This window comes from Micromonospora sp. NPDC049903 (assembly GCF_044460945.1).
Taxonomy (GTDB): domain Bacteria; phylum Actinomycetota; class Actinomycetes; order Mycobacteriales; family Micromonosporaceae; genus Micromonospora.
In genome coordinates this window covers 368,804-412,621 of record NZ_JBITKL010000003.1, presented here as the reverse complement: position 1 = coordinate 412,621, position 43,818 = coordinate 368,804, and the positions used below count along the sequence as shown (strand labels likewise).

General features: G+C 70.4%; 40 protein-coding genes and 1 pseudogene. 12 read left to right on the top strand and 29 right to left on the bottom strand.

Going from position 1 to position 43,818, the window contains the following annotated elements; translation table 11 throughout:
* Window positions 1-202: 202 nt before the first annotated feature.
* The 4 genes from ACIBO1_RS09620 to ACIBO1_RS09605 form a co-directional block, all read right to left on the bottom strand.
* Window positions 203-1,303 carry a hypothetical protein gene (locus ACIBO1_RS09620; protein ID WP_396743254.1) on the bottom strand — a complete coding sequence of 367 codons (1,101 nt, stop codon included), beginning with the start codon at window positions 1,301-1,303 and terminating at the stop codon, window positions 203-205.
* Window positions 1,304-1,468: 165 nt separating this feature from the next.
* Window positions 1,469-3,550, bottom strand: coding sequence for a xanthine dehydrogenase family protein molybdopterin-binding subunit (locus ACIBO1_RS09615; protein ID WP_396743251.1), 2,082 nt, complete (start codon window positions 3,548-3,550; stop codon window positions 1,469-1,471).
* Window positions 3,551-3,652: 102 nt separating this feature from the next.
* Window positions 3,653-5,362, bottom strand: coding sequence for a bifunctional 3'-5' exonuclease/DNA polymerase (locus ACIBO1_RS09610; protein WP_396743338.1), 1,710 nt, complete (start codon window positions 5,360-5,362; stop codon window positions 3,653-3,655).
* A 20-nt stretch (window positions 5,363-5,382) separates the two neighbouring features.
* Complete coding sequence (locus ACIBO1_RS09605; protein WP_396743336.1) at window positions 5,383-5,781, bottom strand: VOC family protein; 399 nt, start codon at window positions 5,779-5,781, stop codon at window positions 5,383-5,385.
* A 114-nt stretch (window positions 5,782-5,895) separates the two neighbouring features.
* On the opposite strand from ACIBO1_RS09605, the gene ACIBO1_RS09600 reads away from it, so the two are divergent.
* Window positions 5,896-6,153 (top strand): type II toxin-antitoxin system Phd/YefM family antitoxin, encoded by a 258-nt coding sequence (locus ACIBO1_RS09600; protein WP_396743248.1) that lies wholly within the window; start codon window positions 5,896-5,898, stop codon window positions 6,151-6,153.
* Window positions 6,150-6,522: pseudogene (locus ACIBO1_RS09595) on the top strand (type II toxin-antitoxin system VapC family toxin). The gene ACIBO1_RS09600 and the pseudogene ACIBO1_RS09595 overlap by 4 nt, the downstream one beginning before the upstream one ends.
* Before the next feature lie 87 nt (window positions 6,523-6,609).
* Here the strand turns inward: ACIBO1_RS09595 and ACIBO1_RS09590 are convergent.
* The 5 genes from ACIBO1_RS09590 to ACIBO1_RS09570 are packed head-to-tail and all read right to left on the bottom strand — an operon-like array spanning window position 6,610 to window position 11,702.
* Complete coding sequence (locus ACIBO1_RS09590; RefSeq protein WP_396743245.1) at window positions 6,610-7,572, bottom strand: carbohydrate ABC transporter permease; 963 nt, start codon at window positions 7,570-7,572, stop codon at window positions 6,610-6,612.
* A 13-nt stretch (window positions 7,573-7,585) separates the two neighbouring features.
* Complete coding sequence (locus ACIBO1_RS09585; protein ID WP_350696753.1) at window positions 7,586-8,527, bottom strand: sugar ABC transporter permease; 942 nt, start codon at window positions 8,525-8,527, stop codon at window positions 7,586-7,588.
* A 37-nt stretch (window positions 8,528-8,564) separates the two neighbouring features.
* Window positions 8,565-9,968, bottom strand: a complete 1,404-nt coding sequence (gene ngcE / locus ACIBO1_RS09580) for an N-acetylglucosamine/diacetylchitobiose ABC transporter substrate-binding protein (RefSeq protein WP_396743242.1) — start codon at window positions 9,966-9,968, stop codon at window positions 8,565-8,567.
* Between the two features lie 25 nt (window positions 9,969-9,993).
* Complete coding sequence (locus ACIBO1_RS09575) at window positions 9,994-10,743, bottom strand: sugar isomerase domain-containing protein (RefSeq protein WP_396743239.1); 750 nt, start codon at window positions 10,741-10,743, stop codon at window positions 9,994-9,996.
* On the bottom strand, window positions 10,740-11,702 hold the full coding sequence (locus tag ACIBO1_RS09570; protein WP_350696747.1) for a MurR/RpiR family transcriptional regulator: 963 nt from the start codon (window positions 11,700-11,702) through the stop codon (window positions 10,740-10,742). The genes ACIBO1_RS09575 and ACIBO1_RS09570 overlap by 4 nt, the downstream gene beginning before the upstream one ends.
* A gap of 190 nt (window positions 11,703-11,892) precedes the next feature.
* Here ACIBO1_RS09570 and ACIBO1_RS09565 point away from each other — a divergent pair, with 190 nt between their 5' ends.
* Window positions 11,893-12,882: an N-acetylglucosamine kinase gene (locus ACIBO1_RS09565; RefSeq protein WP_396743236.1), complete on the top strand. Its 990-nt coding sequence runs from the start codon at window positions 11,893-11,895 to the stop codon at window positions 12,880-12,882.
* 288 nt (window positions 12,883-13,170) lie between these two features.
* On the opposite strand, the gene ACIBO1_RS09560 is transcribed toward ACIBO1_RS09565, so the two are convergent.
* A complete protein-coding gene (locus tag ACIBO1_RS09560; RefSeq protein WP_396743233.1) occupies window positions 13,171-13,722 on the bottom strand; it encodes a GrpB family protein in 552 nt (183 codons plus the stop codon).
* 85 nt (window positions 13,723-13,807) lie between these two features.
* On the opposite strand from ACIBO1_RS09560, the gene ACIBO1_RS09555 reads away from it, so the two are divergent.
* Window positions 13,808-15,265: an acyltransferase gene (locus tag ACIBO1_RS09555; protein WP_396743229.1), complete on the top strand. Its 1,458-nt coding sequence runs from the start codon at window positions 13,808-13,810 to the stop codon at window positions 15,263-15,265.
* On the opposite strand, the gene ACIBO1_RS09550 is transcribed toward ACIBO1_RS09555, so the two are convergent.
* The 4 genes from ACIBO1_RS09550 to ACIBO1_RS09535 all read right to left on the bottom strand — a co-directional run bounded on the left by ACIBO1_RS09550 (window position 15,237) and on the right by ACIBO1_RS09535 (window position 19,965).
* A complete protein-coding gene (locus tag ACIBO1_RS09550; protein WP_396743333.1) occupies window positions 15,237-16,727 on the bottom strand; it encodes a CoA-acylating methylmalonate-semialdehyde dehydrogenase in 1,491 nt (496 codons plus the stop codon). The two genes, ACIBO1_RS09555 and ACIBO1_RS09550, sit on opposite strands and share 29 nt — an antisense overlap.
* A 116-nt stretch (window positions 16,728-16,843) precedes the next feature.
* The gene (locus ACIBO1_RS09545) at window positions 16,844-18,136 is read right to left on the bottom strand and encodes an aspartate aminotransferase family protein (RefSeq protein WP_396743226.1); all 1,293 of its coding nucleotides are present in this window, start codon (window positions 18,134-18,136) and stop codon (window positions 16,844-16,846) included.
* 103 nt (window positions 18,137-18,239) lie between these two features.
* Window positions 18,240-19,103 carry a hypothetical protein gene (locus tag ACIBO1_RS09540; RefSeq protein ID WP_396743223.1) on the bottom strand — a complete coding sequence of 288 codons (864 nt, stop codon included), beginning with the start codon at window positions 19,101-19,103 and terminating at the stop codon, window positions 18,240-18,242.
* Window positions 19,104-19,116: 13 nt separating this feature from the next.
* Window positions 19,117-19,965, bottom strand: coding sequence for a hypothetical protein (locus tag ACIBO1_RS09535; protein WP_396743220.1), 849 nt, complete (start codon window positions 19,963-19,965; stop codon window positions 19,117-19,119).
* 319 nt (window positions 19,966-20,284) lie between these two features.
* Here ACIBO1_RS09535 and ACIBO1_RS09530 point away from each other — a divergent pair, with 319 nt between their 5' ends.
* From ACIBO1_RS09530 to ACIBO1_RS09520, 3 genes are read left to right on the top strand one after another with little or no spacing between them, the layout of a single operon-like run.
* Window positions 20,285-21,133, top strand: a complete 849-nt coding sequence (locus ACIBO1_RS09530) for an AAA family ATPase (protein ID WP_396743218.1) — start codon at window positions 20,285-20,287, stop codon at window positions 21,131-21,133.
* Complete coding sequence (locus tag ACIBO1_RS09525; RefSeq protein ID WP_396743215.1) at window positions 21,130-22,287, top strand: VWA domain-containing protein; 1,158 nt, start codon at window positions 21,130-21,132, stop codon at window positions 22,285-22,287. Before ACIBO1_RS09530 ends, ACIBO1_RS09525 begins: the two co-directional genes overlap by 4 nt.
* The gene (locus tag ACIBO1_RS09520) at window positions 22,284-24,611 is read left to right on the top strand and encodes a CHAT domain-containing protein (protein WP_396743212.1); all 2,328 of its coding nucleotides are present in this window, start codon (window positions 22,284-22,286) and stop codon (window positions 24,609-24,611) included. Before ACIBO1_RS09525 ends, ACIBO1_RS09520 begins: the two co-directional genes overlap by 4 nt.
* On the opposite strand, the gene ACIBO1_RS09515 is transcribed toward ACIBO1_RS09520, so the two are convergent.
* From ACIBO1_RS09515 to ACIBO1_RS09490, 6 genes are all read right to left on the bottom strand, one after another.
* Entirely contained in the window at window positions 24,604-25,965 is a 1,362-nt protein-coding gene (locus ACIBO1_RS09515) for a hypothetical protein (RefSeq protein ID WP_396743209.1), read from the bottom strand. The genes ACIBO1_RS09520 and ACIBO1_RS09515 overlap by 8 nt on opposite strands.
* A gap of 40 nt (window positions 25,966-26,005) precedes the next feature.
* Complete coding sequence (locus ACIBO1_RS09510; RefSeq protein WP_396743330.1) at window positions 26,006-27,466, bottom strand: CATRA conflict system CASPASE/TPR repeat-associated protein; 1,461 nt, start codon at window positions 27,464-27,466, stop codon at window positions 26,006-26,008.
* Between the two features lie 20 nt (window positions 27,467-27,486).
* Window positions 27,487-27,834 carry a hypothetical protein gene (locus ACIBO1_RS09505; protein ID WP_396743206.1) on the bottom strand — a complete coding sequence of 116 codons (348 nt, stop codon included), beginning with the start codon at window positions 27,832-27,834 and terminating at the stop codon, window positions 27,487-27,489.
* 175 nt (window positions 27,835-28,009) lie between these two features.
* Entirely contained in the window at window positions 28,010-29,023 is a 1,014-nt protein-coding gene (locus tag ACIBO1_RS09500; RefSeq protein WP_396743203.1) for a UDP-N-acetylmuramate dehydrogenase, read from the bottom strand.
* A gap of 71 nt (window positions 29,024-29,094) precedes the next feature.
* Window positions 29,095-29,466, bottom strand: a complete 372-nt coding sequence (locus ACIBO1_RS09495; RefSeq protein ID WP_396743201.1) for a hypothetical protein — start codon at window positions 29,464-29,466, stop codon at window positions 29,095-29,097.
* Between the two features lie 209 nt (window positions 29,467-29,675).
* Window positions 29,676-30,437: a protein phosphatase 2C domain-containing protein gene (locus ACIBO1_RS09490; RefSeq protein WP_396743198.1), complete on the bottom strand. Its 762-nt coding sequence runs from the start codon at window positions 30,435-30,437 to the stop codon at window positions 29,676-29,678.
* Window positions 30,438-30,730: 293 nt separating this feature from the next.
* On the opposite strand from ACIBO1_RS09490, the gene ACIBO1_RS09485 reads away from it, so the two are divergent.
* Together ACIBO1_RS09485 and ACIBO1_RS09480 are read left to right on the top strand one after the other, a co-directional pair.
* Complete coding sequence (locus ACIBO1_RS09485; protein WP_396743195.1) at window positions 30,731-31,642, top strand: hypothetical protein; 912 nt, start codon at window positions 30,731-30,733, stop codon at window positions 31,640-31,642.
* Window positions 31,639-32,646: a hypothetical protein gene (locus tag ACIBO1_RS09480; protein WP_396743192.1), complete on the top strand. Its 1,008-nt coding sequence runs from the start codon at window positions 31,639-31,641 to the stop codon at window positions 32,644-32,646. The genes ACIBO1_RS09485 and ACIBO1_RS09480 overlap by 4 nt, the downstream gene beginning before the upstream one ends.
* On the opposite strand, the gene murD is transcribed toward ACIBO1_RS09480, so the two are convergent.
* A complete protein-coding gene (gene murD, locus ACIBO1_RS09475) occupies window positions 32,583-33,938 on the bottom strand; it encodes a UDP-N-acetylmuramoyl-L-alanine--D-glutamate ligase (protein ID WP_396743190.1) in 1,356 nt (451 codons plus the stop codon). The two genes, ACIBO1_RS09480 and murD, sit on opposite strands and share 64 nt — an antisense overlap.
* A gap of 48 nt (window positions 33,939-33,986) precedes the next feature.
* On the opposite strand from murD, the gene ACIBO1_RS09470 reads away from it, so the two are divergent.
* Window positions 33,987-35,342: a hypothetical protein gene (locus ACIBO1_RS09470; protein WP_396743187.1), complete on the top strand. Its 1,356-nt coding sequence runs from the start codon at window positions 33,987-33,989 to the stop codon at window positions 35,340-35,342.
* A gap of 6 nt (window positions 35,343-35,348) precedes the next feature.
* On the opposite strand, the gene ACIBO1_RS09465 is transcribed toward ACIBO1_RS09470, so the two are convergent.
* The 7 genes from ACIBO1_RS09465 to ACIBO1_RS09435 all read right to left on the bottom strand — a co-directional run bounded on the left by ACIBO1_RS09465 (window position 35,349) and on the right by ACIBO1_RS09435 (window position 41,567).
* On the bottom strand, window positions 35,349-35,999 hold the full coding sequence (locus ACIBO1_RS09465) for a response regulator (RefSeq protein ID WP_396743184.1): 651 nt from the start codon (window positions 35,997-35,999) through the stop codon (window positions 35,349-35,351).
* The gene (locus tag ACIBO1_RS09460; protein WP_396743181.1) at window positions 35,996-37,165 is read right to left on the bottom strand and encodes a sensor histidine kinase; all 1,170 of its coding nucleotides are present in this window, start codon (window positions 37,163-37,165) and stop codon (window positions 35,996-35,998) included. Before ACIBO1_RS09460 ends, ACIBO1_RS09465 begins: the two co-directional genes overlap by 4 nt.
* Entirely contained in the window at window positions 37,162-37,443 is a 282-nt protein-coding gene (locus tag ACIBO1_RS09455; protein WP_396743178.1) for a hypothetical protein, read from the bottom strand. The genes ACIBO1_RS09460 and ACIBO1_RS09455 overlap by 4 nt, the downstream gene beginning before the upstream one ends.
* Before the next feature lie 94 nt (window positions 37,444-37,537).
* The gene (locus ACIBO1_RS09450; RefSeq protein ID WP_396743175.1) at window positions 37,538-39,280 is read right to left on the bottom strand and encodes a PucR family transcriptional regulator; all 1,743 of its coding nucleotides are present in this window, start codon (window positions 39,278-39,280) and stop codon (window positions 37,538-37,540) included.
* A gap of 31 nt (window positions 39,281-39,311) precedes the next feature.
* On the bottom strand, window positions 39,312-40,118 hold the full coding sequence (locus ACIBO1_RS09445; RefSeq protein ID WP_396743172.1) for a TrmH family RNA methyltransferase: 807 nt from the start codon (window positions 40,116-40,118) through the stop codon (window positions 39,312-39,314).
* Between the two features lie 49 nt (window positions 40,119-40,167).
* Window positions 40,168-40,707 (bottom strand): RNA 2'-phosphotransferase, encoded by a 540-nt coding sequence (locus tag ACIBO1_RS09440; RefSeq protein WP_396743169.1) that lies wholly within the window; start codon window positions 40,705-40,707, stop codon window positions 40,168-40,170.
* Window positions 40,704-41,567: a LysR family transcriptional regulator gene (locus ACIBO1_RS09435; RefSeq protein WP_396743166.1), complete on the bottom strand. Its 864-nt coding sequence runs from the start codon at window positions 41,565-41,567 to the stop codon at window positions 40,704-40,706. Before ACIBO1_RS09435 ends, ACIBO1_RS09440 begins: the two co-directional genes overlap by 4 nt.
* Window positions 41,568-41,637: 70 nt before the next feature.
* Here ACIBO1_RS09435 and ACIBO1_RS09430 point away from each other — a divergent pair, with 70 nt between their 5' ends.
* A complete protein-coding gene (locus ACIBO1_RS09430; RefSeq protein ID WP_396743163.1) occupies window positions 41,638-42,210 on the top strand; it encodes a hypothetical protein in 573 nt (190 codons plus the stop codon).
* On the opposite strand, the gene ACIBO1_RS09425 is transcribed toward ACIBO1_RS09430, so the two are convergent.
* Entirely contained in the window at window positions 42,196-42,852 is a 657-nt protein-coding gene (locus ACIBO1_RS09425) for a hypothetical protein (protein ID WP_396743161.1), read from the bottom strand. The two genes, ACIBO1_RS09430 and ACIBO1_RS09425, sit on opposite strands and share 15 nt — an antisense overlap.
* A gap of 384 nt (window positions 42,853-43,236) precedes the next feature.
* Here ACIBO1_RS09425 and ACIBO1_RS09420 point away from each other — a divergent pair, with 384 nt between their 5' ends.
* Window positions 43,237-43,689, top strand: a complete 453-nt coding sequence (locus ACIBO1_RS09420) for a hypothetical protein (protein WP_396743158.1) — start codon at window positions 43,237-43,239, stop codon at window positions 43,687-43,689.
* Window positions 43,690-43,818 lie beyond the last annotated feature (129 nt).

Sequence of the window (43,818 nt, the reverse complement as noted above, 5' to 3'; positions counted from 1 at the left end):
GGCGGCGTATGGGCATTTCGGTCGGGAGTTGCCGGACCTGACGTGGGAGAACACGGACCGGGCCGCCGACCTCAAGTCGGCCGCAGGAGCCTGACGACACGCACGACCGGCGGGTCGGCCGCCCACGCCGCCGACCCGCCGCGCACCACCCACCCGCGCCTCACCCGCCACACCCACCGACGCCGCGCGTGCACAGCGGAATTCAGGAACGTCGACCGGCCAGCCGAAGACGGCGCTTGACGCCACCGGCGGCTCGCGCCTTGAGCCGCGACAGCATCTCGTCGGCCTGGCCCTCGGCCCGCCGACCGAGAGAATCGGCGTGTCCGAGCATGCCGACGATCGTCTCGATCGCCACGTCGAGCAACTGCCCGTCGTCCAACTCGTCGGGACTGACCGTCCGCTCCATCCCGGTGGGCCGCAACTCGTCCAGATCACCGACCACGGTGCACGGGTAGTCCCGGATCTCCGCGATCTGCTGCTCGGCGAGGTCGCACACCCACCCGGCCCGGTCCAGTCCGACACCGAACCGCAGTGTGTCGGCGCGCTCCTTGAGCACCGCGTCGACCAGGTGCCGCTGCACCACCTTCTGGTACGGCGTACGCAGCGGATACCTGTCGCCCAACGCCTGGTTGACCCGGCGCAGCACCTCGCTCTCCGCGGCACCCAGGGAGGGATTCGACGTCGGCGCGGTCAGTTCGCACAGGCCGTCCGGGATGCCCAGCACCCCGGCGAAGCGGCGCCAGAGCAGGTCACGCGGTGCACCGGGCGGCGGCACGACCACCAGGTGCCGCTGCTGCGCCGGCACCAGGTCACCCCAGCGGCGCAGCATCCGGGGCGCGGTGTAGTTGTCCCAGAAAGTGTCGAACCGGCCCGCCTCGACCGCCCGGAGGAAGGCGTCGAAGCGCCAGGTGCTACGCGCCCGGATGCTCTGCTGCCAGGTCGACGGGAACGTCCGCCACAGATCCCGTCCGGCCGCGATGACGTGCACCTCGGCGGGTTGCAGGCTCTCGACCGCCCGAGCCGCCTGCGCACCGGTCGCCGCACCCAGCCCCTCGTTACTGATGATGACGTCGCCGGACCACCGGCGTGCCTTCTCGGCCAGCCGGTCCCAGGTCCAGTACACCTCGGCGTCGCGCCAGTGCGCCGCGCGCAGATCCGCCATCGCCTGGTCGTGCGCCACCGCGCTGCCCGGCAGCAGGATCCCGGCCTTGCGCAACACGTTCTGATTGCTCCAGAGCACGTTCTGCACGAAGGTGCTGCCCGTCTTCGGCGCACCGATGTGCACATAGACGCGTCTGGCCATTCCGCCTCCCCGGCATCGTCACCTCCCCGACCGGAGTGGTCAAGTTGGAGGCACCAGGGTGGCACACCGAAAGCGTGGAAGAAACCGCAGGTGAGAGACGGTCAACGGGCCCTTTTCCACAATGCCCGACAACCGAAATCAGAGTGAACTCTGCGCGACGCGACCTCAGCCGACGAGCAGTTTGTCCAGGGTCACCGGGAGCTCCCGGACGCGTACCCCGGTGGCGTGATGCACGGCGTTGGCGATCGCGGCGGCAGCACCGACGATGCCGATCTCCCCGGCCCCCTTGATGCCCAGCGGATTGACCGCGACGTCGGCGTCCGGCACCCAGTACGCCCGCACCGCCGGCACGTCGGCGTTGCTGCTGACGTGGTAACCGGCCAGGTCGTGGTTGGCCCAGGTGCCGTACCGGTGGTCGAACGCGCCCACCTCGTGCAGCGCCATCGACAGGCCCATCGTCATCCCGCCGATCAACTGGCTGCGCAGCGTGCTCGGGTTGACCACCCGGCCGACCGCGAAGACCCCGAGCTGCCGCAGCACCCGCACCTCGCCGGTCTCCTGGTCCACCCGGACCTCGGCGAACTGCGCCCCGTAGGCGAAGCGCGGCAGCGTCGGCTGCGCCGCGACCTCCTCGTCGGTGCTCACCTCGACGAGCAACCCTCCCGCCGGCACCGGACCGGAGGCCGCGCCGAGCCGGTCACACAACCGCTCGCAGGCCCGCAGCACGGCCCAACTCCACGAGGTCAGTCCCATCGACCCGCCGGCCACGTCCGCCGCCGGCAGGGCGCTGTCACCCACCTCGATCCGGACCTGGTCCGGCGGCGCGCCGAGCGCGTCCACGGCCACCTGCCACAACGCGGTCCGCGCGCCGGTGCCGATGTCGGTGGCGTTGATCCGTACCTCGAAACTGCCGTCGGGAAGGGCGGCGGCCGACGCGGCGGCCGGCCGGACCCGGGCGGGATAGGTGCAGCCGGCCACCCCGGTGCCGAACAGCCACCGGCCGGACCTCCGGGCCCGGGGCGTCGGGTCCCGCGGGGCCCAGTCGAACCGGCGCGCCCCGTCGGTCAGGCAGGCGGCCAGATTCCGGCTGGTGAACGGCTGCCCGCTCGTCGGATCGATCGGAGTGTCGTTGCGCAGGCGTAGCTCGACCGGGTCGACCCGGCAGGCCGACGCCAACTCGTCCAGCGCCGACTCCAGCGCGAACGAACCGGGGGTGAACCCGGGCGCCCGCATCCAGAACGGCGTGGGCACGTCCAGCCGGGTCACCCGGTGCGTGGACCGCAGGTGGGGCGCGGCGTACATGTGGCGGGTGTAGACGGCGGTCTGCTCGGCGAACTCCGTCACCTGCGAGGTCTGACTCAGCGCGTCGTGGCCGACGGCGACGAGTCGCCCGTCCCGGTCCGCGCCGAGCCGGATCCGTTGGATGGTCGGGGTCCGGTAGCCGACCGGGCCGAACGTCTGCTGACGGGTCAGCGCCAGCCGGACCGGCCGGTCGACGTGCCGCGCCGCCATCGCGGCCAGCACCGTCTGTACCTTGACGTAGAGCTTGCCGCCGAAACCGCCACCGACGTGTCGACTGATCGTCCGGACCGACTCCGGCGGCAGCCCGAACAGCCGGGCCAGCACGTCCCGGACCGGCCCGGAGCCCTGACTGGAGTCGTGCACCACCAGGCACCCGTCGCGCCACTGCGCGGTCGACGCGTGCGGCTCCATCGGGCTGTTGTGGTAGGACGGCGTGCGGTACGTGAGGTCCAGCCGCACCTCGGCGGCGTCGAAGCCGGCGTCGAAGTCACCGGTGAGGACGTCGGTCGGGTAGCTCGGGTTCACGTGGTCGGGCCGATAGAAGCCGTCGTCCCCGGCGGTCAGCCGGGTGTGGTGCGGCTGCACGTCGTAGCGGAGACGGACCAGCCCCGCCGCCTCCCGGGCCGCCTCCGAGGTCTGCGCCACCACCAGTGCGACGGCCTGCCCCCGGAAGTGCACCGACGGATCCTGGAGGCGGAACACCTCCGCGTCGACCCCGGGGACCAGACGGGGCGCGTTGCCGTGGTGCAGCACCGCCAACACCCCGTCGACCGCCAGCGCCGCCGTGGTGTCCACCTCGGCGACGGTCCCCCGCGCGATCGTCGCCGGCACCAGCCACGCGTACGCCACACCGTCCGCCGGGTACTCCGTCGCGTACCGGGCGGCGCCGGTCACCTTGTCGTACGCCTCCAGTCGGGTGTGCCGCCGCCCGACGGCCGCGCTCACCGGCGAGCCCTGTCGACCCGTACCCACCCCGATCTGCGCATAACGCCCACCATAGGCGTCATCAGAACGTCGACGGTCCCGATCCGGTCAGCCGAGCGCCGCTCACGCCGCGTCGGCGTAACACTCCACCACCGACAGGTCCAACGGGAACCGCACCGCGGTCTCGCCGAACAACAGCGCGGTGGCCCGCCGCCCGGCCCGGTCGACCGCTTCGGCGACCCGCTCGGCCTGCGCGGCCGGGCAGTGCACGATCACCTCGTCGTGCTGGAAGAAGACCAACTCGGCCTCGGTGCCGGCCACCTCGCCCCGCAGCACCGCGAGCAGCGTCGAGGCCCACTCGGCGGCGGTGGCCTGGATGACGAAGTTGCGGGTGAACCTCCCACGGGACCGGGCCGCCCGGGCCCGGGGCGACTGCGGGTCACCGGCCTCGTCCGGGTCGGACGGCCCGTCGTCACCCGCGCCGAACCCGGCCGTGCCCGGTGGGGAGGTACGCCCCAACCACGACCGCACCAGGCCACCCGCCTCACCGGTGCGGGCCGCCGCCTCCAGGTGGCCGAAGGCGGTCGGATAGTTGCGCCGCAGCACCGCCAAAGCCGGCACCGCCGCGCCACCGGTCTGCCCGTACATCGCCCCCAGCAGGGCGAGCTTGGCCCGGCCCCGGTCGCCGCCGAACGCGTCCCGGGCCAACGCGGCGTACAGGTCACCGGTGGCACCGGCCGCCGCGAGCCGGGCGTCACCGGAGACCGCCGCCAGTACCCGCGGCTCCAACTGCCCCGCGTCGGCCACCACGAACCGCCACCCCGGGTCGGCCACCACCGCACGGCGGATCACCTTCGGGATCTGCAACGCGCCACCGCCCCGGGTCGCCCACCGGCCCGACACCACCCCGCCGGGCACGTACTCCGGCTGGAACCGCCCCTCGCGGACCCACGCGTCCCGCCAGGCCCGCCCGTGTGCCGTCCAGATCCGGTAGAGCTCCTTGTACTCCAGCACCAGCGGCACCGCCGGATGGTCCACCCCGCGCAACACCCAGGCCCGGGTGTTCGGCAGCTCCACCCCGGCCCGCGCGAACGCCCGCAACAGCTCCGCCGGGCTGTCCGCGTGCACCTGCCGTACACCGAACGCCTCGGCGATCCGCGCGGCCAACTCGGCCAGCCGACGCGGCGGCCCGCCCACCGGAGACGGCTCCCCGAGCAGCTCGGTCAGGATCGCGTCGTGCACGTCGGCGCGCCAGGGCAGGCCGGCCGCACCCATCTCGGGGCCGATCAACGCACCGGCCGACTCGGCCGCCACCAACAGCCGGAACCGCCCAGGCGCCCCGGTCGCCGCGATCCGGTCGAGCTGATCGGCGTACACCCCGGTCAGCGCCGTGATGCCCGGACCCGGCGGCCCGGGCACGGCGTCGAAGAGCGCGCCCTGCCCGCCGCCCGGCGGGGCGGCCGCGCGCGGTGGCGGATCGGCCGGCACCGGCGCGCCGGTCAACCGCGCCCACGCCGCCGCCAGCGCCCGGGGCTCACCGAAGCGGCCGGCGTAACCGAGCAGCAGCGCCTCGGTCAGCTCCACGTCGTGGCAGCGCGCGACGCGGACCCCGGCCCGCAGCAGCGCCGGATAGAGGGTGGCGCCACAGGCCCAGACCCAACGCGGCGAGTCCGCCCGCTCCCGAGCGCCCACCGCGGCGGCCAGGTCGGCGACCGTTTCCGGCGGCCCCACGGCGGCGCCGGCGGGGTCGAGGGGTTGCAGCACTCCCCCGCCCCGCTCGTCGGGCACCACCGCCACCAGCACGAACAGCATTCTTCCGCCCCGGTACGACAACCCGGCGGGCAGGAGCAGAGTCAGTCGGCGTTCGACCACGAACGCTGGGACAGCACGAGGCGGTAGCCGTCCGGGTCCTCGACGGTGACCCCCCACCGGTCCCAGTAGGCGCCCTGGGAGACCCGGCGGCCACCGGCGGCTTCGAGTCGGGAGACGAGCGCCTCGTCGGGGACTTCACCGAGATAGATCACGAGCAGGTCCTCGGGGCCCGGTGTCGGTCGTACCGCCAGGTGCGGGCCGCCGACCAGTTCCAGGTGCCAGGAGGCTTCCGGCCAGCCCAGCATGATCAGGTCGTGCTCGCCGGGACCGCCCTGCCCTCGCCAGAGCACGTGCAGGCCGAGCCCGTCGCGATAGAAACGCTCCGCGACCGCGAGGTCACGGGACGGTCGGGCGATCCGGATGCTGGCGGCAGGGTCGATCACGGTTGCTCCCTCGGTGGACCGAGAGGACATCGTGCAACCTCAACCGAAGTCGAGGTCAAGTTCCTCGACCGGGGCATCCGAGTGGACTAACCTGTTAGCCAAGGAGGTCAGATGGGAAGCGAGTCTGCCGCCCAGTTCAACATCCACGAGGCGAAGACGAACCTGTCGCGGATCATCGAGCGCGTCGAGCACGGCGAGGAGATAGTGATCAGCCGAGCCGGCCAGCCGGTCGCGAAGGTCATCCCACTCGTGCGACGGGTCAATCGCACCGCACGCGGGTCCCTGCGCGGCAGGGTGGTGCTCTCGGACGACTGGGACTCTCCTGAGGTGAACGACCGCATCTCGGACGACTTCGGGACGACAGCGTGACGCTCTTGCTCGACACTCACGTCGTCATCTGGTGGTTGACCGACGATCCGAGCCTGTCGTCAGACATCACGGACCGCCTGGATCACGAGCCGGAGGTCTATGTCAGCGCCGCCGATCTGGGAGATCGCCATCAAACAGGCGATCGGCAAGATCAAAGAGCCGGCAAACCTACCTGAACTCGTTCGCGACAGCGGTTTCCGGCACCTGCCCATCACCGCTGACCATGCGGTCGTGGCCGGTCGACTTCCCGGCATCCACCGTGATCCGTTCGACCGGATGCTGGTGGCTCAGGCCCAGTGCGAGAAATTGGTCCTGGCCACACGCGACTCTGTCGTGCAGAAGTACGACGTCCCGGTGCTGGCGGTCTGAGCGGAGCTGGTGCACGGGCCCAGGCGCCGGCCATCCCAGGCCGCCGTCCCACCCCCGACCGGTGGGCCGGGGGCGGGACGGTAGGCGCTACTTGCTGACGCCGGCGGTGAGGCCGGACTGCACCTGGCGCTGGAAGACGATATAGACGATCAACACCGGCAGCATCGCCATCGTCACCCCGGCGAACAGGCCGGACCAGTCGGAGCGGTAGCCCTGGTTGACCGAGAGCTCGATCAGGCCCTGGGAGATGACCTGGTTCTTCGGCTCACCGGCCACCGACTGCATGAGCAGCGTCGGCAGGTACCACTGGTTCCACTGGCCGAGCACGTTGAAGATGCCGATGCTGATCAGGCCGGGCTTGGCCATCGGCAGCATCACGCTGAAGAACAGCCGGCTGTGCGAGGCCCCGTCGACCATGCCCGCCTCCGCGATCGCGTTGGGCAGCGTCCGGAAGAACGAGTGCATGAAGAAGACGGTGAACGCCAGCGACCACGCGACGTAGACCAGGATCAGCATGAGGTGCTTGTTCGGGCCGAGGAACGGCAGCACCACACCGGTGTTGTAGACGCCCTTGAACAGCGGCACCGCGGCGAGGTAGATCGGCAGGGTCAGGCCGGACAGGAACATGTAGTAGATCAGCCGGTTGCCGGGGAACTCGTAGCGGGCGAGCACGTAGGCGGCCATCGAGCCGAGCAGCATGGTGAGGAAGACGCTGCCGGTCAACACCAGCACGGTGTTGAGGAAGAACTCGCCGATGTGGCCCTCGGTCCAGGCCCGGGCGAAGTTGTCCCACTGCAACTGCTCGGGGATGAGCGACAGCGGCTTGCGGATCACCTCCGAGTCGGTCTTGAGCGCCGACATCACCACCCACAGCAGCGGGTAGACCACCATGATCGCCCAGACGGCGAGGAACAGGTGTGAGAAGCCGTTGAAGAACCGTGCCCCGGCACGACCGCCACCGACGGCGGCGCGGTCGGCCGGCGTACGCCCCGGCGGCGGGGCCTGGTCGGGCCCGGCCTGGCCACCCGGGGTGTGGGTCACCGTGCTCATCGTCCAGGTCTCCTCAGTACTCGATCCGCTCACGACGGGTGATCCGGAGCTGGAGCGCGGCCAGCAGGATCGTGAAGATCGCCAGCGCCACGCCCATCGCGCAGGCGTAGCCGAACTGGCCCTTCTGGAAGGCGGTGAAGTTCAGCACCGACGCGAAGATCTCGCTGGCGTGGTTGGGCCCGCCCTGGCTGGGGGTCATCACGAAGACCAGGGCGTACATGTCCAGGGCGATGAAGCCCAGGTAGACCCAGGCCACCGAGACGGTGTCCCGCAGCAGCGGCAGGGTGATCCGGAAGAAGGTGTGGAAGCGTCCCGCGCCGTCGAGGATGGCCGCCTCGTAGACGTCCTTCGGGATCGACTGCATGGCCGCCGAGAACAGCACCATGTAGAAACCGGCGCCGCTCCAGACCGCGATCAGCAACAGCCACCACAACACCGCCGGTACGCCGAGGAAGGGCTCCGGGTCGTACATGAAGGTGATCGGGTCTTCCTCGCTGACCAGCCCGATCTTCATCAGGATGCCGTTGATCAGGCCCTGGCTGTCGGCGCGGTAGATCTGTTGCCACATCACCGCGATGACGACCAGGGACAGCACCTGCGGGAAGAAGAAGATCACTTTGTAGAACCCGGAGCCGAAGACGCCCCGGATGCCGGCCTTGTCCTCGCGTCCGCCCACGTTGAGCAGGAACGCGAGGAACAGGGCCAGCGCGATGGTGAACAGCGGCACGGTGATCAGGAAGAAGACGTTGTGCCAGAACGCCTTCCTGATCAGCTCGTCGGAGAACAGCCGGATGTAGTTGTCCAGCCCGACGAACTGCTGCCTGTCGGAGTAGCCTCCCCAGTCGGTCAGCGAGTACCCGGCAGCCTGGAGAAACGGCCACACCACGTAGAAGACGTAGAGGCCGACCGGCAGTGCCAGGAAACCCGTGACGAAACGGCCAACACCGTGCCGCATGTCTCTCACTTCCTCGTTCGGTTGGGTCCGGCGGGTGTCACGCGTCGCGGGTCTGCTTGGTGATGGACGAGTCCTTGGCGACCTTGTCGGCGGCGGCCTGCATCTTGTCGACGAACTGCGCGGCGGTGAGCCGGCCGGCCATCAGCTCCTGGGAGAGGTTCTGGCTCTCCTTGTCCAGGTCCGCGTAGAAGTTCCAGAACTTGATCGAGACCAGGTCCTTCGGCGCGTTCTTCATCAGTTCGTTGGCGCTGGCCAGCGCCGAGTCCTGGACGTTGTCGCCGGAGCCGGCGGTGGAGGCGAGCGACTTGGTCAGCTCGGCGAACTTCGCCGAACCGGCCTTGGAGAGCACCGCCCGCAGGAACTCCTTGGCCGCCGCCTTGTTCGGGGCCTTGCTCGGCACCACGATGCCCTCGCCCGCACCGGCGTAGACGTCGTTGGGCGCCTTGTCGGTGGCGCCCAGGCCCCAGTAGTCGGAGATCTTCATCTCGAAGCCCGGCGGGATGGTCGCCGCCATCTCGTTCTTGAGCCAGGTGCCGACCTGGATGAAGGCCGCCTTGCCGTCGAGCCAGGCCTGCTGGGACTGGGTGTGGTCGAGCTTGCCCGGGAGCACCAGCTTGTCCTTGACCAGCTTCTCCCACACCTCCAGGGCCGGCAGGATGCCGTCGGCGCGCCAGGCGTTCTCCTTGAGGTTGTCGATGTCGATGACCGCCTGCTTGCCGGCCGACTTCCAGACCGTGGCCATCAGGGCCCAACGCGGGTAGTAGCCGTGCACGGCGTCGTAGACGTACGGCGACAGGCCCTTGGCCTTGATCTTGGGGGCGAGGGCGAAGAACTCGTCGAAGGTCTTCGGCGGGGCCCAGCCCTCCCGGTCGAACAGAGCCGAGTTGTACCAGTTGCCCCAGACCGTGTAGGCGATGTTCACCACGTAGAACTTGCCCTGGAAGGTGCCGTCGGCGACGGTGCCGGGCAGCAGGGTGTCGGCGACGGTGCCCCCACCCTCCCAGGCCGGGGCGGCGAGCAGGTCGTCCAACGGCTCGATGGCACCCTCGTTGACCAGGGTGCTGATGTCCATCATGTCCGCGCCCGAGTTCATCACGACGTCGCTGGGCTGCGTCGCCATCTTGGGCTGCTCTTCGGTCTTGATCTTCTGGGTCGAGCTCATGTTGACGGTGACGTTCGGGTGCTTGGCGTTGAAGATCGCCTGGTCTTCCTTCGCCCAGGCGTCACCCAGTCCACCGTTGAAGATGACCACCTTCACGGCGCTGTCGGCCTGCACGCCGAAGGGGTTGTCGGTGCTCTTCTCCCCGGCGTTGTCGGTGTTCTCGCTGGGCGTGCTGCCCGCGCAGGCGCTGAGCAGACCCGCGGCCGGGGTCACCAGGAGGCCCGCGGCGGCCGCGCGGCGCAGCAGGGTCCGGCGGTTCAGATCGGGGGAAACGGTCATCTCTGACTCTCCTTGTGGTGTCGGGTCAGGCGGTGCGCCGGAGACGTCCGGCGTACCGCGACTCGAGGGCGAGGTTGTGCTCGTCCCCACCGGGGACGTTGGCGGAGAGGTAGATAGGGGGTGCCTCTCCGGCCTGGTGGAACCGTCGTACGACCTCTGCGGTCAGCAGCTGCGCCAGCAGCGCCGAGGTGACCGAGGAGACCGCACAGACCGCGCCGCCGCCCTCGAGCGGCAGCAGTGCGTCGCCGTACGGCGCGCCGTTGTCCAGCACGACGTCGGCGAGATCGACGAGCCGCCGGCCGGACGGGTGGCGCGGGGCGACCCGTCCGGTGTGCTCGACCGAGGTGACCGCGATCAACGGGTGACCGCGACCGGTGACCAACAGGGCCAGTTCGACCACCGAGCCGTTGATGCCGGACTGGGACGCCACCACGAACACGTCCTGCGGCTGCGGCGCGGCGATCTCGTAGAGCTGGTGGGCGATAGCCGGGTCGCGCTCCAGCTTCGGGTCGGCGAGCACGTCACGCGGGGCGTCGCCGTGCAGCACCAGGTCGTGCAGGGTGATCCGGTTGGTGGGCACCAGCCCGCCGGCCCGGGCCACCAACTCGGCGGCGAACGCCTCGGAGTGCCCGGCGCCAAACGCCTGGAGCACCCCGCCGTCGCGCAGGCTGGCGGCGATCAGGTCGGCGGCGCGGCCGAGCGGCTCGTGCCCCCCGTCGACGAGACGGTCGAGGACGGGGCGGACGGCGTCCGCGTACCCCTGGGCGCTGATCATGCGCTGGCTCCCCTCGCGGCCTTGTGTCCGTCGACGGCCTGGGCGGTACGCCGGAAGGCCGCGTGTGCGCGGTCGTGGGTGCGCTGGGCGACCGCGATGTAGAGCAGGTCGAGGACGACCAGTTGCGGATGCCGGGCCGACAGCGCGTCCGGGCGGAACGTGGTGGCGTGACTGGCGGTCAGCAGCACGATGTCGGCCAGTTCGGCCAGCGGCGAGCGACGGAACCCAGTCAGCGCGATCGTGGTCGCGCCCCGGCTGCCGCCCTCGGCCACCATCTCGATGGCCTCCCGGGTCTGGCCGCTGTGCGAGATGCCCAGCGCGACGTCGCCCGGGCGCAGCAGCGCGGCGGAGGCGAGCCCGGAGTGCACGTCGTTCCACGCCCAGGCGGCCACCCCGATGCGGTGCAGGCTGAACTGCATCTCCTCGCCGACCAGGGCACTGCCGCTGGCGCCGAAGATGTTGACCCGGCTGGCCCCGGCGATGGCGTTCGCGGCCCGTTCCACCTCGTCGAGGTCGAGCAGCGCGGCGGTGTCGTGCATGGCTCGGGTGTCGGCCGCCATGATCTGTTCCAGGACCCGGTCCAGCGGGTCGCTGGGCTGGATCTCGCGTCCGATGTCGACGGTCCACCCGGCCGACCGGGCCCGGCCGGTCTCGGCGGCGATGCCCAGCCGCAGGTCGGCGTAGCCGTCGAAGCCCATCGCCCGGCAGAACCGGGTGACCGTGGCCGGTGAGGTGCCGCTGCGCTCGGCCAACTCGACGATGGTGGCCCGCGCCGCCGCCTCCGGGTCGCTGAGGACGTGCTCGGCGACCCGGCGCAGCGCGCCGGTCAGCTCGTCGGACCCGCTGCGCACCCGAGCGAGTATCCCGCCCGAGGCGACGCCGAGGGCGCCCCGCCGGTCAACCCGGTCGGCGTCGGCCACCGCGGTGCCCGCGGAGGTGTCCGCCTCGTGATCAACCATGGGACGCCTTTCGGAAAAGACTGTTAACTGATAGTGGTAAAAGTTCTTACTGAAGCCACCTCTGTGTCAAGACCGTGGGCGAAGTTTTCAAACTGTTACCTGGCGCACCGTCCGGGGTGAGATCCCCGTCTTGCTCTGGAGAGACGCCGCGACCAGCATGAACGCAGATCGATCAAGGAGGTGGGCGCCGATGTCCGACACCGTCGTGATCGGCCTCGATATCGGCGGCACGTCCACCCGGGCGCTCGTCGTGACCCTCGACGGCGCCCGACTCGGCACCGGCCGAGCCGGCGGCGGCAACCCCACGAGTCACGGCGCCACCCGCGCCGCCGGGGAACTCCTGACCGCCCTCCGCGCGGCACTCGCCGGCATCGACCCGACCCGGGTACGCGCCGGCGCCATCGGGCTCGCCGGAGCGGGCCGCCTCCGGGCCGACCCGGCCGGACTCGCCGCCTTCGCCGACGCCTGGCGGGCCGCCGGGCTCCACTGCCCGTACGTGGTGCACGGCGACGCCCTCATCGCGTACGCCTCGGGCACCGCCGCACCCCGGGGCACCGTTCTCGTCGCCGGCACCGGCGCCATCGCCGCCCAGGTCCGCGACCTGCGCCTGGACCGCGTCTCCGACGGGCACGGCTGGCTGCTCGGCGACGCCGGTTCCGGCTTCTGGCTCGGCCGAGCGGCGGTACGCCGACTGCTCACCGCCCTGGACAGCGGCACCGACCCGGGCGACCTCGGCCGACGGGTGCTCACCGAGCTGACCGGCTCCGCCGAGATCGCGCCCCGCCCCCGGGACACCGTCGACGCGCTCGTGCAGGTCGTCACCCGCCGCCCACCGGTGGAACTGTCCCGACTCGCCCCGCTGGTGCTCGATGCCGCCGCCTCCGGCGAGCCGACCGGGGTCGCGCTGCTGGACGCGGCCAGCGCGCACCTCACCGACACGGTCGGCCGGATCCGACCGGCCGACGACACCGACGTCCTGGTGCTCGGCGGCGGGCTGCTGACCGGCGGCACCCCGCTGGCCGCCGCCGTCCACGCCGAGGCCCGGCGACGCTGGCCCTACGCCCCGGTCCGACCGGCCGGGGACGGTGCCGCCGCCGCGGCCTGGCTGGCCGCCCGCGAACTGCCCGAGGTGACCGACCCGACCGCCCTGCACGCCCGCCTGGTCCCCCCACCCACCTGACCCGCGCCACCGTCGACCTTGGCCACCCCGGCCAGCAGCATGACCGCGCTGCCCCGCTTTCGCGCACATAGGCGACACTCATCGATCAGCGCCATTGGGTATCGGTCATACGATCACCGCAGGCGCGGCCGCCCTGACCCTCCTTCTCCGCCTTTGCTCTGCTTCAACCCACGCCACATGATCGGCACGAATTCGTTGCGCTGGTTGAAGCAGAGCAAAGGGGGTCCGGGAGGACACTGTGAACCGTCGGCAGAGGACCGACGGTGAGATCCTGCCGGACTCCCCGAATCACCGGTCCGGGTGACTGACAGTCGGCGCTTGCGTCCTGTCGCGGACGCCGAGGACCTCGTTGACGAAGTCGTCCTTGTTGCGCGCATAGGCCGCCAGGTCGGCGCCGTGCGCCCGCGCGAGATCGCGCTTGAGCTGCTCGTACCGGGACCGGTAGTCCGCGCGCCCCCGTAGCGCGTCGCGAAACGCGATGCGTCGCCGCCAGAGCAGTGAGGTCGGCTCGGTGAGGTGGAGCTGATAGGTGCGCTCCCACCAGTTGTCGGTCGCCGGCTTGAAGAAATAGTGCGCTTCCTCCGGGCGGTGCACACCGTTGCGGTAGCCGAGAGCGGTCACCACTTCGATGGCGGCAACCGCCTCCGACAGGCTGCGTACCGGCGCCATCATGTCGATGATCGGTTTTGCCGCCAGGCCGGGAATCGATGTCGAGCCGATGTGCTCGACCGGCCCCACCAGCCACCGCCTGAGAACGGTTTCGAGGGCGACCCGTTCCTGCGCGAACAGCGCCGCCCAGTGCGGATCGTGCGGGCTGAGAGTGACCGCTGTGTCCTCCACGCGTCTCATCGTCCCAGTCTCGGCGATGCCCTCCACGACGGCGATCGGCCGCCCGCTCCGCTTCATGGGCGCATACCCTCGGACCATGCGCCGCCTGGCCCGACTCGCCGCACGGACGCCGGCCGACCGCGAGCGCTACCTCGATCTGCTGCGGGCCGTGGCGATCATGATGGTCGTCCTCGGGCACTGGGCCGTCGCGACGATCGGCTACGACGAGCACGGGCAGCCCGACGGCCATTCCGCCCTGCCCGCGATCCCGTGGGCCTACCCGCTGACCTGGGCGGTCCAGGTGATGCCGGTGTTCTTCCTGGTCGGCGGCTACGCCAACGCCGCCTCGCTGACCGCACACCGCAGCCGTGGCGGCGACGCGGCCGGGTGGCTGCTCGGGCGCAGTGCCCGCCTGCTGCGTCCGACCAGCGCGTTGGTGCTGGTGTTGGCCGGGGGCGCGCTGGCGGCCCGGCTGGTCGGGGTCGAGCCGAGCATGGTCCGCACCGTCGTCTGGTTCGCCACGATCCCGCTGTGGTTCCTCGCCGCCTATCTCGTGGTGGTGCCGCTGACCCCGCTCATGTACGCGCTGCACCGCCGTTTCGGACTGGCCGTACCGGTCGCGTTGGCGCTGCTCGTGGCCGCCGGGGACGTCGGGCGGGCGATCGGCTACGAGACGGCGGCCCTGCCCAACTACCTGCTCGGCTGGTTGGCCGTGCACCAGGTCGGCTTCGCCTGGTACGACGCCCGCCGGGGGCACTGCGACCCGACCGGTGCAAGCCGCTGGACCCGCTGCCTGCCGATGTCCCGCCGTGCCGCCCTGGTCCTGGCCGTCGCCGGTCTCGGCGTCGCGGTGCTGCTCACCAGCGTGGGCCCGTACCCGGTCAGCATGATCAACATGCCGGGACAGCGACTGGACAACGCGGCCCCGCCGAGCGTGGCGTTGCTGGCCGTGGCCACGGCCCAGCTCGGGCTGATCCTGCTGCTGCGGGAGCGGGCCGAACGGTGGCTGCACCGCAACCGACCCTGGCAGGCAGTGATCGCCGTCAACTCGGTCGTGCTCACCGTCTTCCTGTGGCACCTGAGCGCGGTGATCCTGCTGGTCGGCGCGCTGGACCGGCTGGGTGTCCTGCCCACCCCGCCGGCCGGGTCGGCGGCCTGGCTGGCCTGGCGGCTGCCCTGGGTACTGCTGCTCACCGTGGTGCTCGCCGCGCTGGTCGCGGTCTTCGGCCCGATCGAGGCCCGCACCGGCCGCTCCACCGCGAGTCGGGACGGTCCCGACGCCCCGCAGCCCACGCCGGGCTCGCCCGACGCCGGCCGCCCGGAGATCCCGCACCACCCGCAGGAGGACCGCCAGCCGCCCGGCCGGTGGGCGGCCGTGCGGGGCGTACTGGCCGTCGCCGGTTTCGCCGCCGTCGGGTACGCCCTGGTGGCCAACAGCGCCACCGCCAAGACTGCGCCCGAGCCGTTCGGGCTGCCAACCGCCGCCCTGGTCGCCTACCTGGCCGGGGCGGGTGTCCTGCGCCTGCTCAGGTCTGGGTGGGGAAGCCGAGGTTGACCCCGCCGTGGCGGGGGTCCAGCCACCTGCTGGTGACCACCTTGCCCCGGGTGAAGAACGCCACCCCGTCGGCACCGTGCGCGTGCAGGTCACCGAAGAGCGACGCCTTCCAGCCACCGAACGAGTAGTACGCCATCGGCACCGGGATCGGCACGTTGACACCGACCATGCCCGCCTCCACCTCGTGCTGGTAGCGGCGGGCCGCACCGCCGTCGTTGGTGAAGATCGCCGTGCCGTTGCCGTACGGGCTGGCGTTGACCAGCGCCACCGCCTCGTCGTACGAGCCCACGCGCAACACCGAGAGCACCGGGCCGAAGATCTCGTCGGTGTAGATCGACATGTCCGGGGTGACCCGGTCGAACAGCGTCGGACCCAGCCAGAAGCCGTCCGGGTCACCGTCGGGCGTCACGTCCCGGCCGTCCACCACCGCCACCGCGCCGGCCGCCACCCCCGCCTCCACGTAGGACCGGACCCGGTCCGCGTGCACCGCGGTGACCAGCGGACCCATGTCGCAGCCACGCCGCCCGTCACCGGTACGCAGCCCGGCCATCCGATCCGCGATCCGGGCCACCAGGGCGTCGGCGACCGGCTCCACCGCGACCAGCGCCGAGATCGCCATGCACCGCTCCCCCGCCGACCCGAACCCGGCGTTGACCGCCGCATCGGCGGCCAGGTCCAGATCCGCGTCGGGCAGCACCACCATGTGGTTCTTCGCACCGCCGAGCGCCTGCACCCGCTTACCGGCCGTGGTGCCGCGCTGGTAGACGTGCCGGGCCACCGGGGTGGAGCCGACGAAGGACACCGCCCTGACCGTCGGGTGGTCCAGCAGCGCGTCGACGGCCTCGGCGTCGCCGTTGACCACGTTCAGCACCCCGTCGGGCAGGCCGGCCTCGGCGAACCACTCCGCCAGCAGCAGCGCCGCACTCGGGTCCTTCTCGCTCGGCTTGAGCACCACGGCGTTACCGGCGGCGACCGCCACCGGCACGAACCACAGCGGCACCATCACCGGGAAGTTGAACGGGCTGATCACCGCGACCACCCCGAGCGGCTGCCGCAGACTGTACGAGTCGACCTCGGTGGAGACGTTCTCGCTGAAACCGCCACGCAGCGCCGACGGGATGCCGCAGGCGTACTCGATGACCTCCAGACCGCGCTGCACCTCCCCGGCGGCGTCGGCGAGCACCTTGCCGTGCTCGGCGGTGATCACCTCGGCGAGCCGGTCCCGGCGGGCGTTGACCAGCTCCCGGAAGGCGAACAGCACCGCCGTCCGCTTCGCCAGCGACGCGTCGCGCCAGGTCCGTGCGGCGCGCTCGGCCGCCTCGACCGCCACCGCCACGTCCGCGGCACAGGCCAGCTCGACCTCTGCGGTACGCCGACCGGTGGCCGGGTCGAAGACGTCCCCGCGCCGGGTCGAGGCGCCGCCCACCCGCTTGCCGTCCACGAAGTGCCCGATCAGGTTCAGGGCACCGCCTTCCGTTCGCGACTGCGGGGCTCGCAGAACCGGCTCACTCCTCGCGCTCACCGCACCACCTTCCGTTCGCGACTGCGGGGCTCGCAGAACCGGCTCACTCCTCGCGCTCACGCGGCCACCTCCGCCCGGATCGCCTCGACCAGGACGGCCAGCCCCTCGCGGGCCTCCTCCTCGGTGAGCGTCAACGGCGGACCCATCCGCAGCACGTTGCCGTAGAGGCCGCCCTTGCCGACGAGCAGGCCACCCTGCCGGCACGCCTCGAACACCCGCCCGGTCAGCGCCGGGTCCGGCTCGTCGGTGCCCGGCCGGACGAACTCCACGGCGAGCATCAGGCCCTTGCCGCGTACCTCGGCGACCTGGTCGAGACCGGCCACCGCGGCGCGCAGGCCGTCAGCGATGATCGCGCCGACCCGGGCGGCGTTGGCCTGCAGGTCGTGGTCGAGCAGGTAGTCCAGGACGGCGTTGCCGGCGGCGGTGCTCAGCGGGTTGCCGCCGAAGGTGGAAAAGCTGATCGCCGGCACCGACTCCAGCACCTCGGCCCGACCGACCACCCCGGCCAGGGCGAACCCGTTGCCGACGCCCTTGGCGAAGGTGAGCAGGTCGGGGGTGACGCCGTGGGCCTGGTAGCCCCAGAAGTGCTCGCCGGTGCGCCCCCAACCGGTCTGCACCTCGTCGGAGATGAGCAGGATGCCGTGCTCGTCGAGGACCTTCTTCCAGCCGGCGAACAGTCCGTCCGGCCCGTGCACGAACCCGCCGACGCCCTGGATCGGCTCGGCGATCAGACAGGCCACGTCGCCGGAGGTCTGGGTGGCGAGCACCTCACGCAGGTCCTCCACCGCCGCGTCGACCCGGTCGCCCTCGGGCAGCCGGGCCAGCAGGCCGCGCAGCCGCTCACCGGAGTGCAGCCAGGCCACCTGGAGCGGGTTGAGCGCGCTGGCCGACCAGCCCCGGTTGCCGGTGGCGCCCATCGTCGCGTACGTGCGGCCGTGGTAGCTGTTGCGGACCGCGAGGATCTGGTGCGAGCGGCGGTGGTTGGTGGCCATCAGCAGCGCCGCCTCGTTGGCCTCGCTGCCGGAGTTGGTGAAGAAGACCCGGGCGTCCGGGATCCCGGAGAGCCGGGCGATCTTCTCGGCCAGCTCCACCTGCTGCCGGATCAGATAGAGCGCCGAGGTGTGCACGATGCCGGTGACCAACTGCCGCTGCACCGCCTCCCGGATCTCGGCGATGTCGTAGCCGATCATGTTGGTCAGCACCCCGCCGAAGAAGTCCAGGTAGGTACGCCCCTGCGCGTCGGTGACCCGGCGCCCTTCACCGGAGACGATTTCGAGCGGCTCGGCGTAGTAGAGCGGCATCCAGGACGGCAGCACGGCCCGGTGCCGGGCCAGCAGATCGTCGGTCATCGTCGCACCCTTCGGTTCGCGGTCACCGCGACGGTGTCACCACCGTCACCGCCCGGACAAGAGCCAACGTGTCGCCTGCTGGTCCGCAGCCGTTGACAGAACGTCAACGTTTTCCGTCGTCGACAGCGGATTCGACCACGTTTCCGGTGGCGGCCTCGGGCCTCGGCGTGCGTTTTCCACCAGCTCTCCGCCGGTACGCCGGTGCGTGCAGGGCCATCGCGACCAGGGCGAAGCCCACCCACCCGGCGGCGATGGCGACCGCCCCGGAGACGTCCTGTCCCAGGTGGACACCGGTCAGGAAACCGAGCAGGGCGAGGCTGTTGCGCAGGAAGTGCCGACAGAACGCGGGCAGGTCCCGCCGGACCTCCACCGCCACCAGCACCCCGGCGTACGGGAAGGTCACCACCAACCCGCGCAGCAGCTGGCCGAGCAGCCCGGTCAGTACCGCACCGGCGAGGATCAGCAGCAGGCGTCGCACCGCCGACAGCCGGCCCGGCGGCCGTACCGCGCCGACGGGCTGAGTGTCCGACGTCGGCGCGGGCCACGCGGCCGGGGCGTGCCCCGTGGTCGAGGTGTGCCGGATGGCCGGGGTGTGCCGCGCGGTGCGGCGGCGCAGGACCGGCACGGCCAGCAGCCACAGCGCCAGGACGCCGGCCAGCGTGGGAAGGAACGGCAGGGCGAACGGCCGTACCGCCGCCGCGAGCGCCAGGTAGGCCACGACGCCGGCCGCGTCGGCCAGCAGGATCGGCCAGCGCAGCCGGTGGTGTGCCGCCGCCACGACGCCGAAGAACACGGTGAGCCCGACCACCCCGACCACCTGCGCCCCGTCGACGCGGTGGTCGGTGGCCAGCAGCGCCGCCGTCATCGGCACCGGCAGGGCCGCGACGAACGCCCGCCAGTGCAGCGGGCGGATCAGACTCACCGCCCAGACCACCGCCGTGACCAGCAGTACGCCCTGCGCGTTCACCGGCGGGGCCGGGTCAGCCGTCGAAGGTCGCCAGCGCGGCGCACGCGGCGAAGGTGTCCCCGGCCCGGGCCACGTCGTCCGGGTGCACCGAGTACCGGTTCTCGGTGATCACCCCGTGGGCGCTCATGCCCGCCGTCCAGCACGCCGTGCCGTCCCAGCGGATCAGGTTGACGTGCAGGTCGGCGGGGACCGCAACGGTGGGCAGCAGTCCCACCCGGACCCCGGCGCGGCGCTGCGCCGCCACCAGCTCCATCACCTCGTCGGTGAGGTCGGTGTAGGTGAAGATCCGGGTGATCCGCACCCCACGGGCCAGCGCGGCCTGGTTCTCCGTCCAGTACTGCCGGCCGATGTCGCTGCGCCACCAGGCGAGCCGGGGCAACACGTTGGTCAGCGCCTGCACCTCCCGGACGCAGTCCCGGGTGGCCGCCAGCATGTCCTGGTAGTCGGTGCCGGGACGCACGATGCGACCCTGCCGCAACTGGGCCAGGTCGGCCTGGAAACGCGCGAACCGGCGCTGCGTCTCCTCGGCCACCCGGCTCCCGGGATGACGGTCGACCGCCTCCCGCACGGCGGCGACCACCTCGGGGGTGGCCTGCACCAGCCACGGCGGGCCGACCAGCAGCGTCCGCAGCTGGAACCGGCGCTCGGCGCGGGCCAGCGAGTCCACCAGCAACGAGATGGTGATGCCCATCAGACCGGCCAGCAGCGATTCCACCCCGCTGGCCGCACCGGTCAGGTCCAACGTCACGGAGAGCGTGACCGACAACGCGATGCCGATCAGGGCGATCGGATCGGCGTGCGCCATCAGCCGGGCGATGCCGACCGGTGCACCGTGCCGTACCCGACGCAGAGGTTGTGCCATCGACCACCTCCAGTCACGGACTGTGGTCAGGGTACGGCGAGCAGTCCACCGGCTGGTTCCTGTGCCCGCACGCCGGTAACGGCAAATCTTCCGCCGGTGGCCGTCGTGAATCGGGCCGGCCCGACATCGCTCAAGCCCCCGCCAAACACGAGGGCTTGGAATTTGTCGGCTTTCCGACTCCTTCGTGGTAGTCGGCGGCAGACAGGGATTGACTACCTCGCACCGAACTGTTCGTAGCACTCACCACTGTCGATCATCATGAGTCCATCAACCATTCATCTGATCGACAGAATTCGCGACTGTACGGGATTCTGCAACGATGCCGAACACGCTACTGTCTGACCCGCAGCGAGTCGAAAACGTACTGGCGGCGCAGAACTACCTGGCAGAGCGCGGTCTTGCCGCGGCGGTTTTCCTAGCGGATCGACTCGGTATGCCGCTGTTCCTCGAGGGCGAGCCGGGCGTCGGTAAGACGATGCTGGCGAAGAAGGTCAGCGAAGCACTCGGTGTGGACCTGATCCGGCTGCAGTGCTACGCCGGCATCGACCGCTCTCAGGCACTGTACGAGTGGGACTTCGCACGGCAGTTACTCCACATGAGGGCAGGGGACGGCGGAACCTCGATCTACCGTCGAGAGTTCCTGCTCGCGCGTCCGATTCTGCGTGCGGTGGAACAGCAACCATCCGTGCTGCTCATCGACGAGATCGATCGAGCCGACGACGAGTTCGAGGCGTTTCTGCTCGAGGTTCTCGAGGGGAAGCAGGTCAGCATCCCGGATTACGGAGAGATCGAGTTTGCCGACCCCCCATTCGTCGTGTTGACCTCCAACGGCACACGCGAGGTGCACGGCGCCCTCAAACGGCGATGCGTCTACCACTGGATCGATCACCCCGACCAACAGCGCGAGGCGGAGATAATCAGCGTCAACGTACCGGAGGTGGCGAACACACCGCTCGCCGAACAGATCGCCGCCGCGATGGCCACGTTGCGGGGGCTGCCGCTCGTACGACCGCCTGGCGTGGCAGAGTCGATCGGCTTCGCTCGCGCGGCCGTGGCACTGGGCCGACACACCGTCGCCGAAGCAGCCGACGAGGCACTCGGCGTCCTCGTGAAACACCACGAGGACCAGGACACCGTGCGGCAGGTCCTCAAGCCGGGTGCGGCGTGAGTCATCGCGGCGGCGCCATCTCGGATCTGATCGGCTTCGCGCACCGACTGCGCGACGACGGACTTCCCATCGACTCGGCGCGGGTCGCTAATGCGCTCCGCGCCTTGGGCGGATACGTGTCACTCGGCAGCGACGACCTCTACTGGGCCATGCGCCTGACGTTGTGTTCGCGGCACCAGGACGTTCCTGTGTTCGACGCAGCCTACCGGGCGTGGTTCGGTCTGGCATCGCCAGTCGTCACCGCCACGGCGCTACCGCCGCGTGTTGACGGAGCGGACGCGTTGGCAGTCGGGACGGCAGACCGTGAAATGGCAGCGGACGCACCGCCAATGGCTGCCAGCGCCAGCTCTGTCGAGCGATTGAGGATACCGCCGCGCCTGCTGCTGAACCGGTCTGACCTCGCTGAGATGGAAGCCTTCGTCGCCGCACTGACCAGATCAACGCCACTGCGGAGGACAATGAGCCAGGTACCCGGAGGCCGCAGGTCGCTCGACGTCCCACGCACCGCGCACACCATGCTGCGCCATGGCGGCGAGCCGGCCCGCCTCCGTTACCGGCGCCCGGCATATGTACGTCGCCGATTGGTGCTGCTGCTCGACGTCAGTGACTCGATGCGGGAACACCGCGACCGACTGCTGCGATTCGCGTACGCGGCGGTCACCACCGCGCCGACCGCCACCGAGGTCTTCACCATCGGCACACGGCTGGCACGTATCACCGCTAACTTGCGACACCCCGATCCGCAGGCCGCCATCGACGCACTCACCAGCCGCCTCTCCGACTGGAACGCGGGCACACGGCTGGGCAGAACGGTCACCGCGTTCGTCCGACGCTGGGGCGAGCATCGGATCGTCCGGTCGGCAAACGTGGTCCTCGTCTCGGACGGCTGGGAGCACGATGATCTGGCTGCACTGCCCGTCCGGATAGCCCGACTGTCCCGGCTGGCGCATCGAGTGATCTGGGCGAACCCCGGAGCTCATGTGGGGTTCATGCCCGCAGCTCCAGCACTGGTGCAGAGCCTGCCGTACGTCCATCTGGTGAGCGCACACGACGCAGCGGCGCTGCGTTCCCTCGCTGAACTGCTTGCCTGTTCGCCGTGCGGGCCGCGCTGTCCCCGTCACTACCAACCGATGATCTGGAGCAGCGCATCGTGACCGACGTACGCCGATCACTCGCCCGCGAAACCATGCTGGGCCTCGCCCAAGAAGCAGAGACGGCGATGACGGTAATTCGGAGACGGGACGACCTGACCGCGGCGGTCGGCGACGAGCGCATCATGTTCCGGAAGGCCGTCGAACTCTTTCTGCGGCAAGCGAACGGTCAGGGGACGGCCACGGAGCGGCCGGACTTGGATTGGTTGTTGCGTAGTGAGAGCTTCACGCACGCCGCCAACGTGCTGCGGTTCTGCGAACACATGGGGATGCCTCTCGACTTCGGACGGAACGTCGAGGAGTTGTACCGATCGGGGCTCGCTGAGATCCGACCGTCCGGTGCTGGCACGCTGACGCTCGACCGGCTCTCGGAGGTCACCATCACCCATCTGTTGGTACGTAGCCTCCGCAGCATCGGCGCGCACCACGAGTCCCTCCGCCGGGCGCGACTCGACCCGGAGTTCTACTTCGGCAGCGGCGCCGAACCACGGATCGCAGACGTCCAGTTCGAGGCCGGCGCGTGCCTGTTGTCCATGGGCCAGCCTGACCAGGTGTTCACCGCGCTGGGCGAATCGGAGCGGAGCTACTGGGAGACACCCGAGGCCGCCTCCCATACCACCCGGCACCGCTACAGTTTCATTCTCGCTCTCGCGCATCACGCCAGGTACGAAACGGGAAGTGCGATCCAGCGCCTAGATCAGGCGCTCGACCACCTGCTCGAGAACCGGGTTCCGGATACCCGCCACCTGGTCTACGAGCTTTCGCTGACCCTGACCCTCGCCGAGGTACTGGCCACCGCTGGCAGCCGGCCAAAGCGGACGATCGCCCTCGCCGAGAAGTCGCTGGACATCACCGAGCGGATCCGAGAACGGTGGGGTGTGATCGCCCGAACGCGTACCCCCCTGTCGATGGCCATCCGCCGGGTGTACGGAGACATCGCCCTACTGGTGGCCTCGGTGACGAGAGCACACCCAAAGAGCAGGGCGGCGGCCCGGATCGGCCTTCGGGTCTGCCTGTCGGCGAAACAGACCGGGTTCGCCGGGCACCTGCGCGCCGGCGAACAGGTATTGCCGCCGCGAATCCGTGGTCTCGTCGCGCAGGCACTCAATGCCGAGAGTATGACGTTGGCGGATCCGACCGGTGCGACCGCAGAACTCAACGTCGAGCAGCGACAACAGCAGGAGCAGACGCTCGGTACGCTGCGTCGGCAGATCGAGAGACGGCTGAACTCGATGCTCGCCGACATGATCGTGCCGACTCCCACCGACATCAGTCATCTGCTCCGGACGATCGGTGACCGGCACGCGCTCGACTTCGCTGGGCTGCCGCACAGCCTCGACAACAAGCCCCGCTGGTTCCGGACCCTGATCACACCCGACGACACGATTCGATTCAATGAGTTCGAACCAGGCGAGCACTTCGGCACATATTTCGTCGATCGTGACGGCGAGACGCCGTGGGTGGGCAGCCCGGACGCCGCCGGCCAACTGGACTGGCACGGGCTGGCGCGGGAGATCCTTCCCCCCGAACTGCTGCGGCGGCTGCGGAACTCGTGCTCCCGGGAGCGTCCCATCAGTCTCCTGATCTCGGCGCATCGCGAGCTGAGCCTCTTGCCATGGCCCGCACTCGAGGTCGACGACGACGGCACTCGACTGCTACACCGTGCGGTACTCACCCACACCCCGGCGCTGACCTGCCTCTCACGCCCTAGTCCGCCGGTGGTGTCGGGTCCAGCGCTGGTGCGGCTGGTGTCCGACCTCTGGATCAAGCACGAGTGTGAGGCGTGGGGTCTGAACGCGAGCGATGGTGCCGTACCACTCAGCCGCTGCGAACTGGGCAGTGAATCGCCACGGGCCACGCGACGGCAACAGCTGAGCGCGGAGTTGATGGACCCTGAAGAGGAGTGGCGCTTCATCCACATCGCCGCACACGGCGATGGCAGCGGGCTGGATCAGCACCTCCATCTGCCTGAAGAGACCAAAACCGACCAGATGCTGACGGCGGCGCATGCGCTCGCGCTGCGGTGGCCCGAATCGACGTTGATGGCCTCCTGCCACCTCGGCAAGATCGTGAACGTGGCAGACGCCGAGCCTCTCGGCTTCGTGATGGCGGTCCTCACCGGTGGCAGCGCGTGCGTCGTGGCGGCCATCGACGAGGTGGATGACCTGTCGGCCAGCCGCCTCGCCCGACATCTGGTGCAGAGCATTCGCAGCGGAGACATCCGGCTGGACCACGCTCTGCGCCGGGCCCAGCTCGCGATTGTCGACGCAGCCCACGAAGCGGAGCGTGACAGGAGCTGGGCCCGGTTCAATACGTACGTCAGGTAGTGCGCCGCCGGTGCACAGGAAGCCCCAGGGCCTTCTCGACCCGCTCGGCCCGTCCCTTCTCGCGCGCGTAAGAGTCGAGTACGAACCATCGGCTACGCCACTGACGGAAGCCGGGAGTGCCGCCCATGGCGACCCGGCACGCCTCGACGCTGTCCAAGAAGCGTGGCATGATCGCGCTGCCGATACCGCGGTGCACGCTGCGCTGCCGCTGGCGGCCCCGGTCGTCGGTCACCTGCTCGGTCATCCAGCCGCACATCGCTTCGACCGCGTCGTCGTCGAGTACCTCATGGCTCAGACACGACGCGAAGCTCAGGGTGCTCGGCAGCCGATAGCCCGGCATTAGCAACGCTGCGCTGAGCCGGGTCTGTACGATCGCCAGCTTGAGGTCGTCCCGTGGCTCGACCTGCTCGCCAGTGCTGCTGACGATCGGGCGCTCGATGTAGGTATAGGCCTCCTCGAAGCGCTTTCGGAGCCGGTGGCGGGTGGCATCCCAGGTCTGGTCGTCATCGAGCGGTAGCCGACCGAGCTTGTCCATGTCCGCCGTGAGGGCCAGCATCAGCAGCACCGCACGGGCGGTCATGATTCCGGGGTTGATGAAACTCGTGGGCAGCAGGAGACGGGTCTCGGTCACCTCATCTGAGAAGCCATGCTCTTCCCAAACCCTGTCCGCCGTCTTCAGTGCCTGCTCGCCAATGTCCACACCGCTGGTCAACTGGTCGAACAAACGCTGGGTGTACTCGATCTCGTCGGCTGACGCGAAGTCTTCCGGCCAACGGCCGATCACACGCTCGGCGACCCGGCATGCGGTACCGGTCTCGGCGAGATCGAGTTGCACCAGAATCTCGTCCAAGGGAAGCTGGCCCTCACCGTCGTCCTTCCCGACCGCCGTACGCTGCGAGTAGGTCAGGAACTCGCCGTGCCGCCTGCGCGCACTCTGGTGCGCCGTTCGTGCTCGGCCGTAGCTCTCCTCGGTGTCCCGCTTGGACTCCGCCAACGCCTGCGCGCGAAGCGCACCGAGTGCTCTGGGAGCGTATTCCGGCCACGGCAGCCCGAGTGCGGCGTTGACGGTGCGCGCAATCAGGTCGTACCTGGTCTTGATGGCCGCCAGTACTTCCGGGTTCTCCTCCCTGCGACCGTCAGTGAGCTGGCTGACCAGCTTCCAGCTCACCTCGTAGATCAACCACCCCATCAGTGGCAGCAACTCCGCCAGGTGGTCCGGGGGTAGTTGCGGACCGAGTTCCCCGCGGTACTCGTCGATATCGACTTCCACGGTCTTCACGAGTGTGTCGTCGCAGACGACGTCACCCTTGCGCACTGCTACGCAGAGTTCCCGCAGCCGGACCGGGCTCATCATGGCCTGTTGTGCTCCTATCCTTGAAGGTCGGTCGCGGTGGTCACCGGGGCACGCGGCGTGCCCGAACCATCCACCAGACGCCCGCGATCGCGGCCGTCAGTACGCCTGCGGTCAGCGCCGCGACACCGCTCAGCGCGTCCGGTGCCGGATGACCGGTGCGCCATCGCACCAGCGATGTCGTCACGAGCCAGCCCGAAGAAGCCGCAAAAGCGCAGCTGGTAAGCACGGTTACGGCCCGCCGCAGGGTGGAACCAGGTCGCGCCCGGAGGATCTGGGCGACAGGAATCAACAGAGCGGCAGCGGTGAGGCACGCGATGAACGGCGCTTTCAGTGACGCGTAGGTGGGCCATGGAACATCGACGGTCTGCGCAGCGGCCAGGAGGAGCCCGCCCGCCGCAATCACCGAGGTCTGCAGGACGCTGAGGGACTCGGTACGCGCGCCGTGCTCCTGCAGTCGCTGTTCGGTCTCGGCGGAGCCGATCCGTGCCATCGGCTCGGCGTAGTTGACCGCATCCCGCACGGTGTCGGCCGTGTCCGCGATCTCGAGCAGCAGCCACCGGGCGTATTGACGGTCATTGCTCAGCGGGCCGGACGAGAAGGCCGTCGACGAGTGACCGCTCCCGTCGGGCGGAACTGGTGACATCTCACCTCGGGCGAGCCAGGACAGAGCGTTCTCGACCGCCGCGTCGACGGTGCGATGCATCGTCCGCAGCACCGCCTCGTGGGCTGCCACGAGCGCCACCTCTCGCCGCAGCGCCGACAGCGTCGCCTCACGTGACGCCGAACGACGCGGGTGCGAGGTCTCCTCGTACTCGAACCGCTCGGCGCGACCGATCAGGGAGTCGACCCGAGACTGGTAGCGGCGCTCGGCGAACCGGCGTGCCTGGTGTCGCACGACGGCCATCTCCCAGAGGTACGCGGGTAGCGGCCCCAGCACCACCGGCCCGGATGGCCAGACCAGCGCGTCGCTGTCCGTCTCACGATCGGACGGTGCCAGAAGCACCAACACCCGCTCGATCCGCTGCGGGTCCTCAGCGGCGGCCTCCCAGAGTGAGCAGCCGTCGAAAAGCATCGTGGGCGCACGCACGAGCGGACCGAGCCCGTCGGGAAGCGCCGCCACGATCGCCTCTGCCAATCGAGCCTCGTCATGGGTGCCTTCGTACAGCGCGTAGAACAACCGGACTCGACCGACGACACCGTCGTCGGAGTGCGGTTGGGTTGCGGCCCGCCAGTCGCGGTCGAGCTGGCGCCAGTTCACACCCGCGGCCGGTGGCGGTGCCAGACATACCAGAAACGCCGTCAGCCGCGCGGTGGCGAACTCCACCGCCTGATAGATGTGGTCGCGATCCGGCCGGAAGAGAAGCCTCCTGGGCCACGGCCCACCTGTACGGACGGCTTCATACCCTGACCTCTCCCTCATGTGGAGACCCGTGCAGGCAGCGATCAGTGCGCTGGACTGGCCGGACTGCGGCCTACCGTCCAAGAACGTATATACGTGCATGACCTGGGCGCTTAGCTGCATCAGGTCTTTCCGTCCTCGTCGCGCGGGTACCGCTGCCGGACTAGCCCAAGCTCCTCGGTCAAGTTGTCGCTCGCCGATCGCGTCGGTTCCGGGGACGGAATCCGAGTCGGCAGTTCCTCCGTGTACCTGGATCTCTGTCGGGTGCGCTTGAACCGATCCAGCATGTCCCGCTGCACACGGTCCACCTCCGGCAGATCCGCCCGCCTCAAGGCCTCATGCATGAACTGCACAGCTCGGTGGAACTCCTCCCATTCACCCGGAAGCAGTTTCTGGGAGCAGACGTAATCAACCGCCTCTGCCGCGCCGTCCAGGATCTTTACCGCCCGCGCTCCACCAGTCTCATCCATCGACACAGATGATAAGTCAATGTCCCGGCAAGGTGGTCACCCTTTGGCACGGCCCGAACACCGCAAACGCCCACGATTATACGACTCATGGCCATAGCCATTGTGGACGTTCGGACCATGAGATCGATTGTGGGTCCGCGTGTTGCCGTAACGCACGAGGCCGGAAGATCACGCGTCAGAACGAGCAGTTCACGAGATCGCATTCGGGGCCGAGCCGGATACCGAAGTGGGCCTCGACGCCATCCCGGACGTGGGCGGCGAACTTCATGACGTCCGCGGCCGTCGCACCACCCCGATTGGTCAAGGCGAGCGCATGACGACTGGACAGCGCCACGGTCCCGCTACCCCACTGACGACCGTAGCCCCGGGGGAACCCGGCGTGTTCGATCAGCCAAGCCGCCGGTAGTTTCGTGCCCTTAACATCGAAGTAGCGGGGGCAGTCGGCGGCCCGATCCGGGACGTGGTTCAGCACGGGATTCACGAAGAAGGAGCCGACGCTCCAGGTGTCGTGGTCGTCGGGGTCGAGGACCATCCCCCGGCTGCGGCGCAGCGCGAGGACGGCATCGCGGACATCGACCGGCGGCGCAGTTCCGCCAACCCCAATGTCCAGCTTCTTCGCGAGGTCAACGTACTCGATCGGGCGTGACTGGCCGGCGCGACGCAGCCGGAAGGTCACGTCGACCACCACCCACCGATCGCTGCGCTTGAAAACCGACTGTCGGTGGCTGCCAAATCCGCACCGGTCCGGGGACCATCGCTCCATTGAGTCGGTCTGCCTGTCGTACACCGTGAGCGAATCGAGCACGTCAGCCGTCACCGTGCCGAACGCGCCCACGTTCTGCACCGGCGTTCCGCCAGCCGAACCGGGAATACCGGAGAGTGCCTCCAGCCCGGCAAGCCCTTCATCGAGGCTGGCTGATACGACGTCGTCCCACACGACTCCGGCGGCGGCGATCACCCGATCACCCTGGATGTCGAACTCCGAGGACGCGACCTTGACAACCGTGCCGTGCCACCCGATGTCGCCGACCACCAGGTTGGATCCCCCGCCCATCACCAACAGCGGATCATCGGATCCCCGCGACTCGCGCAGGATCTCGACCAGTTGGGACGTGGTCTCGGGGACACGGAGACGGCCGGCTGGGCCACCCACCCGCATCGTGGTCAGGTCGGCGAACGTGATGGTCACCGGGCCAGCCTACTGTTCGGGGCGGGGATGCCCCGCCCGCTCCCCGGCGGTGAGTGTGACGCGACCAGGAGTCAGGACGAGGGTCGAATGCGGCGTACCGCTACGTCGACCGCACTTTCGCAGATCGAGCGATAGTCGTCAGAGGGCGTCCGACGCAGTCGGAGACCAGCGAGAATATTCACCGGCCAGGTCGACACATCCGTCGGCGGCGTGCCGTTGACCTCAAGGAACAACTCCAGATCATGGTCGTTCGAGGTTTGCTCGAGGTAATCCTGCACGACGGCAAGAAGCGCCACCGAAAGCTCCAGCACGAAGGTCTCCGGGCCACTCTCGGCTGCCGCCTCGACGGCTGCTGCTATCCGGTCCTGCAGCATCGTGGCATCTACGGACGCCAACCTGTGCCGGTCATCCAACGAGATCGGATTATCCGTCTTCTCGATCACAATACGGCACATCCTGTCGAACCGGTCCGACTGACGGCAGCCTCACCAGAAGAGGCATGATTTGTTTCGTCGCGAATTGAAGCCCCGGAAGCGTCCCCATGCAACCCGACTGTCGGACTTCCGTCAAGTAGCCTCAAGCGCTGGCCCCATTCCTAACCTTTGCCACCGTCTCGCCTCGCTTGATTTCCCGATGCTGGTCGAGCATCCCCTCACAAGTACCGCCACACGATGAGGGTCGCGTCGTCGTGCTGCTTCGGCGGGCGGCGGCCCGGGCGCATGAGCAGGTCGGGGCGAGTCCGTTCGCACCTGCGGACCGCGTCGATGACGGCACCTGGCCCGGACTGTTCGACAAGTTCAAGCACCTCGGCCCACCCGAACTGGAAGAAGTCCGTGAGCCGCGAGACGCCATCGGTACACAGCACCAACCGGCGCAGGCCGGCACGGGTCACACTGCCGGTCACCGCCTCAGCAGCCGCCGCCGGTTCGGTCGACGCCACCCAGAAACCCCCGGCCATGTTACGCAGCCGGGCGACGGTGTGCCGGTCGTAGGCTTCCAGCCGATCCGTCCGGTCGTCCCGGACGACGATGATGCCGTCACTGTTCTCGATCACCACCGACGAGTCGCACAGCACCAGATAGTCGACGTGATCGCCACGCTCACGGACCATTGCGACCGTGGCCGACGGGCTGTTCGGGTTCGTCAGGTCACAACCGCCGCCATGGGACTCCCGGAGCCGGCCAATCGCCGCCGCCAGGATCCGGTCGAGGGTACTCGTCTGGTCGCTAGACAGCGCCTCGACGAGGAAGCCGCCAAGTGTCCGCACCAACCAGGCCGGATCGTGGACACAACCGGTCTCCAAGCCGGACAGCTGTGTGACCCCGTCGAGCACGATCGCGATGCCCGGTGCCGCAATCGCATAGTCCTCATTGGTCCGCCCGGCGCCGGCCTCGCCGGCGAGTAGGACTTCCACGTCTCACTTCCCGATCTCGGCGAGTGGACCACACGGGTATCCGTTCGGCCGTCGGCATCCGCCAGCACGAGGATCGTACCGACCGTCTGGGTGACGAGGTGATATCGGAGCGTCGGCTGTCGATCAAAGTGACGCGCCCCTAGGATCGATCCGGTCGCTGTCGGGCCGCAGCGATGGCTGCGGGAAGGAGAGTCGTGGTCGCCTACGAGCCGGTTCCGCTTCCGAGGTGCCCCTCGCGCCCGTCGCTGGAAGAGATCGTCACGGACGTACACCGTTGGGCATCCTCCGCACCCATGCGCGACCTGGTCGACGCCTTCGGTGGCACGGTTCCCGTTCCCACCGGCGAGACCGCCACCAGTTCCCTCCTGGCCTGGCTTGACGACTTCTCCGACGGATGCTGGAACTTCCGTGGTGGTGCCGAGCGGCCTGCGGCCCGGGAGCCCGACCTGACCCCCGAGGGTCGGGCTCTGGTGCTGTCGGCCGCCGAGGCGCTCGGGCTGGTTCAGGTGGCCAAGCCGCTGCACCAGCGGTACACGCACCTGATCGTGTTGGGCGGCCTGGCCCGCGCCTGCCTGCAACGCAACTCCTACGCCGCCGCGCTGCTCGCCGGCGGTTTCGTCGGTCGACCCGAAGTGGCGGCTCTGGGCAGCTTCCGACCCCTGACCGAGCCGGAACAGGCCCTGCTGACCGAGCACGGCACGGCCGGTGGTGAGACGGAGATGGACGCGATGGACGCCGGTGTCCAGCGCTATCTGGGCCTCCGTGAGCCGGACGATGACGAATCCTCGCTGGCCCCCAACCCCCACCTGTCATGGCGGATCCGCACCTATCGGCGTGAGGGCGCCCCGACCGTACGGGTCCTCGCCGCCCCGTCCGGCGACCCGACACGACGGGCCAACACCGCCGACACCCAACGCTATTGGGCGGAGCGGCTGCGGCTCACCCCGCAGGACCGCGTACTCGTGGTGACCTCGGCCATCTATGTGCCGTTCCAGCACGCTGACGCGATCCGGACGCTCGGCGTGCCCTTCGGTGTCGAGGTGGACACGGTGGGCGTCGAGGCGGACTGGTCGCACGAGCCGACGCTCCACCAGCCGGTCACCCCGGGCAAGTATCTGCAGGAGATCCGCTCGGGCATCCGGTCCATGCGTTGGCTGGTGGCGGCGGTGCAGGAGGCGAAGGCCCCGACGACCGCCCCAGCATGACCGACTTTCCGGTCGTCGACCTGCCCCCGGGCCGCTCACCGGTCGTCCATTCTGCGATGGGCGCGGCGATCGACGACTGGACGAGATCACTTGCCCTGCGCGCGCTCGTCACCGCCTTCGGCGGGACACTGCCGATCGGTCACCTCAGTCACCGGCTAGCCTGGCTCGACGACTTCTCGCTCGTCTGGGACACCCGCAACGGCGGCGAACGATACGAGTCACGGCGGGTCGACCATGGACAGGACATCCGTGACCTGGTCGATCAGGTGGCTCTGTCGCTGGGCCTGCGCGGCCGGCACCGGCCCGGCCGCCGGTGCTACCGGCATGTGCTGGTCGCCGGCGGTGGCGTACGTACCTGCGTCGCGCGGTCGTTGTTCGCCGCCGACATCATCTCCGGCGGTGTCGTGGCCGATCAGGTGTCCGGCCTGGGCAGCCTCCGCCCGATCGCCGATAAGGAACGTGACCACGCCCGTGACCTGGGCCTCACCGGCATCGAGATTGAGTTCGACGGGATGGACGCGGGGCTGCGGCGGGCGTTCCGGCACGCCCAGCCGGTGAGGGACCAACTAGCGCCGGGCGGCGGGTTCAGCGGCTGGCGGGTACGCACCTACCGGGCCGGATCCCGGACCATACACACCCTGGCGGCACCGTCCACCGAACCGGCGACCCGCCGGGCTAACACCGCCGACACGTTGGAGTTCTGGGCCGAGCAGGTGGGACGACCGGAGCCCGGGGATCACGTCCTGCTGGTCACCACCGACCTGCACGTGCCGTTCCAGCACTGCGACGCGCTCCGTACGCTGACCCTGCGTTACGGTTGTGGCGTCGACACCGTCGGGCTGGAGCCGCAAAGCCTGGCCGACCCGCACCTGCGGCACGTGTACCCGACCTCGGCTGTGCTCCAGGAGGTACGGTCGGCCGTCCGGTCGATGCGCGCTCTCTACGAGGCGCTGCCGGCGGTCTCCTCGATGGCCTCACGGAACGCCTCGGAGCGGTGCTTGTAGTTGCGGTACCGGCCGTAGCTGGGGGCTGCCGGCGACAGCAGCACCACTCCACCGGCCGGCGTGAGCTTCCGGGACTGGCGGACCGCCGCAGTCAGGTCCTCGGCAATCTCGCTGCGCACCCCCGGTAGGTCGGCCAGCGCAGCGATGATCCGGGGACCGCTGTCCGGGATCCCGATGACGGTGATCTCGCGTTCAGCGAGATGCTCGCGCAGCGGGCCGTAGTCCACCCCTCGGTCGCTGCCACCGACGATCACAGTCAACGGTCTGCCGTCGTAGGCGTCGATGGCGTGCATCGCCGCGTACGGGCTGGTGGCCAGGGTGTCGTCGACGAAGGTGAGGCCGGACGGATCCGCGATCTCGGCGAGCCGGTGGGCCAGCCCCTGGAACTCGGCGACCGCGATGGCGAGGGTGTCCTTACGCTCGACCAGGTCCACGCCGAGCGCGTCCAGCACCGCGAGGGCCACGCAGAGATTGCCCTCGTTGTGCCGACCGACCAGAGGGAGCACCGCCCGGGGGAACAGGGGCCGATCGACCAGGTGGAACCAAGGGTTGCCGTCCGGTCCGCCGGCCACGTTCACCGAGTCCGCCGTCCCGGCACGGACCGCCGCCCGGTCACCCAGTTCCACGGCGAGCCGGGGGTCGGCGCCGTTGACCACTACCGTACGCGGGCCGTAGGAGATCAGGTTGAGCTTGTCCCGGTAGTACTGTTCCTCGCTGCCGTGGGCGTCGAGGTGCTCGGGGAAGAGCGCGGTGATGACCGCGATCCGCGGCGAGTCGGCCAGGTCACTGCACTGGTAGCTGGACAGTTCGAGCACGTACAGCTCCGCGTCGGGCAGTTCCAGCGTCGGCACCCCGATGTTGCCACCGAACACGTTCGGTCGATCCACCGCGGTGAGCAAATGGCTGATCAGACTGGAGGTCGTGCTCTTCCCCTTGCTTCCGGTCACGCCGATGGTGCGATCGCCGTGGTCAGCCATCCACAGCGCCGTACCCTGGGTGACCAGCACGCCGCTCTCGCGCAACTGCGCCATCCACGGGTGGGTCTGCGGCACCCCGGGCGAGCGGACCACCACGTCCGCGGAGAGCAGGCGTTCCAGCCCGGCCTTCCCGGTGACCAGGGGCGCCGCTTCGGCGACCGCACCGTCCCAGGGCAGCGAGAGGAAGTTCTCCCGGTCGTCCACCGCGACCAGCGACGCAGGCCCGTGAGCGGCGACGGCAGTGGCAGCAGCCAGCCCTTCACGGCCAGTGCCCCAAATGGCCACAGTGCGTCCGCGCAGGTCAGACAAGTGCACCTGTGATCTCCTTGCTCGCGTCCGGGCTTGCCCGGACTAGTATGACCTGTGCCCAATATGCAGTTGGCGCGGATGGACGCGTTCACCTTCCCGTCCTACTCGATCGATCTCTCGACCGGGGAGGCGTTGTTCGACTACGCCCTGACCGGGCCCGAGGGCGAGCAGCGATTCACCGAGGTGATCACGCTCCCGGTGCCGGAGGAGTCACCGTCGGACGCCGCCGTGGCGGCGCTCGGCCGGGTGCTGGAGCTGCTGCACGTCGTGGCCGGCGTCAGCTACTACAAGGCCGCCGCGCCGGGTCAGGTGGTGCTGCCGGCGCCGCTGGGCCCGGCCGCCGCCCAGTTCGTCACCGCCGTCTACACCAAGGGCCTGGCCGAGTACGCCTACCGCAACCAGTTGCCGTACGTGCTCGACCTGTCCCCGGTGATCACGGAGGGCCGGGTCGCTCCCGTCACCGAGTACGACAACTCGGACCGTCGACCGCTCAGCGCGGTCGGCGGCGGCAAGGACTCGATCGTCAGCCTGGAGGCGATGCGTCGCGCCGGCCTGGACCCGGTCCCCTTCTCGGTCAACCCGAACCACGTGATCAACGCGGTGAACGCGGCCTCCGGACTCACCCCGCTGGCCGCCCGGCGACGCCTCGACCCGGTGCTGTTCGAGCTGAACGCGGCCGGCGCCCGCAACGGGCACATCCCGGTCACCGCGATCAACTCGCTGATCACGGTCGCCACCGCCGTGCTGCACGGGCTCGGACCGGTGGTCATGTCCAACGAGCGGTCCGCCTCCGACCCGAACCTGATCTGGAACGGCCACGAGGTCAACCACCAGTGGTCCAAGGGCGTCGAGGCCGAAGGGCTGCTCCGGGCGGCGCTGGCCGAGCACGCCGGGCTCACCGAACCGTACTTCTCCCTGCTGCGCCCGCTGTCGGAGCTGCACATCGCCCGACTGTTCGCCAGCATCGACCGGTACGACGACGTGGTGACCAGTTGCAACGCGGCGTTCAAGCTGCGCGACGCCAGCGAGCGCTGGTGCCGCGACTGCCCCAAGTGCCGGTTCGTCTTCCTGGCCCTGGCTCCGTTCATGTCCCGTGAGCGGATCACCCACATCTTCGGCGGTGACCTGCTCGCCGACGAGACGCAGATCCCCGGCTACCGGGAGCTGCTCGGCGTGGACGGGCACAAGCCGTTCGAGTGCGTCGGCGAGGTGGAGGAGTCGGTGGTGGCACTGAGCCTGCTCGCCCAGCAGCCGGACTGGCGGGACGCCCCGGTCGTCCGCACGCTGGTCGCCGCCGTGCCGGACAGCGCGTGGGCCACGGCCGCCACCTCCGACGTCTTCACCCCCGGCGGCGGCCCCAGCTACGTCCCGCCCGCCTACACCAAGGCCCTGCACTCGCTCAGCGAGTGACGGGCGTCAGGCGAGCCGGTGCCGGATCGCGTACGCCGCCGCTTCGGTGCGGTTCCGCGCACCGATCTTGGCGAACGCGTTGTTGGTGTGCGTCTTGATCGTCGTCTCGGCGACGAACAGGGCCGCCGCGATCTCGGCATTGGTCCGCCCCGACGCGAGTTGGCCGAGCACCTCGGCCTCCCGCTGGGTCAACCCGTCCGGCAGCCGGTCCGCCACCACCTGCGCCGGCCGGGCCATCGCCTCGACCAGCCGGGCGGCCACCACCGGATCGAACAACCCGTGCCCGGTCGCCGCCGCGCGCAACGCCATCCCGATCTCGGCCCGCCCGGCGTCCTTGGTCAGATAGCCGCACGCCCCCGCCGCGAGCGCCCCGGCGATCGACTCGTCGTCGGCGTACGTGGTCAGCACCACCACCGCCACCTCCGGGAAGCGCTCCCGGACCTGGGCGGTCGCGGCGATGCCGTCCAGCACCGGCATGCGCAGGTCCATCAGGACCACGTCCGGCCGGTGTTCGGCGACGAGGTCGAGGGCCCGCGCGCCGTCGCCGGCCGCCCCGACCACTGTCACTCCCTCGGTGAGTTCCAGCAGGGCGGTCAGCCCCTCCCGGACCAGTTGCTGATCGTCGACGACCACCACCCGCAACACCCCGTCGCTCATGACGGCACCTCCGCCGTGACACGCCATGCGCCGTCGACGACGCCCGCCTCCAGGGTGCCACCGACCAGCGCGATCCTCTCCCGCGCCCCGGTCAGCCCGTGCCCGCCCGGTCCGGGTCGGGTGGCGGCCGGGTCCGGGGCCGGGTTGTCCACGATCAGCCGGGTGCGCGGCCCGCGATAGTCCAGAGCCACGTTGACCGGGGCACCCGGGGCGTGCCGGGCCGCGTTGGTCAGCGCCTCCCGGGCGGTCCTCAGCAACGACACCTCCGCCCCCGACGGCAGGTTCCGAGGACTGCCCTCGGTCCGCAGCGTGATGGTCGCCGCATGGTCGGCACGGAACCCGGCCACCAGGTCACCGAGGGCACGTGGCAGCGGCGGCACGTCGGTACGCAGCGCGGCCACCGCCGCCCGGGCCTCGGTCAGGCCGTCGTTGGCCAGCCGCCGGGCCCGACGGATCCGCTCGGTCGCGCCCACGACGTCGCCCTGCTCGCCCAGTTGCGCCTCGGCGACCGCCAACTGCACACCGAGCGCACCCAGCGAATGTGCCAGCACGTCGTGCAGCTCCCGGGCGATCCGCGTCCGCTCGTCCAGTGCCGCCGCCCGGGCCTGGGCCTGCTGGGTACGCGAGGTCTGCTCCAGCAGCAACGCGGTCTGCTCGGCCCGCAGCCGGTACTCGCGCCGGTGCAGGCTGAACAGCACCAGCACGGCGATCAACGCCGGCTGGGTCAGCATCGCCGTCGGTCCCCGCCCGGAGAACCAGAGGACGACCGACAGCACCGCGATCACCCCGCCGGTGAGAGTCAGGATGGCCGCCATCGGCATCCGGGGCAGCAGCACGAACGTGAACAGCCCCGCGTACACGAAGATCAGCGCCGAGGCGTCGTCCGGCACCCCGGCGACGGTGGACGCCGAGAGCGTGACCAGGGCCAGCGCACCTCGGGCGAGCCGGGGCCACCGGCTGTCGGTCACCAGGAACAGCACCCAGCAGGCGAGGGCGGCGGCGAGCACCGGCCGCACTCCGGCACCCGGCGGCGTCAGGTACAGCCACGCCCAGACCAGCAGCGCGCTGAGCACGATCCGCACCAGCCAGCCGGTCTCCGGGTCGTCGGCCCGCAGCAGCCGTACGCCCCGGCGGGTCGCCCGCCGCAGTCCTCCGCCCACGATCACTCGCGTTCCCGCACCAGGGTCAGGATCAGGTCCAGCACCAGCAGACGGTAGGCGACGAACGCGAGCCCCACCACGCCGAGTACCACCAGAATCGCGACGATCACCCGACCGGTCATCCGGCCGCCCTCCTTCTCGATCACCCGGTCGATGACGGCTCCGGCCAGCCGGGTGCTCCGGTTGCCCTTGCCGTCGCCGGCCAGCAGATAGTTCGCGGCCCGTACGACGGTGCCGTGACGCTCGGTCCGGGGTGTGGTCCTGCCGTGGTTCCGCTCGGTCATGTCCCGGAACGCTACGAACCGCACCGGGTGGACCGGCACCACCACAGGGTGGAGATCAGGGTGGAACCGCCCCGTCCCACCGCATCCCGTGAGGTCAGGAGGTGCGGATGGCGTCGAGGGCGAGCAGGGCGACGTGCAGGGAGAGGCAGGCGTCGACGGAGTCGAGGTCGACGTCGAGGATGCGGCCGATGCGGGCCAGCCGCTCATAGAACGCCGGCCGGGACAGGTGGGCCGCCCCAGCCGCCGCCGACTTGTTGCGGCCCTGCTCCAGGTACGCCCGCAGGGTGCCGAGCAGGGGCTCACGCGGGTGCCGGGCGTCGTACGCCAGCAGTGCCCCGAGCTCACGCTCGACGAAGGTCTGCAGGCGCGGCTCGTCGCGTAGCAGGTGCAACAGCCCGGCGAGCCCGACGTGCGGCAGCCGGAAGATCGGCAGGTTCCGCCGGTCGTTGCGGGCGGCCTCGGCGACCTGCCGGGCCTCGATCAGCGACCGGCCCGCCTCCCGCAGGCTGCTGACCCCGGAACCGGCCGCGATGATCAGCCCACCGGCATCCCTCCCGCCCCGGGCAGCCCGGGTCGCCGCCGGATCGGACGATCTCGCCTCGGGACGGTGCCGGCGCAGCGCGGCGGCGAACGAGGCCAGCGACCGCTCCTCCGCCGCCGGGTCGGGCACGGCCAGCAACGCCCCCACCGCCTGGTCGTCCACGGCACTGGTCAGGCCGGTCAGGTTCGCCTCCCGCACCGCCTGCCCCACCGCCTCGGCCAGATCCCGCAGCCGGGCCGGACCGGGATCGTCCCCGTCACCGGCCCCGGTCGCGCCGCTCTCCGGGTCGTCGGCCCGATGCCGGACCACCACCCCGACCAGGTGCCGACGTTCCAACACCAGCCCGAGCCCCCGGGCCCGCAGGGCCACCTCGTCCACCGGGCGGGAACGGTCCAGCAGCGCGGTGAGCAGGGTGCGGTGGATCTGCCGTTCCAGCCCTTCGGCGTCCCGCCGGATCAGCCGGCCCAACGCCAGCGTCGACGCGGCCCGCTCGACCAGGATGGTCAACCGCGTCGGCGGCGAGAGCCCGCCGGTCACCGCGTCCCGCGCCGAGTTCCAGTCACCCCCACCCGGCCAGCGCAGCAGCAGCCGTCCCCAGTCCTCCCCCCGGGCACCGACCATGGTCACCAGCCAGCCGCTGTCCGGGTCGTAGACCGTACGGCCGGCCGGCTGGATCCGTCGCGAATGCTGCTCCCACCCGTCGAGCAGCAGTTCGGCGTTCTCCCGCGCCGGGTCGTACGCGAGCACCTGTCGAGACAGGTTCTCCAGCACCACCGGGCAGCCGGACAGCTCGGCAGCCTGCCGGAGCACCTCGCCCGGGTCGGCACCCTCCACCGACAGCTCGGTGAACCGCTGGTGGATCTCCTCCGCCGCCCGCAACTCGGTGAGCTGCGCGTCCACGATCAGTCCGTGCACCGCCTCGGTGACCCGGACGAACGGGGTGGCCCGGCGCAACTCCACCAGCGGCAGCCCGTGCCGTTCGGCGGCGGCGGCCATCACCCGGGGCACCCCGGTGTGATACCGACGGCCCAGCTCGACCACCAGCCCGGAGACGCCTACCTCGGCGAGGTCCGCGATGAACGCCCGCAGCCCGGCGTCCTCGCCGGGCAGTCCGATGCCGGTGGTCAGCACCAGCTCGCCACCCCGCAGCAGGGTGGCGATGTCCGGCACCTCGGCCACGTGCACCCAACGCACCGGCCGGTCCAGTCCCGCCTCCCCGGCGACCAGGCGCGGCGCACCATGGCGGACCGGGTCCAGCGCGAGGACCTCACGGACGGTAGGGAACACGGGCGACACGGTACCCGCAGGTCGACCCGGACCTCGACGGTCAGGCGTCGTCGCGGCCCAACTCCCAGCAGGCCACGGCGGTGGCGGCGGCGACGTTGAGCGAGTCCACGCCCCGCCGCATCGGGATCACCACCCGGACGTCGCTGGCCGCCATCGCCGCCGACGTCAACCCGGCACCCTCCGCGCCGAGCAGCAGCGCGGCACGGGCCCGCTGCTCCGGCGCGAGCCGCTGGATCGGCACCGCGTCCGGGGCCGGCGTCATCGCCAGCACGGTGAACCCGGCGGCCCGCACCTCGTCCAGCGCCGCCGGCCAGGGCTCCAGCTTCGCGTACGGCACGGCGAAGACCTCGCCCATGCTCACCCGTACGCTGCGCCGGTAGAGCGGGTCGGCGCAGGACGGCGAGAGCAGCACCGCGTCCACCCCGAGCGCGGCGACCGCACGGAAGATCGCGCCCAGGTTGGTGTGGTTGTTGACGTCCTCCAGGATCACCACCCGGCGGGCGGTGGCGAGCACCTCGGCGGCGCTCGGCAGCGGCGTGCGCCGGAACGACGCGAGGACCCCCCGGTGCACGTGGAATCCGGTGGCCTCGCGCAGCACGTCCTGGCTGGCGGCGTAGACCGGGGCGTCACCGGTGTCCAGGTCGGCGAGCTGGTCGACCCGCTTGGCGTCGACCAGGTACGACCGGGCCGGGTACCCGGCCCGCAACGCCCGGCGCAGCACCAGCTCCCCCTCGGCGATGAACAGGCCGTGCGGTGGCTCCCAGCGGGTCCGCAGCTCGACGTCGGTCAGCGCACGGTAGTCGCCGATCCGCTCGTCGTCCGGGTCGGTGATCAGGTGGACGGGCACCCGCCGATTCTGCCGGACACGTCACGGTCCTCCGCACCGGCGTACCGCCTCACTCAGCGAAGGTGATCCGGTCGGGCGGGACGTGGGCGGTGAGCCAGACGCCGCTGGCGGCCTGGTAGAACAGGTGGCCGGTCTCCCGCATGCCGGCGGCGTCGACGGTGAGGACCACCGGCTCGCCGCGCCGGGCCCCGACCGTGACGGCGGTCCGCCGGTCGCCGGAGAGGTGCACGTGGGTACGACCGCGCGGCCGGAGCCCGTCGGCGCGGATGCCGGGCAGGAAGCGGGCGACGGTGCCGTGGTAGAGCAGCGGCGGAGGCGGCACCGGCGTCAGGCGCAGGTCGACCGGGACGGTGTGGCCCTGGGCCGCCCGGATCCGCCCGTCGCGGACCTCGAACCGTTGTCTGTCGGTGTCGCCGGTCAGCCGGGCCAGCAGCGCACCGTCGATGCGCCGACCGTGGCGGGCCAGCGCGGCGAGCAGCACCTGCACGTCCACCCATCCGGCGGAGTCGAGGGTGATCCCGACGGCGGCGGGCTGGTGACGCAGCACGTACGCCAGGAACTTGCTGGCCGCGGTGGTTCGGTCGGTCACGGTCGTGGCCCGAGCCGGTCGAGCAGGTCCCGCACGACCGGCTCGCGTGGTGGGCGCCAGGCCGCCCAGTAGCGGATCCTCGGCAGACCGTGCACGGGGACGGCGCGCAGCCCGTCGGGGAGTTCCACGCAACCGTTGACGACGGTGGCGCCGACGCCGAGCGCCGACAGGTGCACGAGCAGGTCCCAGCCGTCGACCTCGGCGGCGACCTGCCAGGTGACGCCCGCGTCGAGCAGCGCACGGTCCAGCGCCCGCCGGTGTGCGCGCCCGGCCGGGGGGACGACGAGGTCCAGCCCGTCGAGGTCACCGAGTCGGACCTGCTGCCGCTCGGCCAGCGGGTGTCCGTCGTCGATCACGAGCACCTGCCGGTACGCGGCGATCTGCGTCGACTCGTACTGCCGTCCCGGTGGATCGTGCGCGACCACGGCGAGGTCGGCACGACCGGCGGAGATCGCGGCGAGGGCGGCGTCCCGGTCGGCGGTGATCACGTGGACCCGGCGGCCCTGGCGGCCGATCTGCCGGATCGGCTCGGCGATCACCCAGCGCAGCGTGCCCCGGCCGGCGGCGATGGTCATGGTGGGTGTGGCGTCCTGGTGAAGTTCCCGCAGGAACTCGTCGGTGCGGCGGCGGGTGTCCGACGCGTACGCGGCGAGGCGTTCACCGGCGGCGGTGAGGGTCAGCCGACGGCCGTCCCGCTCGTAGAGGTCCACCCCGAGCGCGGTGGCCAGTTTGCGGATCTTCACGTGGAGCGAGGGCTGGCTGATGTGCAACGCCGCAGCGGCGGCGGTGAAGTTGCGGTGCTCGGCGAAGACCGCGAACGACCGCAGTGCGTCGGCTTCCAGCAGGTCCCGCCCGTTCATAACGTACGACTATAGGAGGCTCACCGATCGATAGTTCTGCCCCGCCTCCCGGGCCCGCATCCTGGGTGGCATGAACGATCATGTGCCCCGGCTCGGCATCGACATCGGCCGAGTCGTCATCGACGGCCCCCGCCACCCCGGCGGAGGCGACACCGCCTTCTTCACCGGCGACGAGACCACCATGCTGGCCACCCCGGAGGTACCCGGCGCCCTCGACACGATCGCCCGTCTCGTTCCCCGCTTCGACGGACAGGTCTGGCTGGTCTCCAAGTGCGGCCCGCGCATCCAGGCCCGTACGCTGCGCTGGCTCGACGCCCACGACTTCCACCGGCGTACGGGGGTCGACCGCGAACGGGTCCGGTTCTGTCGTGCCCGGGCGGACAAGCGGGGGCACTGTCTCGACCTCGGTCTCACCCACTTCGTCGACGACCACCCCGAGGTGCACTCCGCCATCAGGGGCGCCGTCGCCCACCAGTATTTCTTCGGGCCGCAGCGCCGACCGGTCCCCGGCTACGGGCACGCCACCCCCACCTGGGCCGACGTCGAACGCCTCGTCGTCCGGTCACTGCGACGGGAACACCCTCAGGACGGGACCGAGGTGACCGTCGGCGACACGTCCCTCGGTCGGCTACAACACCCGTAGCGAGTGCACCAGCAGCAGCGGCACCTTGGTAGGACCCACCAACGACTGGTACGTGTACGCCTTCAACACCGTCACCTTCGCCTGGAACTCGTCATCCGCAGCGATGTCGCCGAGCACCTTCGGATCGCCGTACAGCATCGTGTTCGTGTCGTAGCCACCGTCGTCGGTCGTTCTCCGTGCGCCCACCAGCGCGAGGAACCTGTCCTCACCCGTGGCATCGTCGAACTGGGTGATCTGGCCGTACACGACCAACGTCCGGCCGGTGTGATCGTCCGGCCGCTCGGCCACTCGTCTCCACTGCCCCTCGGTGATCGTCTCGAAGGTGTCGGGCAGGGCGGGCGCGGCAGCCGACGAGGGCGGTGTGGTCGTCGGCGCGGCGGTGGACGCCTGCGGCGTCGTCGGCGGGCTCGCGGTGCTGTCCGCGACCTGGTTCGACCGGAAGGCGTACAGCAGCACGCCGCCCACGCCGATCCCGCAGCACAGGAGCAGCAGGCAGACGACAGCCCCGACGATCCACAGCACCACGTTCTGGTTCTTGCGGTGCGGCGGCGGCATGCCGGGGTACGCCGCCGCCGGCCCTGGAACGGTGAAGGGATGCGACGGCGGGCCGCCCGCCTCGTCGGGGTGCCGGGGGTACGCCACGGTGGCCTCCCGTTGTCGCCGGTGTGCCGGACGGTGGTCGGCGGCCCGCTCGCTGTCTCCCCTGCCGCCCGAGCCGGCTGGGTCAGGGCCACGCGACAGTCCACAACAGATTGTGGGCCGTCAGCGGACCCGAATCCATAGACGGTCCGGGATCTGTCAGCTACCGGCGACCTCTTCCGGCACGGGGACCAGTGCGGTCAGCAGCCGGGTCAGGTCGGCCACGCTGGTCGCCTTCGCCTCGACAGCCAGTCCGGCACCTCACCGGCCAGCAGCCGACGTCGACCTCGTCGTCCGGCCGCTTCGGCGACTGTGTCGCACCCTGAGGCCATCATGTGGCCGGGGTGACCGCTGCGGCTCACCCGTGGACACGAGAGGACCCGCCGGATGGACGCCGGACCACCGACCCGCCTGGCCATCGATCATGACGACTACCACGCCGAGCATGTGGGGCGCACCGGCGACGGCCGGCAGTTCTTCCTCACCACCCCGTTCGAGCCCGGCACCCACGGCAACGACGACGGCCAGGAGTTCGTCGCCCTCTACCTCTTCGATGCCGACGGACGGTTCCTGGAGGCGAGGATTGACGCCTTCGGTCCGAGGGCGCTGATGGACCGCGAGGCGAGGCGGACGGCGTACGAGGCCCGGTTGGCCGAGTTGGGCACCGTCACCTTCGACCGCATCGAGGTCGAACCCTTCTCGGTCGACCGGTACGGCACCACGTTCGGGCTGATCCCCCGCGCGCCGGAGGAGGACGACGACACCTGGTGGGTCATCGTCGAGCCCGGCGACTACATGGCGTTCTACCCACCGTGGGATCTCGGCGAGTACGACACCTAGTGCGGTGTCCAGGAACGTTGGCGGTGTCGCGGCGAGGTCCAGGCGGCGGTCCGGCAAGGCGGAGTGGGGGGGGGGGGGGGGGGGGGGGGGTGGGGGGGGGGGCCCCCCCCCCCCCCGGCCGGGGCGGGC

What these genes read in the sequence shown, in the direction of transcription:
- ACIBO1_RS09620 (WP_396743254.1), bottom strand. Translation starts at nt 1,303, where the DNA reads ATGGCCAGACGCGTCTATGTGCACATCGGTGCGCCGAAGACGGGCAGC.
- ACIBO1_RS09530 (WP_396743218.1), top strand. Translation starts at nt 20,285, where the DNA reads ATGCCGAACACGCTACTGTCTGACCCGCAGCGAGTCGAAAACGTACTG.
- ACIBO1_RS09585 (WP_350696753.1), bottom strand. Translation starts at nt 8,527, where the DNA reads ATGCGGCACGGTGTTGGCCGTTTCGTCACGGGTTTCCTGGCACTGCCG.
- ACIBO1_RS09505 (WP_396743206.1), bottom strand. Translation starts at nt 27,834, where the DNA reads ATGGATGAGACTGGTGGAGCGCGGGCGGTAAAGATCCTGGACGGCGCG.
- ACIBO1_RS09600 (WP_396743248.1), top strand. Translation starts at nt 5,896, where the DNA reads ATGGGAAGCGAGTCTGCCGCCCAGTTCAACATCCACGAGGCGAAGACG.
- ACIBO1_RS09545 (WP_396743226.1), bottom strand. Translation starts at nt 18,136, where the DNA reads ATGACCGACGATCTGCTGGCCCGGCACCGGGCCGTGCTGCCGTCCTGG.
- ACIBO1_RS09485 (WP_396743195.1), top strand. Translation starts at nt 30,731, where the DNA reads ATGCGCGACCTGGTCGACGCCTTCGGTGGCACGGTTCCCGTTCCCACC.
- ACIBO1_RS09455 (WP_396743178.1), bottom strand. Translation starts at nt 37,443, where the DNA reads ATGACCGAGCGGAACCACGGCAGGACCACACCCCGGACCGAGCGTCAC.
- ACIBO1_RS09570 (WP_350696747.1), bottom strand. Translation starts at nt 11,702, where the DNA reads ATGGTTGATCACGAGGCGGACACCTCCGCGGGCACCGCGGTGGCCGAC.
- ACIBO1_RS09480 (WP_396743192.1), top strand. Translation starts at nt 31,639, where the DNA reads ATGACCGACTTTCCGGTCGTCGACCTGCCCCCGGGCCGCTCACCGGTC.
- ACIBO1_RS09515 (WP_396743209.1), bottom strand. Translation starts at nt 25,965, where the DNA reads ATGATGAGCCCGGTCCGGCTGCGGGAACTCTGCGTAGCAGTGCGCAAG.
- ACIBO1_RS09575 (WP_396743239.1), bottom strand. Translation starts at nt 10,743, where the DNA reads ATGATCAGCGCCCAGGGGTACGCGGACGCCGTCCGCCCCGTCCTCGAC.
- ACIBO1_RS09565 (WP_396743236.1), top strand. Translation starts at nt 11,893, where the DNA reads ATGTCCGACACCGTCGTGATCGGCCTCGATATCGGCGGCACGTCCACC.
- ACIBO1_RS09465 (WP_396743184.1), bottom strand. Translation starts at nt 35,999, where the DNA reads ATGAGCGACGGGGTGTTGCGGGTGGTGGTCGTCGACGATCAGCAACTG.
- ngcE (WP_396743242.1), bottom strand. Translation starts at nt 9,968, where the DNA reads ATGACCGTTTCCCCCGATCTGAACCGCCGGACCCTGCTGCGCCGCGCG.
- ACIBO1_RS09435 (WP_396743166.1), bottom strand. Translation starts at nt 41,567, where the DNA reads ATGAACGGGCGGGACCTGCTGGAAGCCGACGCACTGCGGTCGTTCGCG.
- ACIBO1_RS09420 (WP_396743158.1), top strand. Translation starts at nt 43,237, where the DNA reads ATGGACGCCGGACCACCGACCCGCCTGGCCATCGATCATGACGACTAC.
- ACIBO1_RS09535 (WP_396743220.1), bottom strand. Translation starts at nt 19,965, where the DNA reads ATGGCACAACCTCTGCGTCGGGTACGGCACGGTGCACCGGTCGGCATC.
- ACIBO1_RS09510 (WP_396743330.1), bottom strand. Translation starts at nt 27,466, where the DNA reads ATGCACGTATATACGTTCTTGGACGGTAGGCCGCAGTCCGGCCAGTCC.
- ACIBO1_RS09430 (WP_396743163.1), top strand. Translation starts at nt 41,638, where the DNA reads ATGAACGATCATGTGCCCCGGCTCGGCATCGACATCGGCCGAGTCGTC.
- ACIBO1_RS09590 (WP_396743245.1), bottom strand. Translation starts at nt 7,572, where the DNA reads ATGAGCACGGTGACCCACACCCCGGGTGGCCAGGCCGGGCCCGACCAG.
- ACIBO1_RS09555 (WP_396743229.1), top strand. Translation starts at nt 13,808, where the DNA reads ATGCGCCGCCTGGCCCGACTCGCCGCACGGACGCCGGCCGACCGCGAG.